Annotated in this window: 61 protein-coding genes, 1 tRNA gene and 1 other RNA gene (1 of these 63 running past the window's edge); 43 read left to right on the forward strand and 20 right to left on the reverse strand. The window is 34.8% G+C overall.

Going from position 1 to position 57671, the window contains the following annotated elements; translation table 11 throughout:
• The 33 genes from JE46_RS24305 to JE46_RS24120 form a co-directional block, all read left to right on the forward strand.
• Positions 1-247: hypothetical protein (locus JE46_RS24305; protein WP_167343453.1), on the forward strand; the 247-nt coding region annotated here is incomplete at its 5' end.
• A 301-nt stretch (positions 248-548) separates the two neighbouring features.
• Complete coding sequence (locus JE46_RS20360) at positions 549-1376, forward strand: LytTR family DNA-binding domain-containing protein (RefSeq protein WP_031457130.1); 828 nt, start codon at positions 549-551, stop codon at positions 1374-1376.
• Between the two features lie 107 nt (positions 1377-1483).
• A complete protein-coding gene (locus tag JE46_RS20365) occupies positions 1484-2092 on the forward strand; it encodes a hypothetical protein (RefSeq protein WP_031457131.1) in 609 nt (202 codons plus the stop codon).
• A 181-nt stretch (positions 2093-2273) separates the two neighbouring features.
• Positions 2274-3452, forward strand: a complete 1179-nt coding sequence (locus JE46_RS20370) for a serine hydrolase domain-containing protein (protein WP_031457132.1) — start codon at positions 2274-2276, stop codon at positions 3450-3452.
• 125 nt (positions 3453-3577) lie between these two features.
• Positions 3578-3775: a hypothetical protein gene (locus tag JE46_RS20375; RefSeq protein ID WP_031457133.1), complete on the forward strand. Its 198-nt coding sequence runs from the start codon at positions 3578-3580 to the stop codon at positions 3773-3775.
• A 318-nt stretch (positions 3776-4093) separates the two neighbouring features.
• The gene (locus tag JE46_RS20380) at positions 4094-5206 is read left to right on the forward strand and encodes a hypothetical protein (RefSeq protein WP_031457134.1); all 1113 of its coding nucleotides are present in this window, start codon (positions 4094-4096) and stop codon (positions 5204-5206) included.
• A gap of 63 nt (positions 5207-5269) precedes the next feature.
• On the forward strand, positions 5270-5734 hold the full coding sequence (locus tag JE46_RS20385; RefSeq protein WP_051872963.1) for a DUF6434 domain-containing protein: 465 nt from the start codon (positions 5270-5272) through the stop codon (positions 5732-5734).
• Between the two features lie 140 nt (positions 5735-5874).
• On the forward strand, positions 5875-6249 hold the full coding sequence (locus JE46_RS20390; RefSeq protein WP_031457135.1) for a nuclear transport factor 2-like protein: 375 nt from the start codon (positions 5875-5877) through the stop codon (positions 6247-6249).
• Positions 6194-6595, forward strand: a complete 402-nt coding sequence (locus tag JE46_RS20395) for a TfoX/Sxy family protein (RefSeq protein ID WP_209445165.1) — start codon at positions 6194-6196, stop codon at positions 6593-6595. The genes JE46_RS20390 and JE46_RS20395 overlap by 56 nt, the downstream gene beginning before the upstream one ends.
• Positions 6596-6761: 166 nt before the next feature.
• On the forward strand, positions 6762-6935 hold the full coding sequence (locus JE46_RS24100; RefSeq protein WP_167343454.1) for a hypothetical protein: 174 nt from the start codon (positions 6762-6764) through the stop codon (positions 6933-6935).
• 16 nt (positions 6936-6951) lie between these two features.
• A complete protein-coding gene (locus JE46_RS20400; protein ID WP_157505959.1) occupies positions 6952-7224 on the forward strand; it encodes a hypothetical protein in 273 nt (90 codons plus the stop codon).
• A gap of 124 nt (positions 7225-7348) precedes the next feature.
• Positions 7349-7498, forward strand: a complete 150-nt coding sequence (locus JE46_RS24105) for a hypothetical protein (RefSeq protein ID WP_157505960.1) — start codon at positions 7349-7351, stop codon at positions 7496-7498.
• 254 nt (positions 7499-7752) lie between these two features.
• Entirely contained in the window at positions 7753-8088 is a 336-nt protein-coding gene (locus JE46_RS20405; RefSeq protein WP_236010700.1) for an RteC domain-containing protein, read from the forward strand.
• 372 nt (positions 8089-8460) lie between these two features.
• Positions 8461-8553: a hypothetical protein gene (locus JE46_RS24560; RefSeq protein WP_236010701.1), complete on the forward strand. Its 93-nt coding sequence runs from the start codon at positions 8461-8463 to the stop codon at positions 8551-8553.
• Positions 8554-8942: 389 nt separating this feature from the next.
• A complete protein-coding gene (locus JE46_RS20410; RefSeq protein ID WP_031457139.1) occupies positions 8943-9422 on the forward strand; it encodes a hypothetical protein in 480 nt (159 codons plus the stop codon).
• 137 nt (positions 9423-9559) lie between these two features.
• Positions 9560-9904: a DUF4134 domain-containing protein gene (locus tag JE46_RS20415; protein ID WP_031457140.1), complete on the forward strand. Its 345-nt coding sequence runs from the start codon at positions 9560-9562 to the stop codon at positions 9902-9904.
• Between the two features lie 11 nt (positions 9905-9915).
• Positions 9916-10344, forward strand: a complete 429-nt coding sequence (locus tag JE46_RS20420) for a DUF1896 family protein (RefSeq protein WP_031457141.1) — start codon at positions 9916-9918, stop codon at positions 10342-10344.
• Positions 10345-10382: 38 nt separating this feature from the next.
• Positions 10383-15959 (forward strand): Eco57I restriction-modification methylase domain-containing protein, encoded by a 5577-nt coding sequence (locus JE46_RS20425; protein WP_031457142.1) that lies wholly within the window; start codon positions 10383-10385, stop codon positions 15957-15959.
• A 10-nt stretch (positions 15960-15969) separates the two neighbouring features.
• The gene (locus tag JE46_RS20430) at positions 15970-16287 is read left to right on the forward strand and encodes a DUF4133 domain-containing protein (protein ID WP_031457143.1); all 318 of its coding nucleotides are present in this window, start codon (positions 15970-15972) and stop codon (positions 16285-16287) included.
• Between the two features lie 39 nt (positions 16288-16326).
• Positions 16327-18798 (forward strand): TraG family conjugative transposon ATPase, encoded by a 2472-nt coding sequence (locus tag JE46_RS20435; RefSeq protein WP_031457144.1) that lies wholly within the window; start codon positions 16327-16329, stop codon positions 18796-18798.
• Positions 18799-18823: 25 nt separating this feature from the next.
• Complete coding sequence (locus JE46_RS20440; RefSeq protein WP_031457145.1) at positions 18824-19510, forward strand: conjugal transfer protein TraI; 687 nt, start codon at positions 18824-18826, stop codon at positions 19508-19510.
• Positions 19511-19525: 15 nt separating this feature from the next.
• Positions 19526-20155 carry a hypothetical protein gene (locus JE46_RS20445; RefSeq protein ID WP_031457146.1) on the forward strand — a complete coding sequence of 210 codons (630 nt, stop codon included), beginning with the start codon at positions 19526-19528 and terminating at the stop codon, positions 20153-20155.
• Positions 20152-20787, forward strand: coding sequence for a hypothetical protein (locus JE46_RS20450; protein ID WP_031457147.1), 636 nt, complete (start codon positions 20152-20154; stop codon positions 20785-20787). The genes JE46_RS20445 and JE46_RS20450 overlap by 4 nt, the downstream gene beginning before the upstream one ends.
• Before the next feature lie 99 nt (positions 20788-20886).
• Positions 20887-21996 carry a conjugative transposon protein TraJ gene (traJ, locus tag JE46_RS20455; RefSeq protein WP_262494111.1) on the forward strand — a complete coding sequence of 370 codons (1110 nt, stop codon included), beginning with the start codon at positions 20887-20889 and terminating at the stop codon, positions 21994-21996.
• Between the two features lie 28 nt (positions 21997-22024).
• Complete coding sequence (gene traK / locus JE46_RS20460; RefSeq protein WP_262494112.1) at positions 22025-22633, forward strand: conjugative transposon protein TraK; 609 nt, start codon at positions 22025-22027, stop codon at positions 22631-22633.
• A 14-nt stretch (positions 22634-22647) separates the two neighbouring features.
• Complete coding sequence (locus tag JE46_RS20465) at positions 22648-23142, forward strand: hypothetical protein (protein ID WP_031457150.1); 495 nt, start codon at positions 22648-22650, stop codon at positions 23140-23142.
• A gap of 4 nt (positions 23143-23146) precedes the next feature.
• Complete coding sequence (gene traM, locus JE46_RS20470; protein ID WP_031457151.1) at positions 23147-24430, forward strand: conjugative transposon protein TraM; 1284 nt, start codon at positions 23147-23149, stop codon at positions 24428-24430.
• A 16-nt stretch (positions 24431-24446) separates the two neighbouring features.
• On the forward strand, positions 24447-25292 hold the full coding sequence (gene traN, locus JE46_RS20475; protein WP_031457152.1) for a conjugative transposon protein TraN: 846 nt from the start codon (positions 24447-24449) through the stop codon (positions 25290-25292).
• 28 nt (positions 25293-25320) lie between these two features.
• Positions 25321-26118, forward strand: coding sequence for a hypothetical protein (locus JE46_RS20480; protein ID WP_031457153.1), 798 nt, complete (start codon positions 25321-25323; stop codon positions 26116-26118).
• A gap of 9 nt (positions 26119-26127) precedes the next feature.
• Entirely contained in the window at positions 26128-27180 is a 1053-nt protein-coding gene (locus JE46_RS20485) for a hypothetical protein (RefSeq protein ID WP_031457154.1), read from the forward strand.
• A gap of 11 nt (positions 27181-27191) precedes the next feature.
• Positions 27192-27476 (forward strand): hypothetical protein, encoded by a 285-nt coding sequence (locus JE46_RS24310; RefSeq protein WP_031457155.1) that lies wholly within the window; start codon positions 27192-27194, stop codon positions 27474-27476.
• Between the two features lie 74 nt (positions 27477-27550).
• The gene (locus JE46_RS24115) at positions 27551-27706 is read left to right on the forward strand and encodes a hypothetical protein (RefSeq protein ID WP_157505961.1); all 156 of its coding nucleotides are present in this window, start codon (positions 27551-27553) and stop codon (positions 27704-27706) included.
• Positions 27690-29246 (forward strand): recombinase family protein, encoded by a 1557-nt coding sequence (locus tag JE46_RS24120; RefSeq protein ID WP_031457156.1) that lies wholly within the window; start codon positions 27690-27692, stop codon positions 29244-29246. Before JE46_RS24115 ends, JE46_RS24120 begins: the two co-directional genes overlap by 17 nt.
• Here the strand turns inward: JE46_RS24120 and ssrA are convergent.
• Together ssrA and JE46_RS20505 are read right to left on the reverse strand one after the other, a co-directional pair.
• Positions 29201-29597, reverse strand: a transfer-messenger RNA (tmRNA) gene (gene ssrA, locus JE46_RS23900). The genes JE46_RS24120 and ssrA overlap by 46 nt on opposite strands.
• 199 nt (positions 29598-29796) lie before the next feature.
• Complete coding sequence (locus tag JE46_RS20505; RefSeq protein ID WP_031457158.1) at positions 29797-30999, reverse strand: serine hydrolase domain-containing protein; 1203 nt, start codon at positions 30997-30999, stop codon at positions 29797-29799.
• 238 nt (positions 31000-31237) lie between these two features.
• Here JE46_RS20505 and JE46_RS20510 point away from each other — a divergent pair, with 238 nt between their 5' ends.
• Positions 31238-32440, forward strand: coding sequence for an NAD(P)-dependent oxidoreductase (locus tag JE46_RS20510; RefSeq protein WP_031457159.1), 1203 nt, complete (start codon positions 31238-31240; stop codon positions 32438-32440).
• 242 nt (positions 32441-32682) lie between these two features.
• Positions 32683-33573, forward strand: a complete 891-nt coding sequence (locus tag JE46_RS20515) for an alpha/beta hydrolase (protein WP_167343455.1) — start codon at positions 32683-32685, stop codon at positions 33571-33573.
• Positions 33574-33687: 114 nt separating this feature from the next.
• Here the strand turns inward: JE46_RS20515 and fumC are convergent, their stop codons facing one another.
• Positions 33688-35073: a class II fumarate hydratase gene (gene fumC, locus JE46_RS20520; RefSeq protein ID WP_031457161.1), complete on the reverse strand. Its 1386-nt coding sequence runs from the start codon at positions 35071-35073 to the stop codon at positions 33688-33690.
• A gap of 328 nt (positions 35074-35401) precedes the next feature.
• Here fumC and JE46_RS24565 point away from each other — a divergent pair, with 328 nt between their 5' ends.
• Entirely contained in the window at positions 35402-35581 is a 180-nt protein-coding gene (locus JE46_RS24565) for a hypothetical protein (protein WP_031457163.1), read from the forward strand.
• A gap of 137 nt (positions 35582-35718) precedes the next feature.
• Here JE46_RS24565 and JE46_RS20535 read toward each other — a convergent pair whose 3' ends face one another.
• Both JE46_RS20535 and JE46_RS20540 read right to left on the reverse strand, forming a co-directional pair.
• Entirely contained in the window at positions 35719-38238 is a 2520-nt protein-coding gene (locus JE46_RS20535; RefSeq protein ID WP_031457164.1) for an outer membrane beta-barrel family protein, read from the reverse strand.
• 89 nt (positions 38239-38327) lie between these two features.
• Positions 38328-38678: an arsenate reductase family protein gene (locus JE46_RS20540; protein ID WP_031457165.1), complete on the reverse strand. Its 351-nt coding sequence runs from the start codon at positions 38676-38678 to the stop codon at positions 38328-38330.
• Positions 38679-38788: 110 nt separating this feature from the next.
• On the opposite strand from JE46_RS20540, the gene JE46_RS20545 reads away from it, so the two are divergent.
• Positions 38789-39742 (forward strand): CPBP family intramembrane glutamic endopeptidase, encoded by a 954-nt coding sequence (locus tag JE46_RS20545; RefSeq protein ID WP_031457166.1) that lies wholly within the window; start codon positions 38789-38791, stop codon positions 39740-39742.
• Positions 39743-39748: 6 nt separating this feature from the next.
• Positions 39749-40789: an AMP-binding protein gene (locus JE46_RS20550; protein ID WP_031457167.1), complete on the forward strand. Its 1041-nt coding sequence runs from the start codon at positions 39749-39751 to the stop codon at positions 40787-40789.
• An 83-nt stretch (positions 40790-40872) separates the two neighbouring features.
• Here JE46_RS20550 and JE46_RS20555 read toward each other — a convergent pair whose 3' ends face one another.
• The 3 genes from JE46_RS20555 to JE46_RS20565 all read right to left on the reverse strand — a co-directional run bounded on the left by JE46_RS20555 (position 40873) and on the right by JE46_RS20565 (position 45612).
• Positions 40873-42087, reverse strand: a complete 1215-nt coding sequence (locus tag JE46_RS20555) for an RsmB/NOP family class I SAM-dependent RNA methyltransferase (protein WP_031457168.1) — start codon at positions 42085-42087, stop codon at positions 40873-40875.
• A 145-nt stretch (positions 42088-42232) separates the two neighbouring features.
• Positions 42233-44197, reverse strand: a complete 1965-nt coding sequence (locus JE46_RS20560; protein ID WP_031457169.1) for a KUP/HAK/KT family potassium transporter — start codon at positions 44195-44197, stop codon at positions 42233-42235.
• A 131-nt stretch (positions 44198-44328) separates the two neighbouring features.
• Positions 44329-45612, reverse strand: a complete 1284-nt coding sequence (locus tag JE46_RS20565) for a hypothetical protein (RefSeq protein WP_031457170.1) — start codon at positions 45610-45612, stop codon at positions 44329-44331.
• 119 nt (positions 45613-45731) lie between these two features.
• On the opposite strand from JE46_RS20565, the gene JE46_RS20570 reads away from it, so the two are divergent.
• A complete protein-coding gene (locus tag JE46_RS20570) occupies positions 45732-46793 on the forward strand; it encodes a beta propeller repeat protein (RefSeq protein WP_031457171.1) in 1062 nt (353 codons plus the stop codon).
• Between the two features lie 128 nt (positions 46794-46921).
• Here JE46_RS20570 and JE46_RS20575 read toward each other — a convergent pair whose 3' ends face one another.
• The 5 genes from JE46_RS20575 to JE46_RS24570 form a co-directional block, all read right to left on the reverse strand.
• Positions 46922-47380 carry a hypothetical protein gene (locus JE46_RS20575; protein WP_031457172.1) on the reverse strand — a complete coding sequence of 153 codons (459 nt, stop codon included), beginning with the start codon at positions 47378-47380 and terminating at the stop codon, positions 46922-46924.
• A gap of 18 nt (positions 47381-47398) precedes the next feature.
• Positions 47399-47809 (reverse strand): hypothetical protein, encoded by a 411-nt coding sequence (locus tag JE46_RS20580; RefSeq protein WP_031457173.1) that lies wholly within the window; start codon positions 47807-47809, stop codon positions 47399-47401.
• A gap of 33 nt (positions 47810-47842) precedes the next feature.
• Positions 47843-48385: an RNA polymerase sigma factor gene (locus JE46_RS20585; RefSeq protein WP_031457174.1), complete on the reverse strand. Its 543-nt coding sequence runs from the start codon at positions 48383-48385 to the stop codon at positions 47843-47845.
• Between the two features lie 68 nt (positions 48386-48453).
• The gene (locus JE46_RS20590) at positions 48454-49590 is read right to left on the reverse strand and encodes an SRPBCC family protein (RefSeq protein WP_031457175.1); all 1137 of its coding nucleotides are present in this window, start codon (positions 49588-49590) and stop codon (positions 48454-48456) included.
• 171 nt (positions 49591-49761) lie between these two features.
• A complete protein-coding gene (locus JE46_RS24570; protein ID WP_031457176.1) occupies positions 49762-49950 on the reverse strand; it encodes a hypothetical protein in 189 nt (62 codons plus the stop codon).
• An 80-nt stretch (positions 49951-50030) separates the two neighbouring features.
• On the opposite strand from JE46_RS24570, the gene JE46_RS20595 reads away from it, so the two are divergent.
• The gene (locus tag JE46_RS20595) at positions 50031-50411 is read left to right on the forward strand and encodes a pyrophosphohydrolase domain-containing protein (protein WP_031457177.1); all 381 of its coding nucleotides are present in this window, start codon (positions 50031-50033) and stop codon (positions 50409-50411) included.
• Between the two features lie 61 nt (positions 50412-50472).
• On the opposite strand, the gene JE46_RS20600 is transcribed toward JE46_RS20595, so the two are convergent.
• The 3 genes from JE46_RS20600 to JE46_RS20610 all read right to left on the reverse strand — a co-directional run bounded on the left by JE46_RS20600 (position 50473) and on the right by JE46_RS20610 (position 52631).
• The gene (locus JE46_RS20600) at positions 50473-50826 is read right to left on the reverse strand and encodes a DUF4406 domain-containing protein (protein ID WP_031457178.1); all 354 of its coding nucleotides are present in this window, start codon (positions 50824-50826) and stop codon (positions 50473-50475) included.
• 70 nt (positions 50827-50896) lie between these two features.
• On the reverse strand, positions 50897-51472 hold the full coding sequence (locus tag JE46_RS20605; protein WP_031457179.1) for a Crp/Fnr family transcriptional regulator: 576 nt from the start codon (positions 51470-51472) through the stop codon (positions 50897-50899).
• A gap of 88 nt (positions 51473-51560) precedes the next feature.
• Positions 51561-52631: a branched-chain amino acid aminotransferase gene (locus tag JE46_RS20610; protein ID WP_031457180.1), complete on the reverse strand. Its 1071-nt coding sequence runs from the start codon at positions 52629-52631 to the stop codon at positions 51561-51563.
• A gap of 307 nt (positions 52632-52938) precedes the next feature.
• On the opposite strand from JE46_RS20610, the gene mnmD reads away from it, so the two are divergent.
• Positions 52939-53598: a tRNA (5-methylaminomethyl-2-thiouridine)(34)-methyltransferase MnmD gene (mnmD, locus tag JE46_RS20615; protein WP_031457181.1), complete on the forward strand. Its 660-nt coding sequence runs from the start codon at positions 52939-52941 to the stop codon at positions 53596-53598.
• A 172-nt stretch (positions 53599-53770) separates the two neighbouring features.
• Positions 53771-53968 (forward strand): hypothetical protein, encoded by a 198-nt coding sequence (locus tag JE46_RS20620; protein WP_031457182.1) that lies wholly within the window; start codon positions 53771-53773, stop codon positions 53966-53968.
• A gap of 185 nt (positions 53969-54153) precedes the next feature.
• Here the strand turns inward: JE46_RS20620 and JE46_RS20625 are convergent.
• The 4 genes from JE46_RS20625 to JE46_RS20640 form a co-directional block, all read right to left on the reverse strand.
• A tRNA-His gene (locus JE46_RS20625) sits at positions 54154-54227 on the reverse strand.
• Positions 54228-54314: 87 nt separating this feature from the next.
• Positions 54315-55031 (reverse strand): bacillithiol biosynthesis deacetylase BshB1, encoded by a 717-nt coding sequence (gene bshB1, locus JE46_RS20630; RefSeq protein WP_031457183.1) that lies wholly within the window; start codon positions 55029-55031, stop codon positions 54315-54317.
• 194 nt (positions 55032-55225) lie between these two features.
• On the reverse strand, positions 55226-56308 hold the full coding sequence (locus JE46_RS20635; RefSeq protein ID WP_031457184.1) for a chorismate-binding protein: 1083 nt from the start codon (positions 56306-56308) through the stop codon (positions 55226-55228).
• A gap of 2 nt (positions 56309-56310) precedes the next feature.
• Positions 56311-56742 (reverse strand): PaaI family thioesterase, encoded by a 432-nt coding sequence (locus JE46_RS20640; RefSeq protein ID WP_031457185.1) that lies wholly within the window; start codon positions 56740-56742, stop codon positions 56311-56313.
• A 126-nt stretch (positions 56743-56868) separates the two neighbouring features.
• Between JE46_RS20640 and JE46_RS20645 the strand changes: the two genes are divergently transcribed.
• Positions 56869-57671, forward strand: partial view of a hypothetical protein gene (locus tag JE46_RS20645; RefSeq protein WP_031457186.1) — the 5' portion only. The gene runs 709 nt beyond the window's last position; the window shows 803 of its 1512 coding nt (coding positions 1-803); the start codon lies at positions 56869-56871; the stop codon falls past the right edge of the window.

The raw sequence follows: 57671 nt of genomic DNA on the forward strand, positions 1-57671 counted from the left end.
GGGAATTCCAAACAATTCAAAAGCAGCACCCGCCTTAAGTTCTACCAGGATTTCTGAATTGACAATGGCTTCACTTGTAAAATATTTTACCTCATCAGTCTGCCCGCTAAAACGGATGCGTGCCGAGTGCTGTTCTTTCCTGCCAATATCAATTACACTGGCAGGCGAAACAAGAATAGCCAGTGTATTACTGACTGTTGGGGAGACTACCCAGGGCTGTCTGAACACCGGATCATTACCAAAGTAGATGATACGATAGCAAGATACTGAAGCAGAGGATGTAGGGTGTAAATTTTCAATAGAAAAAAAAAAATTAGATTACAGCATGCAAAAGTAAATAAAGCCGTAAATAAAAAATGCTTTTGGGCTTAGCCTTTTTTACAATGGAATAAAAAAATAAAGATTTTATTTGGAATTATGCGCTGTTTTATTTTAAAATGTGTAAGATCTCTGAATATTATTATTGCTAAAAAACACCTTTTTGAGAAGTAAAGAATCCTTAACCAGATGATTACAAAAAAGATTAACTTTGCACAAATCAACCTATCATGAAGAGTGAAGTTTCGAAGGTAACCTACAAAGACCGTATTTTATGGATAGCTTTCTATCCGCTGTCAGCAATATCGTTTCTTTTTTTTGCCAATGACAATCCAATAGCAAAACTGATTCGCTTGCCTTCCTTTTTCACCGATCTTGTTTTTGCATTGCTCATTACCTTTTCCACCGGACTTTATGTAAGGCAGATAATATTGTACTTTGATAAAAAACATCCTTGGCAAGAACATCTCAAAACCAGACTGTGGCTCCAGGCCTTGTATGGCATTCTGGTGCCACTCCTTGTTGCGATGATATTGGAAGTACTGTATTTAATCGCTATCAATATCAATTTTGCCAATTCCTCTATCCTTCATTTAGAACTTCCTCTGGCTTTTTTACTGCTGTTGCTTGTAAATAGCTTTTATGTTGGCGTATACCTATTTCAGAACAAAAAAACTGAAATCATTACTGTTGAAAAAATAATAACGCTCGAAAACAAAGCGACGATACCTTATTTTGTGGTGCACAAAGGCTTCAATGAACTAAAAATAGAAACGACCGATTGCGCCTTCATTAAAAGCCATGAAAAATTGCTCTGGCTTTACACTTTCGACAACGAAGTCTTTCGTTTAGATGGTACACTGGAGGAGTGGGAAAAGAAATTAGAAAGCAGCTTTTTTCGGATCAACCGTCAATATTTAACATCGGCCGAGGCTATTCAGGCTGTTATAGCTACCGAAACCCGAAAACTAAAAGTAGATTTCGTAATTCCTGTAAACGATGCCGTTTACATTTCAAAAACCAATACTTCCGATTTCAGAAAATGGTGGAAAAAATAGCTGTCCGTTTTAGTCTGTAATATGTCCGTTTTAGTTTTTTAGATCGTAAGTTACTAGCAAACAACCGTATGTAGAAATAATTTTGTAGCAAAATACAGAATTATTTCATGCATACAAAAACGATTTATTCATCACTATTAATTGGTTTACTATTTTCCTCCCTGGTTTATGCACAGGAAAAGGGTATTCCTATCACCGTATCTGCTTTTAATCAGGCTACATCAATGCCCTTTTCAGAACTGCTAACCTCCCCAATCCATCCCGGAATAGCAGTAGCAACCGAATTGAACTACAGCAAACAGCCAAAGCACAGCAGACTGTTTCAAACCATTGGAGCCAGTTATTACTATCACAGGTATTTAAATCAGGCTGTAACTGTTTTTTCTGAAATGGGTTACGAATATCGTTTTAAGCCAGGCATCGAATTATCAGCACTGCTCGGTGTGGGCTATATGCGAAGCTTTCGTAACGCAACAGAATATGCCTTTGAAAACGGAAGTTATTCTGCCACAAAGAATACAGGTACAGGACGTTTTGCACCCTCCTTTTCTTTAGAGACAGGCTATTATCTACATCCAAAAAGCATAACCAGCCTTAAACTATTCGTTCGCTATCAGGTATGGGTCGAATATCCTTTTTCGCTCGGATTTATCGATTTGATGCCACATAACAACTTACACTTAGGTGTAAAGTTTTTTATAGGTGCAAATAAATAATTAGCCAACTAATTGAATATTAAGCCTAAAATACATCAGCAAAACAGCCTGAAAATAGACCAGAATATGAGAAGCATAAATATAAAGCAGGTAGTTACAGAAAAAGACCTATTTAATTAAACGAATATCTAACAGTATATAAATTGATTAGCCAATCCTCTACCAGATAAAATAATTGACAATGAAAAAAATTTTTGTAGTATCATTTTTTGCATTGCTGTTTACAGCTTGCGAAAAAGACGAAGTTATCGACCCTAAAGCTTATTCCTGCAATTTTGATTTTGTCGACAATAGCGCAAGCCATCCCAAAGCACAGCAATACCAGGCAAAATTGGATGAAATAGTAAAAAAAGGAACTGTCGGTATTATGATGAGCGTGTACCATCCCAATTCGATACAATGGCTGGGAGCTTCCGGCAAAGCTGATATTTCTAACAATGTGCCCATGCAACCCTGTATGATCTCACGGATGGGATCGACGATAAAAATGTTTACTGCCACAGTAACAATGATGCTTTATGATGAAAATAAAATCAATCTGGACGAAAAAATAGCACATTACCTCAAAGGCAGTTACATCGGCAAAATCCAAAATGCAGAAACTGCTACCATCCGCCAGTTATTACAGCACAGTAGTGGTATTTACAACTACATTCAGAACCCGAAGTTTCAGACCGCTTCGATGAACAACCTCAAAAAAGAATGGCATGCTGAAGACTTAATGTCCTATGCCTACAATCAGGACGCCTATTTTGCATCGGGTACAGATGTGCGATATTCCAATACCAATTACATACTGCTCGGAATTTTAATAGAACAGATTGAAGGCAAACCTTTGCATGAAGTTTTCGAACAACGCATTTTTAAGGCTTTTGGAATGACAAAATCGTTATTCGCCTCAAAAAATCCTGTGCCACACAATATTGTTCGGGGCTATATAGACTTATACAGTAATTTTAAAATAACCGAAAGCACTTATTTCAGCGGTTGGGATTATTATACTGCCGATGGCGGGCTGATTTCCAATCCTTATGATATGTCACTATTCTTTCAAAAGTTAATGAATGGAGAAGTTGTAAATCCGAAACTATTGGCCGAAATGCTGACATGGAAAACGCCCCATGAACAGGATCCCGATTTCTTCCCAATTGAGTACGGATTGGGTATTTTTAAAATGAAAACCCCCAAAGGCGATGTCTATTATCACAGTGGAGATGCCATTGGCTATTATGCCAATATGATTTACATAACCTCATCAAAATCCGTAATCGTATATGCTGTAAACAGTAATTATGGCAAACTGGACGAATGGGTCTCTACCAAAAAAGCTATCGAAAATATATTGGAAACAGTCTGGTAAACATTTTAATACCAGATAATAAGAAGCAAAAAACGAATGATAAATTACTTTTCAAGCTAGCGTTTTTTACAATCATGAATGAATATGAAAAACTTTATTTGCAAAATCCTTAAAACAATACAATTATGAAATTCAGACAAGCAGTATTTGCACTTACATTATTAAGCATAACAATGTCTTGCAGTAAAGACACAGAAGACGATAACAGTACCTCAAAAGCAACCAATGTTTACGTAATTGGCTGGGAAAAGAACGATGGTAAAAATTTGGCCAAAATCTGGAAAAACGACACAGCAACCAATCTTACCAATTGTACACAATAAGCATTAGCATTAGATATAGCAATAGCAAAACAGTAATAAACAGTTGAGTAAAACGGAAGTAATTGTTGAAAAATCACAGTTTAGACAATCAACAAATTTGGTAATAATTAAGGAGCTTGGGTCAGTTAATGCACTGCCCTAAGTTTTTTGACCGTAATTCGTCATCTAGTAAGATTTTCTTTTTCAGTACATCTAATTTTAAATATAATCCATTTGGTTTACCAATAACTTTTAATCAATTAATAAATAAAAAATAAAGCTGTAAAATTTTTTAACGCAGCGTATCTAAAGAGTATAAATTTTCTAAAACTGCAATTTATGAAGTACTTATTTTTATCCTTATTGTTTGTATCGTTACTGTCCTGTTCAAAGTCAGGAGATGAAGACATCGTACCAGATAATCAGGCTCCAAAAGCCTTTACGCTTACTTCTCCTGCAAGTAATGCAACTGGTTTTGCCACAACACCGGCACTAAGCTGGCAAGCCGCAACTGACCCTGATGGTGATACGGTAACGTACAGTGTTTATCTTGACCAGAACGTCAATCCCATAACACTGATAAAAAGTGGGTTAACCGCTGTTAGTTATATGCCAACTACTGCGCTGGCAAACAATATTGTCTATTACTGGAAAGTAGTAGCTACCGATGCCAAAGGTGCAACCACGGCAAGCAGTGTGTTTAAATTTACAACTGTTGCAACTGTACCTGCCACCAAGAGCTTGCCCGTGAAAGTAACTCACACAAATATAAGTGGAGCGGTTACCCAAACCAGTACCATAACCTACGATAATCAAAAGCGTATCAATAAAGTCACAATTGTTAATCAAACCCCTAACCAAAACTTAACAAATACCTTTAGCTATGAAGCCGATAAAATCACTGAAATAATAGAATATAATGACCCAGCAATACAGACTAAAAAACAAATCTATTATTACAATGCTAATGGAGTGTATAAAGAAGAACAGTTTTTTAATGGCACACTTCGTTATATCATAGATTGGTACTACCGCCCTGATGGTGGAAAAGAGAGAAGAATAAAAAACACTTCAGGAAATCTCTTGACAACCTGGTATTACCGTTTTGGTGCAACTGGAAATATCGAACGTGTGGTAATAGATGATGTAAATGTTACAGTGGAAGATTGGGAATATATTTTTAGTAATTACGATACTAAATTACGTTCTATTTCAAATCCGGTAAATGATATGATAGCCTTTATTATGATGGGTTTTCCGGGAACAAATTTTCCTGCGCCCAATAATCCGCAGGCTTATATAAGGAAGTCGCTTACATCAGGTAATGTAATTAACACATCTACTTTGGAATACACCTACAACAATAAAAATCAGGTTACCGTAATGAAAATTAAGGATGCTAACAACGGTTCTTTAAAAGAAAGCCGTACCATCGACTATCAGGAATTTTAAATAGAAAATGATTAGATAACAAAACCTTATAGGTTTTAAAAATCTATAAGGTTTAATAAAAAAATGCAAATACCAACACTCAATAAAAATATCTCTCTTACAGACTTTAATGATTTTTATTGGTTAAAGGAAGAACTGGTTTCTTTTTGCAGGAACGAAAGCATCGGTACAGTTGGCGGAAATCAGGAACTGGCAAAAAGAATAAGAGCTTATATTTCCACTAGCGAAATTGTGAAGGTGAAAACAGCAATCAAAAAATCAAAATACACCTTTGACCGGAAGACCGAAACGCTAACAAAATCGACCATCATTACCGACAATTATAAAAACTCGGAAAATGTAAGGGCATTTTTTCTTACCGAAATAGGTTCGTACTTTTCATTCAGCGTAAAGTTGATGAACTGGATGAAACAAGCTAAAGGAAAGACCTTGCAGGATGCCATTGAAAAATGGAAGAAAATTAGCGCCCTGAAAAAAGATAAAGATTACCAGACCGAAATTGCCCCACAGTTTGAATACAACCGTTAGATGCGTGCTTTTTTTGGCAGACGATCCCCCCTTTACAGCAAAGGACACAATGAAATACTGGAAATTGAAAAAAGAACAACGTGGTACAAATGAATATGAACCAGAGGATTTAAAATTGATTGAACAGAAATAATATAAAAATGGATACAAACCAAACTTCCTTAAGTATAGCCTTAAAATACTTTAATGCCTGGTGCCAAAATGATTTTGAAAAGACTTCGTCCTTTCTCTCAGACAAAATCGCATTCGAAATGCTTATTAACAGTTATGTCAGCAAAGCTGAGTTTTTGCAAGCTGTACAGTTCACTGCAAGTACTTTACAGGAAGTTATTCTGCTCACACATTTGGGTAATAAAGAAGAAGCTGTTCTTATTTATACCCTTAAGCTAACAGGACTTGCCCCATTACAAATCTGCGAACATTTTAAAGTACGTGAGAGTAAAATTACATTCATTAGCCATGTACACGATACCCACGAGCTTCGAAATGCAGGTTTTGATAAAAATAAAACATAGTACGATGGCATATGATGAAGAATTAGCCAAAAGAGTAAGGGAATATCTGGCAGAATTTCCAGAATTGGAGATCGTTGAAAAGAAAATGTTTCATGGGCTTACTTTTATGGTCAACAAAAAAATGTGTGTAGGCGTAAGTGGCGATGAACTGATGGTACGCTTTGATCCTAATCTTCACAACGAATTTTGTGAACAGAATGGTTTTCGAGCGATGCTTACAAAAGGCAGAGAATATAAAGGTTACGGATACATTAACCCTGATTATATTAAAACGAATAACCAACTGAACAAATGGCTGGACATTGCATTGCAATTTAACAAAGAAATTAAAGCAAAGAAGAAATAAGTTTGTAAGATTTAATATAATCTGACATCTAAACCTATAAAATAATTCAAAAATCATGAAAAAACTGTCACTTTTTATTGTCATTATTTTATTTACCACATTTGCTTTTGCCCAAAACGCCGTTCATTTCACATAGCTTAGCAAAAAGGGAAATCCCATTATTTTCTTGCCACATATAGGCTGTTCTTCCGAAATGTGGAAAGGAGTTTCTAATAATTATGAAAAAACAAATACCGTTTACCTTGCCGACTTTCCGGGATTTAATGGAGAAAAAACCATTGATGCACTTTTCAAAGATGCTTATGTGAATGAAATTCAGCAGTTCATAAAAAAAGAATAAGTTAAAAGATGTGGTTTTGATCGGACAAAATTATGTAACTTTTATAACAGTTAAAACGGCGCAGTATGAGGATTTGAAAATAAAAGCCATCGTTGCTTCCGATTTTTATCCCAAATTAAATATGGTGTTGAATGCCAATATCACTACAGAAGAATTGGAACAAATGAAAAGCAGTATTCGTAAAGGAACTATGGAAATGGAGGCTGAAACATTTAAAGCCACTCAAAGACAAACAGCCGAAATGATGAACTTTACCAAGTCAGAAGATGTAGCGAGATTTGTAGAATGACAGGTAAAATCTGACAGAAACACTTTGCGAACAGTTCAGTAGTGATTTGCGCCTAACACTTGAAAATAATAAAATTCCAATACTGGTATTTACCACTTGGTATTTTACCACAACATATAAGAATATGCCGATTTCCGAAGCCAATAAAAAGCTGAAAGAAATGTACGGCAATACACCTAATGTAACGCACAAGGTAACAGAAGATGCCAAAGACTTTATGGCTACAGACGAGCCACAATGGTTCATTACTGAAATGAATAAATTTTTAAAATAATAATTGGAGAATAAGCAAAAGATATTCGAAAGCCTTTTTAACGATTATTAAGGATTGGGTTTTCCATTTTTGTTACAGCTATCTGTAGCGAAACACAGACAGAAGACCTGATACAGGAATGTTTTCGAAAGTATGGCTCAATCTGGATAGTTTCCAGTAATAAGTCTGATATTATAATAATCTAATCCTATATAACTTAGAAAAGCTACATAACGAGTAAATAATCAAATTATTCAAATTCCTGAACAGTACTTATGGCTCGTATGGAAAAATTCTATGTTGAAACACTTCGTAAATTAGAAACGGAAATCCACGAATTAGAGATTGAAGCAGATTGCTCCATTCAAAGAATAGAAATTATTGTAAACCTTATTGTTAATTCTTTATATAAATTAAAGATGTTTGTATTAGAAAAAGGATTTAAGAATACGGATGAAGAAATACATTTTTTCAAATATAAGAAACCGGTTATTGTTTCAAAATTAATTTACTATAATACCATTTATAAAATCGAAACAAAAAAAACTTATGACGTAAAGCTTATCATTAAATACCTTAATATCTGCATTTCCGTTATCAAATCTCCCTAATTAATATAGGGAATAAGTCAATTCTGTTTTACTTCCAGTCCAATTTAATTTTGACAGATCTATTGATTTGTTCTTATATCTATAATAATGTATTGTGAAGCTGGTCTTCAATATAAACTTTTATCAGCTCGTTAGCTATAATTTTTGGTGCCTTAAAATAGTGTGAGGTTGAAAAGTATGGTCTACTTCAAAATAGAAGGGGTCTAAACTGAGCTTAATATAGTGTTTCCCACGAACAAACAACTTATCATCAATAAAAGAATTATTGTTTCGGTATTATTTATAAAATTAAAGATTGTTATCACAATACCTTTTGAGTTTTTTTAGTTCGTTATTAAGGTAATTGCAAAGACATTTGAAAGCACTTTTAATATTGATTTAGTTGATTCCTATCATACGTTTATGGAACTGAAGCCCCGAAAATTAACCAACCGAAATTCCTTGACAGTCTACTTGATGTACTAATCAGCAAAATGGATGAAAAATACGAAGAAGAATAATTTTTTTTACAATATACCACCAAGTAAATGAATACCTTTTGTATATACAATATTCTCCGAACTGTTTTGCTTTTCTTTTTCTACCTGTCCCACAGTCTGCTATTTAGTTTCTGTTGCAATGGATAACTGTATCTTTTGCTCAATGGAAGTCAATTCTGTTTTTCTACATTTTTTTATTTTTTTTCTCCTTTATTTTACTGGGGGTTCAATGGAGTACAACTGGGGTACAACAAAAAGTTGTACTTGTGGCTGTTTGTAGTCTATTGTTTCTTTGCCCTGTAATGATGAAGATCCAGAATTGAATTGTCAACTGGATTATGAGAAACTAATGTAGAATGATAAAATGAAGAGCGTATGTTTACAAACATTTCATGGGGTAATTACATAGTTGTAGTTATTCTGCTATTGGCAAGCTGGTATTTATTTATTGGATTTCGATTTTATTTTGATGACCTCAAAGAACTCATATCAGGAAAACGGAAACTTCAATTCCGTGGATTTGAAAACCCAAATTATCAAGATCCTCAAACTGAACAAAACTATCAGGAATTACCAGAAACAATTTCAGACCAAACTTCTTTAGAAGAATTTGACACCACTTTTCAGGATGTTGATGCTCTGGTGGCAAGATTAAAGAGTTTTATCACAGATGCCACAAAGAAAAAATTGGTAAAAAAAGAATTTACCTATTATCTGCAACTTCTTTTAAGAGAATTTCCCTCAGTGAAAAATTCCCCATTTAGTTCCTCAGTAAGTGAGTTGATAGTTTCAGAATGTGACAAACTCGAATCAATCACTTTAACCCTGAAGGAAGCAGAAGCACTTTGGGAATAAGCTCTAAAACAATATAACGGAGGAACTGCCCCTGTCCATCCCGGCGCAGTAGGACAGATGTAACAGGAAAGTGGATTGAGACAGCGGCTACACCTCCGTTTTTTATCTGAATTTTTAAACTTTAAAAATAATGTGTTATGAAAAAATGGAACTGGAATTTTAAAAAGTTTATTGAGAAAAAAACATATAACATTGGTATTCTTCTGGCACAAATCCTTTTTGTGATCAGTTATGAAACCTACGCCCAGGATGGTCTCGCCGGAATCAATGAAGCTAACCAGCAGGTACGAAGTTATTTTGATGCAGGTACAGAACTCATGTATGCCGTAGGCGCATTACTTGGACTAATAGGCGCTGTGAAAGTATATCAAAAATGGAACGCAGGTGATCCTGATACCGGAAAAGTAGCTGCAGCCTGGTTTGGTAGTTGTGTTTTTCTGGTAGTAGTGGCTACAGTAATCAAATCCTTCTTTGGGATTTAAAAACAATTGCAATGGAAGAGCTACTCAAAGAAAAGTTATGGTTCTACATTATCCATAACAATCCCGATTTGATGTTTACGCTTCAGGAAGATTACAGTGTACTGGATTATCTCAATGAAAAAATAAATGGAATTAAATTCCTATTGGACGATATGCTATCTGATGGGACCCCTAAATATATCATCGAAGAAATCTGTCTCAATGTACTTACCGAAGATCTTAAACCTTCCCGGTTTTTATATATCCGCTCCCTGCTTTCTGAGGAGTTTGAGAAATCCTATGCCGGTTTTCAGGAATCAGGTATTCTCACTTATGAGATAATCAACCTTATGGAAAGCTGTAAACCCATTTTTGAAACCATTGGTTTTACGAAAGAAAATGAAGAAGATCCCACTTTAAGAAATGCCCTTATCGGTCAGATTGCTGACTATCTGAATTGAGCTATTTATAGCAGTGTGTAGTATGAAAAGGAATAATTATGGCTTACAATCTATCCCAAAAACTAAGTGCCAATATCGAGGCAATTACCATTGCCATACAATGGCAGGAAGGTAATGCTTTATCGGAAGAAGCAGTTGCTACACTAAAGGCATATGCCGGATTTGGCGGTATCAAAGCTGTATTATATCCCAATGGCACTATCGAAGACTGGATAAAATCCGGAGCGACAAAAGAAGACCTGAAGTTACATCCTGAGATGACACGACTGCACGCAATATTGCAGGAACACTATTCTGAAAAGGATTATAATGCAGTTGTTTCATCACTTCGCAATAGTGTCCTTACTGCATTTTACACGCCGGAGATTGTACCCAAAACTTTGTACACTGTTTTGGAAGAACAACGTATTAACCCTAAAAGATTATACGAACCGTCAGCAGGTTCAGGGATTTTTATAACTCAAGCAAGCAACGTATTTCCAAATCTGGAACAAATTACTGCTGTGGAAAAAGACCGATTAAGCGGACTGGTGCTTTCTGCATTAAACAGTACACTTTCAACCAAAAATACCACTCACATTATAGGACTCGAAGAAGCTCCAACCAATGATAACGGCAGTTATGATCTTGTGGTAAGCAATATTCCGTTTGGTAATTTTTCAGTTTACGATGAAACTTATCCTGATAAAGCGATTTCAGGAAAAATTCATAATTACTTCTTTGCTAAAGGACTGGACAAACTCGCGGATGGCGGTCTTATGGCCTACATAACTACAGACGGTTTTTTAAACAGCCCTTCCAATAAGAGTGCCCGCGCATATCTTTTTCAAAATGCAGATTTTGTGAGTGCCACCGTTATGCCTGATAACCTGATGAAGGAAACCGGAAATACGGATGCTCCTAATCATCTGCTTATTGTACAGAAAAACGAGCATAAAGAAATGCTGTCTGACCATGAAAATGAACTGCTGCAAACCGTTGAACTGGAAAATGAATTTGGAAAATACAGTATTAATAAATACCTGCACAACAGACCCGAACTTATCGTTGGTAATGAAATACAAGCCGGTAAAAACCAATACGGGCAGGCACATCAAAGTGTGAGACAAAATGGGGATATCAATTCTATTAAAGATCGTCTTGCAGAAAATATTTCCAAAGGACTAAAAGATAACTTTAAAAAGGAACTTTTTGAAAAAGCTCAAAAAATCGAGATCGCTCAACCCGCTGAAACAATCGGGCCGAAATTTACTTATTTACCCATGCCTGAGAGCAAAGCAAGCGGTATTTCAGTTCAGCTTGGCTTGTTTGATACTGTCCCTGCGGAGAACATCAACCGTGCGATGGATTACATCAATCCCCTTGATGAAACAGTAGTAGATAAAAAAACAGCAAGGATACTCAGCACTATACGTACCACTGATAATCCATCACATGAAAATGTGGTGCTGATTGCTGCCAAACAAAACAAGTCCAATCGGTATTTGTATAAATTATATTCTAATGTAAAAGAAATTGATGGCTTTTCAGCCAATTGGATGAATGGTGGATTACTGCCTCATGAATTACTGGCTTTATCCAATACCCTTCAGTACTATGATCATAAATATATTTATGAAGGAGACCAAACCCTTGAATCTGCCTTTAATCTGGAAAGACAGCTTTATGAAGAACTGGCGCCGTTCAAATCGTTCTATAAAGAAGGAACACTGGTTCGGCTTGGAGAGTCCGTTGGGATTATCAGTGACATAAATGACAAGCATAAACAGGCCTTTTTTCAGCCATTAGCAACACAGGGTAATCTCAAATTTTATGATTCCTATATAACTGTTCGGGATCATTATCTGGAATTGTTTGAGAAAGAGCAGTCAGACCAAACAGCCAGTGATGAAGTTCGAAAAAATCTCGATGAGCAGTATACAAAATTTGTTTCTCACTATGGTATTTTAAATGGTGCTGAGAATCGCAGGCTCATCATGCAGGATTCCGCTTTTGGTTTCACCATTCTTTCTTCATTGGAACGCAAAGAAGGAGAACGTTATTTAAAATCGGATATTTTAATCGAATCTGTATTAAAACAGCAAAAACGTTATTATACAGACGATCCCATTGAAGCATTAGCCCGAAGTCTAAACGAAATTGGAGCTGTTGACTTAGGATTTATAACTGCGGCGACAGGACTTGAACAAAATGAGGTTATAGAACGTTTGAACCATCATATCTATTTGAATCCAACAGGTCAGAATTGGGAAACTTCAGACCTCTACTTAAGCGGTAATGTTGTGGAAAAGTTACGGCAGGCAAAACAAGCTGTGGAGCTATATCCCGAAAATACGCAATATTACAAAGGATTGCAGGCACTTGAAAAAGTACAGCCTGAGCGTATCCCTTTTGAATTATTGGATTTTAACCTTGGTGAACGATGGATTCCCAGCCGCTACTATGAGAATTTCGCTGGAAAATTATTTGATCAGCCAACTGAAATTAATTATTTCCCATCACTGGATACCTTTAAAGTAAGTACAGGACACAATACCAAAATAGACCGAGAGTTTTCGGTAACTCCAAAAAGCGGCAGAACCACTTATGGCTACACGATACTGGAGCATGCCCTTGAAAATACTGCACCGTTTTTCACCTATGAAGTTGAGGGACCAGGCGGAAAACCAATCCGAATGCCCGACAATGAAGCGATACAGCTTGCACATCAAAAAATTGAGAACATCCGTAATGGTTTTATAGAGTGGCTGCAGGAATTACCAATAAGCGACAAAAGCGAATTGGAAAGCCTCTATAATAATACCTTCAATTGTTATGTATTACGCGAGTATGACGGAAGCCATCTGAGTTTTCCGAGTCTGGATAAAAAAGCACTTGAAATCGATGATTTATACAGTTCTCAGAAAAATGCGGCATGGCGTATTATTCAGAACCGCGGCGCTTTAATCGATCATGAGGTGGGACTTGGAAAAACACTAACCATGATTGTAGCGGCCAATGAAATGAAACGACTCGGAATTATTCATAAACCTGCAATACTGGCACTCAATGCCAATGTAAATCAAATTGCAGCAACCTATAGAAAGGCTTATCCCAATGCCAGAATTTTAGCGCCTGGTGAAAATGATTTTACTCCTGCTAAAAGGATGAGACTCTTCCATGAGATTAAAAATAACAATTGGGACTGCATCATTTTAACGCACGACCAGTTTGGTAAAATTCCGCAGTCACCGGAAATACAAAAAGAGATTTTACAAAATGAGCTGGATAATATAGAAAGAGACCTCGATACCGCCAGAGATTTGGGAGGCGACATCTCCAAAAAGATCTTAAAAGGTCTTGAAATACGAAAAAATAATCTGGATGGCAGACTAAAAACACTGCTCAAAGATATAGAAGACAAAAAAGACAGCGGCATTAACTTTAAAGAAATGGGAATTGATCATTTGTTTGTAGATGAATCACACAAATTCAAAAATCTGACTTTCACGACCCGTCATGATCGTGTTGCCGGAATTGGAAACATGCAGGGAAGTCAAAAGGCACTTAATATGTTATTTGCTGTGCGTACGCTGCAGGAAAAATTCGATTCAGATTTGTGTGTAACCTTTCTTTCAGGAACTCCAATTTCAAACAGCCTGACAGAAATGTACCTGCTTTTCAAATACCTGCGTCCTAAAGAAATGGAACGCCAGCAGATTGAAAACTTTGACGGATGGGCTGCTGTTTTTGCCAGAAAAACGACTGATTTTGAATTTTCGGTCACCAATGAAATTATTGCCAAAGAGCGTTTTCGCCATTTTATCAAAGTTCCGGAACTGGCACTGTTTTATAATGAAATTACCGATTACAAAACAGCCAAACATATTGATCTGGACAAGCCTGAAATTGATGAGCGACTTGTCAATATCAGTCCTACACCTGAGCAAAGTGAGTTCATTATGCAGCTCATGCAGTTTGCCAAAACTGGTAATGCAACACTTATCGGCAGAGCACCTCTTACCCAGCAAGAAGATAAAGGCAGAATGCTCATCGCTACTAATTATGCTAAAAAGATGGCTGCTGATATGAGGCTAATAAATGAAGGATATGGCGATCATCCGAATAATAAAGTCAATACATGCGCCAGAAATGTGGCTAAAATTTACCAGGTTTCCATGGAACATAAAGGCACTCAGATTGTTTTTTCAGATATCGGTACCCCAAAGCTGGAAGCCTTTAATATGTACGACGCGTTGAAAGAAAAACTAATACGGGATTTTAATATCCCAGCCCATGAGATAACCTACATACACGACTGGACTGATAAAAAGAAACCAGAATTGTTTTCTAAAATGAATACAGGTGAAATACGTATTCTTTTAGGCAGTACAGAAAAAACGGGAACCGGACTTAATGTGCAAAAACGTGTTGTGGCGATGCATCATATGGACATTCCCTGGAGGCCTTCTGATCTCGGACAACGCAACGGCCGTGGCAGCAGACAAGGAAATGAAATTGCCAAACAGCATTATGGAAATAAAGTAAAGAATTTCATTTATGCCACGGAGCAGTCACTGGACAATTACAAATTCAATCTTTTGAAGAACAAACAGACTTTTATCAGTCAAATGAAAAACTGTGAACTGAATGTCAGAACTATTGATGAAGGAGCTATGGATGAGCAGAGCGGAATGAACTTTTCGGAATACATCGCAGTGCTATCCGGTGATACTTCATTACTGGAAAAATCAAAATTGGAGAAAAAAGTAGCGGTAATGGAAAGCCTTAAAAAAGCACATTACAAAGAAATTTCCAGAACTAAATATCAGGTTGAATACCTCATAGAAGAAAAGGGAATCACCACTAAAACACTGGATAAACTAACTGCTGATCACAGTATTTACAAAAACAACCTCAAGTATGAGGGAGATGGCTCTAAAGCCAATCCAATACAGTTGTTTAACTGCAAAACAGCAGATCCCGAAAGTATCGGTAAAGAAATTATCCTGCTCTATAAAAACTGGAAGCCTCCCGAAGGAGAAAGCCAGGCCAAGCAGATTGGACAATTATATGATTTTGGACTCTATATAAAAAGAGAACGTGAAGCCTTTCAAAATGATGGTTTGTACCAATACCGTTACTCTAACAGCTTTTATGCGCAACGTTTGGAGGATGGTATAAAGTATACTTCCAATGGAGGAACTCCCAATGTGGACAACCCAAAGTTGGCAGCCCGCCATTTTCTTAATGCAATTGATAAGTTGGAACATCTCAAGGAAAAGTACCAAAAGTCTCTAAAGGATATTGAAAACCAGTTACCTGAATTACAGGAATTAAGTACAAAAGTATTCAGCCAGGAAGATGAGCTGCAAAAAATGAAAAGTGATCTCTCTAGTTTGGAAAGGGAAATAGCCCTAAAAATTCAGGAGAACCAATTGAAAGAAGCCAATCCACAGGATGATAAGCTGAGTAATGAAACAAAATTAACCGATACAGTGCCGGTCATTCAACTGCCAGTAAAGAGCACTAGCACTGAAGAATCAAAAAAAAATATAACTGCCGAAAGTAATACTGAGAAATGGCAGGAGCGCTCTTTTTCGGAAATGAGACGAAGTAACAGAATGAAATTTTAAAATAAATACCATGTCAAACAGTGTATATCAAATCAACAAAGGAATTAACCAGAGCATAGAGTTCAAAGGTTTAAAGGCGCAATATATCTGGTATCTGGGCGGTGGTGTGATTGTACTTATGATACTGTTTGCCATTATGTATATAGCAGGTTTACCCTCATTAATCTGTATAGGGATTATTGGTATTTCAGGAACAGTTTGGGTATTGAAAATTTATAAGATGAGCCACAAATATGGTGAATATGGAATGATGAAAGCATTGGCGAAACGACAGATTCCAAAAGCAGTAAAGTCCCAAAGCAGAAAAATATTTAGGATGATGAAATAGAATTTGCTCAGTATTACCTGAGCGGTAAAAATAAGGATGATGGAAAAGATGATAGATGATATTTTACCAATTATGGATGTAGAGCACGATTGCATACTATCCAAACAAGGAGATGTGACGGTCGTATTCAAAGCAGAACTACCCGAGATCTTTACCTTGTCTGATCAGGAATACGAGGCATTTCATCAGGCATGGCTTAAAGCGATAAAGCTGCTTCCGAAATTTAGCGTATTCCATAAACAGGACTGGTTTATCGATAGTAAATTTGAGCCGGATTTTACAAGCGAAGACTCCAGTTTTCTTACCCGAAGCAGTGAACGTTTTTTTAATGAACGCCCTTTTCTGGATCATACCTGTTACATTTTCCTAACCAAAAAACCGGCAGGGAGAAAAACATCCAGTTCCTTATTTTCAAATTTACTTAGGAGTTCAATAGTTCCGGAAGAAACATTAAAAGCACAAGTACGTCAGGAATTTATTGATAGTACCGGACAATTCAGACGTATACTGGAAGACAGTGGTTTTGTAAAACTGACTCGTCTTGGAAACGATGAACTCAAAAGCCATAGCAGAAAAATTGGGATTATAGAAAGATATTGTTTTCTTTCTGAAAAAGAAAACTCCTTTGTTTTTAAAGATATCGCTTTTGATGATGGCCTGCAGGTTGGAGATAAACACTGTCAGATTTATACATTGGGAGATGTAGCTGATCTGCCTGCCTTATGTGGTTCCCGAATCAACTACGACCGATATTCAACTGATAAGACCAAATTCAGTATTGGATTTGCTTCAACACTCGGGCAATTGCTTTCCTGTAATCATATTTACAATCAATATATTTTTATAGAAGATTTTCAGAAAACACTTCAAAAACTCGAAAGTAAAAGATTACGTCTCCAATCCTTATCAGCCTACAGCAGGGAAAACCTGATTGCGCGTGACGCGACCAATGATTTTCTTAACGAGGCTATTAGCCAGCAACGACTTCCAGTAAAAGCACATTTTAATGTACTGATTTGGACAGACAATAAAGAAGAGCTCAAAGACCTGAAAAATAAAGTTTCTTCAGCTTTAGCTCAGATGGATGCTGCTGCGAAACAAGAAACGGTTGGAGCTGCACAAATATTTTGGGCAGGAATTCCCGGGAATTCCGCAGATTTCCCAATGAATGACACTTTCGATACGTTCACGGAACAAGCGACTTGCTTCCTGAATCTGGAAACAGGTTACCGCTCTTCACTGAGTCCAACGGGTATTCGATTGGGAGATCGCTTGACAGGAAAACCGGTTCATGTAGATATTAGCGACGAGCCTGTTAAGATGGGAATCTGCACCAATCGAAACAAATTTATACTGGGACCTTCGGGAAGCGGTAAATCTTTTTTCACCAACCATATGGTTAGGAGTTATTATGAGCAGGGAACTCATATTGTACTGGTGGATGTTGGACATAGCTACAAAGGATTGTGTGATATGGTAAAGGGCTACTACTTTACATACGATGAAAAGAACCCGATTAGGTTTAATCCATTTTACATCAGCGAAGGTGATACGCTCGATACCGAGAAAAAAGAAAGTATTAAAACATTGCTACTCGCACTCTGGAAAAAAGACAATGAGACTTTTAATAGAAGTGAATATGTAGCACTGTCCAATGCGTTGCAATTGTATTATGAAAAGTTAGACAGTAACTCGGATTTGTTTCCCTGTTTTGACAGCTTTTATGAATTTCTAAAAAACGAGTTTGTTACCATATTGGAAGGTGATAAGGTAAAAGAAAAAGATTTTGATGTGAATAATTTTCTTTATGTGCTTCGTCCATATTACAAGGGAGGTGAATTTGATTACCTGCTCAACGCTACCGAGAATCTGGATCTGTTAAAAGAACGATTTATTGTTTTTGAACTCGATAATATCAAAGACCATCCAATACTTTTTCCGGTGGTAACAATTATCATCATGGAAGTGTTTATCAGTAAGATGCGCAAACTCAAAGGCATTCGAAAAATGATCCTTATTGAAGAAGCCTGGAAGGCAATTGCCAAGGAAGGGATGGCAGATTACATTCGGTATTTATTCAAGACCGTGCGTAAATTCTTTGGCGAAGCCATTGTAGTGACTCAGGAAGTCGAAGATATAATTTCTTCCCCGGTAGTCAAGCAGGCTATCATCAATAACAGTGACTGCAAGATATTACTGGATCAGAGCAAGTATCAAAATAAATTCGAACAAATTCAGGAACTGCTTGGGCTTACTGATAAAGAAAAGGCACTAGTGCTCTCGGTTAACAAAGCCAATGATCCTGATAAAAAGTACAAAGAAGTGTTTATCTCCCTGGGAGGCATGCAATCTAAAGTCTACCGTACGGAAGTGTCGCTGGAGGAATATTTGGCCTACACCACCGAAGAAACTGAAAAAGTAAAAGTACAGGCATATGCCAGGAAATTTGATGGTGACATTAAAAAAGGTATTGCGGCGCTCGCCATTGACCTAAGAGTAAAAACATCATGAAAAATTAAACCCAAAAAACAATAATATGAAAGCAAAAATTAAAATCACGATCTGCCTGTTGTGCTTTTTACTGATCAGCACTCCGGCAAGACCGGCAACAGTGGCAGCAATACCGATTTTAGAAATCGTAAAAGCGGTTGCTAAAAAGGTAATTAAGGCTATTGACCTCAGGATTCAAAAACTGCAGAACAAAACGATCTGGCTTCAGAACGCACAGAAAAAAATAGAAAATATCCTGTCGAAACTAAAATTAGATGAAATATCCGAGTGGACACAAAAACAAAAAGACCTGTACAAAAATTACTATGAAGAACTGGCAAAAGTCAAATCCATTATAACCTATTACCAGCGTATCAAGGACATCAGTAAAAAACAGGTTAGACTGGTAGACGAATATGAAAGAGCCTGGAACCTGTTTCAAAAGGATGCTCATTTTAATGCAAGCGAACTCAATTATATACAAAGTGTGTATTCGGGAATATTAGATGAAAGCCTGAAAAATATCGATCAGATTTTCATGGTCTTGGATTCTTTTACTACTCAGATGAGTGATGCCAAAAGACTGGAGATCATAAACAGTGCTGCAGATCAGATTGATGCCAATTATGATGACCTGACGCTTTTTAACAGACAAAATATATTACTCAGTCTTCAAAGAGCCAAAACAGAGCATGATGTTAAAACCATCAAACAATTTTACGGAATTCCGTAAACAATCTAAAAAATCATGAAAAAGATATTTTTACTAGTACTTATTGCTGCGCTAACTACAGGTCATCTTCAGGCACAAGCCAAACAGCAAAGGATGCTTTTACAGCAAATAGCAGCCCTTCAAGTGTATATCGGATATGCTCAAAAAGGCTATTCCACAGTCAAAAAAGGGCTCAACACCATAGGAGATTTCAAACGCGGAGAATTTAATCTTCATAAAGATTACCTGAATTCCCTTAAGACAGTCAATCCCAAAATAAAAAAGTATGCAAGGGTAACGGAAATTATAGCGCTCCAGATCAAAATCATGAAAAGCTATAAAAATTTGTATCAGCAAATCCGGCAGGATGATTTGTTTCATGGGGATGAACTCGATTATATCAAAAGAGTCTTTGAACGATTAATCAAAAATTGTGATACCAATTTGGATGAGCTTTTAACAATCGTTACGGACGGACAACTCGAAATGAAAGATGATGAGCGAGTGAAACGCATTGATAGGATTTACCAGAGTATGCTTGATAACTATACTTTCTGTGAAAGTTTCAGTAATCAAACTAAAGTCCTTGCTGTATCAAAAGCAGCCGAATTAAAAGAAGCTAAAAACAGCCGTGTCCTCAGCGGCATAAATACTGATTTGCCATGAAAAAATTACTGATTATAGGAACTGTATTTATTCTTTTTTTACTTCCGTCTAAAGTAACAGCCCAAAAACAGGAAATCCAGCAATTGATTTTGAACATAGAAAAATTGGCTCAGTTCAAACAGATTCTAAAGGACATGAAAAAGGGCTATGAAATACTAAGTGGTGGTTATAATACGGTAAAGGATTTGTCTGAAGGAAACTTCAGCCTTCATGAAACATTTTTGGATGCACTGATGCAGGTTAGTCCCACAGTTAAGAATTACAAGCGTATTGGTGATATTGGTAATTATCAGGTGCTGCTGGTAAAAGAATACAAGTCCGCTTTTAACCGCTTTAGGGATAGTAAAAATTTTAATCCTGAAGAAATCGCTTATCTCGAAAGTGTCTATGATAATCTTTTTAAACAAAGTCTGAGAAATCTTGACGAACTGACTTCCGTGATTACCGCTAATAAAATGCGAATGTCAGATGATGAAAGGCTCGCCTCCATCGATAAAATATATGCAGACATGCAGGACAAGCTTTTGTTCCTAAGAAACTTCAACAACAATACGGCTGTACTGGCTTTGCAACGTGCCAAAGAGCGTAATGATACCCGCGCAATGCGCAGTATTTACAAGTTAAATAACTAAATATCCACTCTCATGATAAAGATAAATAAGCAAATAATACTTGTTCTTCTTGCAGTGATATTGCCTTTTTCGATCCACGCACAAGAAATTGCAGACGACATGAACGGCCTGCATAGCGTGCTGGAACAATTGTATGATGAAATGATGCCTTTGTGCAGTAATCTCATTGGAGTCGGTCAGGGTCTTGCCGGTTTTGCAGCGATGTGGTATATCGCCTCAAGAGTTTGGAGACATATTGCCAGTGCTGAACCCATAGACTTTTATCCGCTCTTTCGTCCTTTTGTTATCGGGTTTTGCATTATGATTTTCCCGTCTGTCCTGTATATGATTAATGGTGTCATGAAACCTACTGTTACAGCAACAGCTGCAATGGTCGAAGGATCGAATAAAGCGATTGAAAGATTGCTTAAGGAAAAAGAGGAAGCTCTTAAAGAAACAGATCCATGGAAAATGTATGTGGGTTCCACAGGAAGCGGCGATCAGGATAAATGGTACCGATATACCCATGATGATGCAGATCCGAGTGGTCAGGGAATGCTGGACGGTATTGGAAATGATATCAAATTCGCCATGAGTAAAGCCTCATATAATTTCCGAAATTCAGTAAAAGAATGGATGAGCGAGGTACTGCGTGTATTATTTGAATCTGCTTCCCTTTGCATCGATACGCTGCGGACTTTTCAATTGGTGGTACTCTCTATTTTAGGCCCAATCGTTTTTGGTATTTCGGTCTTCGATGGTTTTCAACATACCCTGACCGTTTGGCTGGCACGTTACATCAACATTTATCTCTGGCTCCCTGTGGCCAATATATTTGGAAGTATCATCGGGAAAATTCAGGAGAATATGCTAAAAATTGACATAGCCCAAGCTGGAGAATATGGAGATACATTCTTTAGCAGGACTGATGTTGCCTATTTGGTCTTTATGATTATTGGCATTATTGGCTATTTCACTGTTCCCTCAGTCGCTAATTACATTGTTCATGCCGGAGGTGGCGGTTCACTGGGACAAAAAGTGACCAGTATGTTTAGTAGTTCTACAACTTCAGTGATGAGTACTGCATCTCAAGGCACTACAATGGCAGCTGATGCAATGGGAAATGCTGCAGGGCGTATGTATCAGAGCATGGCGAATTCCGGTAATTCTGAGCCTTACTTCAAGGACAAGGACAATTATATGGCCGATAAATTAAAAGGTAAATCTTAACCTAAATTCAAAGCTTATGTTTAGTAAAATGAAAAATATTGACACTGCTTTTCGGCATGTTCGCGGTTTTACCATGCTTGTCATTACTGGGTGTATCCTGATTAGCTGCTTTTCACTTTATAAGAGTTTCACACTCGTATCACAAATGCAGAACAAGGTTTATATTCTGGCTAACGGAAAAGCACTTGAAGCCTATGCTTCAGACCGAAAAGATAATATTCCTGTAGAAGCCAGAGATCATGTGAAAACGTTCCATAAGCTGTTTTTTACTCTTGATCCGGATGATAAAGTAATTAAAAGCAATGTAACCAAAGCACTTTATCTGGCTGATGACAGTGCCAAACGGGTGTACGATGATTTAAAAGAAAACGGGTACTACTCCGGTATCATATCGGGAAACGTCAGTCAGACCATTCAGATTGACAGTGTAACTATTGACCTCAGTAATTATCCGTTTGGATTCCGATGTTATGCTACTCAAAATATTATACGCACGACCAGTATTGCACATCGGAACCTTATAACTGAAGGCAACCTTCGTAATGTGTCGCGAAGCGACAACAATCCACATGGCTTTTTAATCGAGCGATGGAATACGATTGAGAATCGAGATATAAGTACTGAAAATAGAAAATAATAAAACTGTACATCATGAAATTCAATTCTAAACGAAATAGCAAAAAAAGCGATGCTCTTGCAACTGCTAAAAATAATCTATGGCAAAAGTTTGAACAGGCTAATCTGCGATTGCAGTATAAATGCGCCAATTGGCTTGAACGTAAAACGGCTCATTTTACTCGGCTTAATTGGATTCTGATTCTGCTCTGTTTTACAGTATTTACCAGCAGTTGCAGCATTTACCTGATTGTGAGAAGTTTTTCAGCTAATAAAACTGGAAATATAAGGGTAATCCCAATCACTAAACCAACGAATGCGGTATCCCTAAAAGATAAGCCTCCTGAACTCAATGAAGTTATTAGTAAAAAAGAATTTGAAAAAATTACAAGTTTTCGGAACTATATGGATAGTCTGGGCCGCAGTCCCACAGGAAAAAAAACGTATGACAGTATTGTTTCAGACAGGCCCGGACTTCTGGACAGTCTGACAATAATAGAAAATTATTATTACTCACATCTTAAAAATTAGTATCATGGAACAAAACACAAAATCTCTAAAAGTCCTAAAGCAGCGTAAGATGCTGTTGGTACTGCCAATATTGGCTTTGCCATTTCTAACTGCCATTTTTTGGGCATTGGGTGGTGGAAAAATGGATGCCTCTAACTCAGCTGTAACACAGCAAAAAGGTTTTAATCTAAAACTTCCCAATGCGAACCTGAAAGAAGGACTTCCGATGGATAAAATGAATTATTACGATATGGCAGCCCTTGATTCTGCAAAGCTGGATGAACTCATTAAAAAAGATCCTAATTATTTGAACCAGTCCTTTCAGATTGATTCCACCGAAGACAGCAGTGCTGTTACTCGAAGAAAAGAAAGAAATGGCTTAAATAAGTCTGTTTATCGTGATGAAAACGAAGAAAAAGTACATCAAAAATTGGAAGCATTGCAAAAAGCAATCAATACACCTGTATCAATTCCAGAACAAAACAGGGATTATACTAAAAATGCAAAATCAAACGAAACGGCGTTGCATTCCAATGATGTGGACAGGCTCGAACAAATGATGCAGTCTATGAATGACAGTCAGGAAAGTCAGGATCCGGAACTAAAAGAGCTCGGTGGAATGCTGGAGAGTATTCTGGATATCCAACATCCCAACAGGGTGCAGCAAAAATTAAAAAAAGCTTCCCAGGCTGAGCGTGGACAAGTCTTCACTATTTCCACCAAAGGACATGAAGATCCTATTTCTTCTTTACAAAACAAAACTGTAAATCATACTGAATCCGGATTGAATAGATTTTATTCTCTTGATGAAGCTGAGAATGATGATTTAATGCAGAATGCTGTAGAAGCGATTATTCATGAAACACAAACGATTGTAAATGGATCCACAGTTAAGTTCCGACTCATGAATGACATTTTCATAAACGGAGTTAAAATCGTAAAAGACAATTTTCTATTTGGAACAGCTTCCTTAAAAGGAGAAAGGCTAACGATCAACATTAGCAGTATCAGATACAACAACTCCTTATTTCCAGTGGATTTGTCTGTTTATGATATGGATGGACTTGTTGGAATCTATATTCCAGGAGCTATTAATCGTGATGTTGCCAAAGCATCTGCTGACCGATCCATGCAAACGTTGGGAGTTGCATCATTGGATGATTCCTGGGGTGCTCAGGCGGCAGGAGCCGGAATTGAAGCGGCAAAAAGTCTTCTCAGTAAAAAAGTTAAACTAGTCAAAGTAGTTGTAAAAGCAGGATATAAGGTACTGCTGCACGATGAAAAGCAGAAACAAAATAATTCCAATTAAACTAAAAATGATACAGATGAAAAATTTTAAACTATTGGTGATGGGGTATTTACTATTGATGACCATCGGTGTATTTGCACAGCAAACAAGTAAAAATCGTTTATCCAAAACAGAATCGGACTCACTAATGATAGCCTATTCAAAAACGACCAATATTGTTTTTCCTTTTGCCATAAAAAGTGTTGACAAAGGAAGTCCCGATATACTCGTAAAAAAGGCAAAAGGTCTTGAAAACATCCTTCAGATCAAAGCTGCCCAAAAAGGATTTTTCCAGACCAATCTTACGGTAGTGACTGCAGATGGTAAACTTTATTCCTTCGTGTTGGATTATAATGAAGATTTCCCACAGTTGAATCTTACCCTGAATAAAACAAAGCCTGAGGGACAGGAAATTTATTTTTCAGATGAAATTATTAATGATCAGGATATTGAGCAGTATTCAAAATTAGCACTATACGATAAAAAAAAGCTGCGAGGTCAAAAGGAAAGTAAATACGATATTGATTTTAGGCTCAACGGAATTTTTATTCGTGACGAGGTAATGTATTACAGGATAAAAATAACCAACCATTCTAAAATCAATTATGAGATTGACCAGCTTCGTTTTTTTATCCGCGACACTAAAAAAATAAAACGTACCGCTTCACAAGAAATTGAAATTACACCCATTTATATCTTGAATGATGTTGATAAAATTGAGGCTGAAGCAGAAAACATCTTTGTATTTGCACTGCCAAAATTTACAATTCCGGAAAAAAAATATTTGGCCATACAGCTAATGGAAAAAAATGGCGGCAGGCATTTAGAAGAACATGTCAAAAATACAAAACTGGTACAGGTAACTGTACTTACTAAACTATAAACTAGATAATAATTTAAAAATTGAAAACATGAACGAGAAAAATTTTGAATACTTAAGAGATCAGATTAAGTATACTGGTTTCGGTGAAGCACTGGAATCTCAATTAAAGGAAAAAATGCAGAAGGAAGAGCCTGATTTTACTTTGACACATAATTCGCAATATGGTAATGATACGGCTACAGCGACATTAAATTTCAATAAGTCAAAAGAAAGTGATCTATATTTCTTTAATTCTTATAAAGTGGAGTTGCAAAAAGAAAATTCTAAAGAATCTTTGGAGCAAACCTTTTACATCAATAAAGGCAGTAACATAACCATGAAAGAAGCTTACAATCTTATGGAAGGCAGATCAGTCAATAAAGATCTCACCAGTAAAGAGGGTGAAGTTTACAATTCCTGGGTTCAAATGGACTTCAAACAATCCGAAACTAATGGAAATTTTAAACTAAACCATTACCACCAGAATTACGGCTATGATTTAGAAGCAGCATTGTCCAAACATCCGATTAAGGAACTGGAAACCCCAAAATACAAAGAAGATTTGATCAGCTCTTTAAAAAAGGGAAATCTGCAGAGCGCTACTTTCTTAAAAGAAGGCAATGAAATCAAGCAGTATATTGAAGCCAGCCCGCAATTCAAAACAATTAATATCTATGATAATAATATGAAACGAATTGACAATCGTAAAGCTCAAGAAGAAAAAAAATCTGAAAGCCAGCAGACTTCCGAGAAACAAGGCAGTAAAAAGCAAAACCAAACAGCCGACGATGATGGACCTGAAGTGCCAAAGGAAGCTAAGAAAAAAAAGAAAAGTCAATCCATGTAATCAATAATTATGAACGAACAGCTTCCCGTTAACAGAGTAGAAATGGAATTAAAACAGTGGCACTCCAGGGAAGAGCGTTTTAGCAAACTGTTTAATTTCAGCCTTTCCAATAGTAGATCACTGCTTAAGGAAAAGCTGCATCATTACGAGCGTATTGGGTCAAAGTATAAGGGAACAAAAAATATTGAGGAACGTTTTGCTTTAAAGATGCTCGAGCAGGAAAAGAGTAAGATTCTTAAACAGCTTTATCCTAATTTATTAGTTCGTCTTGTTCGTAAACTTCTTGTTGCGCCACTCATAGATCAAATTGCAGTAAATAAAGATGTAAAAGAAGCGCAGAAGAATAATCAAGCGCTGTACGATCAGGTACAGCGTATTGGTTTTAAAGATTTGTCAAATCAAATAGATGATCAAATAAAACAGGGGCAGGAGCAATTTAGTATTCCGGTGTCCTATTACATCAACGAAAAGGAACGACTGGATCATGAGCTGTCTTTTTCTAAAAACCAAAGTGGACAATATCAATTTGATGGTTATAAAACCACTTTGCAAAATGAACTAAAACCTGAAGAAAATAGAAGCCAGTATTTCAAATTACAGGAAAGGAATTCTGTTGATACAAAACAGGCTTATAATTTGTTAGCTGGTCGAGCAGTTCAAAAAGAAAAATCATGGATACAGTTAGATCTTAATGACAAAGACGCAAGTGGAAATCATCGTGTCAAAGAATTTAATTCGGGATACGGTTATGATCTTGAAAAGGCAGTACAGCTTCCCTTAAAGGAATTATCAAATAAAAATGAAGCTGATAAATTAAAGTATGACTTAAAACAAGGAAATCGTTTGCCTGTAACCTTGATTAAAAATGGAAATGAACATCGGTTTTATATTGAAGCAAATCCTCAGTTTAAATCGGTAAACATTTATGATGAGCATTCCAGAAAAATTACGCTATCAACGGCATTGGGTAATAAAACAATTGAAACTGTAAAACAAGTACAAAAAACGAATGAGAGCCAGCAGGAGAGCCACTCAAAAAGTAATAGTATGCGTATAAGCTGATAAACTGAAATATGAAAACACTACAACCTTTATCTGATTTCTTTAAGGCAATAGAGAAAGATTACCGTATTAGTATCACTCATATCGGTATATATGCTGCATTGCTTCAATTTCGGGTAGAAAAAGGTTTTGTTAATCCTATTGAGGTCTATCGATATGAAATTATGAAGTTAGCGAAGATAACTGGGCCTGTTACCTATCATAAATGTATGCGTGAGCTAAATGAGTATGGCTACATAAGTTATCTGCCAAAACGTAACAGAAACCAGAGAAGTACGATTTATTTCCCCATATGAATAATTGAATCAATTTAATTAGTAAAGCCCTCTTAAGGGCTTTACCTATCAAAAGTAATTAAAGGAGGTGTGTGATGGAAAATGAAAATGAGAAATTATTGGAAGTAGATCAAATAATTTTTGAAACTTTTGAAATGATTGAGCAGGAACGAGAGCAAAAGTTAGTAAATTTAATAATTGAAATAATTGTTTCATCTACTTTAAAAGAATATTATGAAAAAGGCAATTAGATATTTACGATTTAGTCAATTAGGACAAAGCAACGGTTCAATAGAACGTCAGGAAATGTATACCGATCAGTGGTTACATTTTAATAAAGTAGAACTGGTGGATTCTTTTATTGATAGAGGGAAAAGTGCTAAAACTTTTGATCGTCCTGATTTTATAAAACTACAAGCTTTCATTGTGAAGTATTATAAAAATGTTGATTATCTCTTAGTAGATCAACTAGACAGGTTTAGTCGTGACGCAGGAGAAGCAATGAATATGGTAAAAATGCTTCAGAAAAGATATAGTATTCAAGTCGTTAGTGTAACAGAAGGTATTACATTTGACTATGATACCCCTGGTAGTTTTTTTAGGGCTGGTTTACAATTATTATTGGCTGAGGAAGATAATATTAATAGAAGCATAAAAATAAGAGGGGGGCTTTACACTGCTAGAGCAAAGGAAGGTAGATATATAGCAACGAGCGCTCCTTTTGGATATTTAAAAGAGGGTGAAAGAAAAGAACGTAGATTGATAATTAATGAGTCTGAGGCTAAAATCGTGAAATTTATTTATGATTCTTATTTATTGGACGTACCATTATATCTCATTAAGAAAAATGCCAATGAACTTGGGTTCAAAAAGAAAGGCAATACTGCTATTGAAAGAATTCTTACTAATCCGGTTTACGCTGGTATGTTAAATGTCCAAGCTTATAAAGAATACCCTGGTGGTCTTTTCCCTGCAATTCATGAAGCCATAATTGATATGAGCACATGGCAAATGGTACAAAGTAAAATGAAAAAGCCAGAAAAAATAAGGACTATAATTGATGAAAATATTCCACTACGAGGATTATTAAAATGTCATTGTGGTATTCCGTTAACAGGAGCACCATCTCGTGGAAAATCTGGGAAATATTTTTATTACTACAAATGTAATTCTTCTAAGCACAATAATATAAGCGCAACAAAGGCTCATAGTCAATTTCAAAATATATGCGAATTAATGAGTTTGCCAGAAAAGAGGCTTCGTGAAATAAAAGATGGTTGCAAGACTTCTATTCAACTAGAAATGAAAGCCAATAAACAAAGAGTTCAAGAAAAAAAGCTTGAATTAGAAAGTGTACAGGAAAAAATGTTCTCAGTTGAAGAAAAATGGATTAAAAATGAAATCGCAAAAGAAACTTACGATCGATGGTATGGGACTTACAATAGTACTATACAAAACCTGAAACAGACCATTGAAAGACTTAATACAGATCTGAGTAAGGTATTTTTAATTTTGGAGAAAAACTTGAATTTACTTACTGACATGCATTACGTGTACAATAAATCTAATACTTTGCAGAAAAGAGATTTTATAAATATGGTGTTCGATAGCAATTTGTACTATCAAGAAGGCATTTATCGAACACCTACAATGAGAAGTATTTTTACTCATAACACCCCATTAATGAAGGAAAAAGGGTGCTTGATTTATGAAAAAAAACGGGATGATTTATCAATCATCCCGTCCAGTGGAGTCGCCGGGAATCGAACCCGGGTCCAAACAAGCAACTAAAGAGCTTTCTACACGTTTATTTCCTGATTAGATTTTCGATGTTAAGCAAGGCCAGAAACAGCCACTCAACACTTATCTTCTTAATTTTCAAAATCCACCCGAAGCTCATGGAAATCTAGGTTTATTTTTACGGTTCCCCTAAACAGAACGCCACAAACCAAGGCTTTCAAGGAGAATCCAGCTTCCCTACCTTGTAGGGACGTGGCTAATCGTACTATAATTCGGATTATGCAGCTAAAGCGTAGTTATTTTCGCCGTGTAAAAGTGTAAGATCTTATATTTACGAGCAAGGTCTCAATGCTCGACGTGCTTACTTTTCAATTCGACTTGCTGTCAAAACCAGTCGACCCCAAAAATGAGTTTGCAAATTTATACTATTTGCAGTTACTTTCTATTAAAATTTTCAGAAAAATTAGAAAGCCAAAAGTCGAAAGTTGTAAAGTCACATGGTTGCTTCTTTTTGTTTTCCTGCAATTGGTATATTTAAAAGGAACATAGTCAATATTTACAATTTCTTTAAGCCTTTACGACTTTTGACTTTATGACTATTTTATTCTTCTTCTTTAAACTGAAAAGGATAATCTCCAAAAATAGGAGCCAGTTTACGAACTGCATACGTATTTCTTGTCATTTTATTAGATAATGCTATAATGGTTACATGCTCTTTTTGAAGCGTAATATAAGAAGATGTGTTTCCGTGCCACCAGCCATTGTGAAAATAAAAATTCTGGCCGGTTTCCCAATTGATCATTCTGATTCCTAATCCATAATTTTTGGCACCTTTACGTTCATTGCTCTGACCAGTGTAAACCTCTTTTAATAAAGCCGGTTTTAAAAAATCGGGAGCATATCTGGCTCTGTCAAATTTTAAAAGATCACGAACTGTCGAAAAGATATTTTTATCACCATAAACGTTATCCAAATAGTCAAAACCAATTTCGACCCCATTCCCTTTATAAGAAGGAACAATGTTTTTTCTGTCTTTATCATCATCAAAAACATAAGTATGCGTCATTCCAAGAGGTTTGAAAATCATTTGCGACATGGCTTCTTTGTAGGTCAGTCCCGTTATTTTTTCGATTATGAGTGCCAGCATAGCGTAATTGGTATTGCAATAGGCAAAACGGGTACCTACCCTTGACTCCAGACCTACATCTTTAGTCGCCAGAATATCTAAAATATCTTTGTTGGTAAGCTGGTTGTGTCTGTCCCAAACCGATTTGTCATGATCTGTAAAATAAGCATAATTTCGCATTCCGCTGCGATGGCACAATAACATTCGAACCGTACATTCTTCGTAAGGAAAGGTCTTTAGAATAGTATTTACTTTTTGATCCAGGCCAAGCTTACCTAAATTGATTAATTTTAAAACAGCAGTTGCAGTCAGTACTTTGCTTACAGAGGCAATTTGTACAGGGGTATCAGCAGTAATTTTAGTTCCTTCATTTTTATTGGCAAAACCATTATATCTTTCAAAAATAATCTGACCGTTTTTTGCTACCAAAAAACTTCCGTTCATGCAGTTGTTTGGCCAGTTTTTATTGTAAAAATAATTTATTCTCCCTTTTACAGAATTAATATAGGCCGCACTTATTTTTTTTTCAGGCCCCATCGGAACCATTTTCCCCAATGTATCTTTTTCTTTTACAGCTCCATCCTGACTGTTGTTTTTATCTTTTCCACATGAACTTAAAACTAAAACTGAAAAAAGTATTTGTGGTATATTTGTCTTTTTAAGGAAACTCATTTTCATCATTCTTTAAAAACAAATATATAGAATTCAATATTTATGTTTGGTGATTTTGAGAGCTAAAAACGGATACCCTTAACAGACAATTAACACGTTTTTTTGTTAGCCTGTTGAAAATCAGATAATAGTGATTCAAAATCATTAAAAATAAGAAAACAGCAACAAAAATTTAACTATATTTGTTATATTTAAAACAAAATAACAGATAAAAGTTATATTATTAAATTTTAAATCCTAATAAATGAAATTCGGAATTATCAAAGAAAGAAAAAATCCACCTGACAGACGTGTTGTCTTTGCCCCTGATGCATTAGCAAAACTCAAACAACTCCACCCTGAAGCCTATATAAGTGTTGAAAGTTCAGATATTAGAATTTTTTCAGATCTTCAATATAAAAGTATGGGAATTAATGTTGCTGATGACGTTTCAGATTGTGATATTTTATTTGGCGTAAAAGAAGTTCCTGTAGCTAATTTAATTCCGAATAAGTCTTATTTCTTTTTTTCGCATACCATAAAAAAACAGCCTCACAACAAAAAACTTTTACAGGCCATATTAGAAAAAAATATCACTTTATACGATCATGAAACGATTGTTGATGAACATAACCGAAGGTTAATCGGGTTTGGAAAATATGCCGGAATGGTTGGGGTTTATAACGGAATTCGCGCTTTTGGAATAAAATTCGAGTTATTTAAACTTCCAAAAGCAGAAACTCTATCAGGAAAAGATGCCCTGATCATGCATTTGAAAAGAATCACACTGCCTCCTTTAAAATTTGTAATCACAGGAACAGGAAAGGTTGGCAGCGGCGCGCAGGAAATTTTGAAAGCAATCAAAGTAAAGGAAATTACTGTAGAAAATTATCTAACCAAAAACTACACGCAGTCTGTTTATGTACAGCTTGACGCTTTAGAATACAATAAAAGAACTGATGGTAAGATTCTTGACTTTGTAGATTTCACCCAACATCCTGAAGATTATACGTCTGATTTCGAAAAATTCACCAAAGTCAGTGACATTTATATAGCCGGGCATTTTTACGGAAATAATGCCCCAATGATCCTGACTCAGGAAATGCTGAATGCTAAAGATTGTAAAATAAGAGTTGTCGCTGACGTTTCATGTGATATAAATGGCCCAATTGCAAGTACACTCCGTTCTTCTACCATTGCTGAACCTTTGTACGGATATCTGCCATCAGAAAATAAAGAAGTTGATATTTTTCATCCGGCTGCAATTGTAGTAATGGCAGTTGATAATTTGCCTTGTGAAATCCCAAAAGATGCCAGTGAAGGTTTTGGAGAACAGTTTATGGAACATGTTATTCCGGCTTTTTTTAACGGAGATAAAGATGGAATTCTGGAACGAGCCAAAATTACCGAGAATGGTAAACTCACAGAGCGATTTAGTTATTTACAAGACTATGTTGATGGGAATTAATTAATTTAATTTGTGTTGCTTATTAATTTGTAACTATTTTTAACCCGTTGGGTGAAATTAAAAATAAGTGTCAGGCTGAGCGGAGTCGAAGCTCTTTCTTGTTCAAAAGCCTTCGACTCAGCTTAGCCTGACATCAATTCCTTAAGCTATAAATGATGATTTACTCCCGATTTTATACTTTTTATAATCAAATCATTTTTTTAAATCAATTTCACCCAACGGGTGTACTATTAACAAAACACATGAAAAAACTCATAATTACATTTTCGATTTCATTATTATTAAACTGTGCTCATTTACTCGCTCAAACCAATCCGGAAACTCCTTTGTTTCCAAACGGAATTGAAAAAAATCCGGTAACGCATCCGAATCCTGAAAAGGTAGTCGACTCTGTTGTTAATCCATTGTCATTATCCCATAAAAACAGGGTAATCAGTAATATTTCGGTTCCAACCTATCAATTATTTACGGCTTCAGAATCGAATAACAAACATATTGGTGTCGTTATATTTCCGGGTGGAGGTTTAACTACGAACTGGGTCGATAAAGAAGGAACTGATCTTGCGATGTGGCTTTCACAACAAGGAATCAGCTGTATGGTGGTAAAATACAGAACTAATAGAAAAGATGAAAAGGGAGAAATGATTATTCCGATGGATGATTATAAAGGGGCCGTTTATCAGGATGCGAGAACAGGTATTTTAAAAATGAAAGAACTGGCGGAAGGCTTAAAAATTGACAAGGACAAAATTGGAATTTTGGGCTTTTCGGCCGGTGGCTGGCTAAGCGAACGCATTGTAATCAAATCTACCGAAACAAAAGAAGCTGTAGACTGGAAACCTGCTTTTGCTGCTTTAATTTACCACGGAAATACGTTAAGCAATTTTAAAAAAATTGACAACATTCAGGCCTTACCTCCTGTTTTTATGGCGATTGCCCGTGACGACAAAAAAATGCCTGTAAAAGAAATTATTCCGGGACTGGCTGCCATTGCTGCCGAAGTAAAAAATTCGGAATTACATATTTATTCTAAAGGGGATCACGGTTTTGGACTGGCTTATGATAAAGGGCATTCGGTTTCAAAATGGAAAGACAGTTTCTATGACTGGTTATTGGACATTTACAATAAGTAAAATATCAAGTCTTTTAAAAATAGTTTAAACATATAAAAAAGGGAGGGAATTTTAAAATTTCCTCCCTTTTAAGATTGATATATCTCGATCGAAGCCGAACTGATTGCAGTAAAACTAAACCATTTCCTCAGGTTTGACCCATGCATCAAAATCGTCAGGAGTAACGTATCCTAAACGAACGGCTTCCTCTTTAAGCGTAGTTCCGTTTTTGTGAGCGGTTTGAGCAATTTCGGCTGCTTTATAATAACCGATTTTTGTATTTAAAGCTGTTACTAACATCAATGAATTATCTACTAATTCTTTGATACGTTTGTAATTAGGTTCAATTCCCTGAGCACAATGTTCGTCAAATGAAACACACGCATCGCCTAACAGTCTTGCTGACTGTAAAAAGTTTGCTGCCATAACAGGCTTGAAAACATTTAATTCATAATGTCCCTGCATTCCTCCTACTGCAATTGCTACATCATTTCCGATTACCTGAGCACAAACCATTGTTAAGGCTTCGCACTGCGTTGGGTTTACTTTTCCGGGCATTATTGAAGAACCCGGTTCGTTTTCAGGAATATGAATTTCGCCAATTCCGGAACGCGGTCCCGAAGCGAGCATTCTCACATCATTAGCTATTTTATTTAAAGAAACAGCCAACTGTTTTAAGGCTCCATGAGTTTCTACAATGGCATCGTGTGCGGCCAAAGCTTCAAATTTGTTTTCGGCAGTTGCAAATGGATGATTGGTGAATTTAGCAATATATTCGGCAACTTTTACATCATAGCCTTTTGGAGTGTTAAGTCCTGTTCCTACTGCAGTTCCGCCTAAAGCGATTTCAGATAAATGTGATAATGTATTTCTAAGTGCTTTTAAACCGTATGCCAATTGAGCTGCATAGCCTGAAATTTCCTGTCCTAAAGTCAATGGAGTGGCATCCATAAGGTGTGTACGGCCGATTTTTACAACGTCTTTAAACTCGGTTGCTTTTTTGACTAATGTTGCATGCAGTTTTTCGACTCCCGGAATGGTGGTTTCCACAACCATTTTGTAAGCTGCAATATGCATTCCGGTTGGAAAGGTATCGTTTGACGATTGTGATTTATTGACATCATCATTGGCTTTAATGAATTGCTCACCTTCTCCAATTTCAAATCCTTTAAGCACCTGAGCACGATTTGCTATTACTTCATTGACATTCATATTACTTTGCGTACCTGAACCGGTTTGCCAGATCACAAGCGGAAATTCATCTTTTAATTGTCCGGCAAGTATCTCATCACAAACTGCAGCAATAGCGTCACGTTTTTCGATTGGCAAAACACCTAAATCGTGGTTGGCATAAGCAGCTGCTTTTTTAAGATAAGCGAAACCTTCTATGATTTCTTTTGGCATTGATCCTGAATCTCCAATTTTAAAATTATTTCTGGAACGCTCTGTTTGTGCACCCCAATATTTATCAGCCGGAACCTGCACTTCGCCCATAGTGTCTTTTTCTATTCTGTATTTCATTTTGTTGTTTGTAAAATATTGTTTGTAATATGTGAAATGTTATTTGTGAGATTTAAAAACTGAAGTTTCTTTTGAAAACGAATGCTTTAGCCCTGATGGAAACGGCATCCTTTTATGGGGGTGTTCCCCATAAAAGATATAGTGGACAGCAGGAAACAGCTCCTGAAAACAATCATAGTATTCTATTTTAGATACTTAAAAAAATCCTTATTTAAAATGAGTATAAATATAAGAATAATTGGCCTTTTAGAAAAATTGATTTGGTTTTTATTGGCAAGGAAAAATATAAAACCTACATTTGTGCTTACATTCAAAAATTCTGGAAAACATGTTTGAATTTTCACAGTACTTAGGTTTTTTACTTTTCTTAACCATACTAACTATAGGGTTTTGGTTAATGTTTTTCTTGGTTGGTTTCGTATCTTATTGGGTTACGGGAGCTAGCTGGGAAATGTTCAAAGAAAAAAGAGCCAAAAGAAGACAAGAAGAACAATCAGTTAAACTTTAATTGATTTCATAAAAAAGGACCCGTGAAAACGAGTCCTTTTTTTATGCTAAAAAAGAAAATAAACTACAATAAAAAAAATCCAAATTCCAACTTTTACATTGGAATTTGGATTTTTACGTTTTGGGATTTAACCTGTTTTATCCTGGAAACTCTCCTCCATCTCCTCCACCTTCATTTCTCGGAGCTCCATTCTTCTCTCTGTCATTTTTAGGCTTATTGAAACGATAAGTAAACGATAAATTGAACTGACGTTTACGGAACTGAAATTCACTATATGATGTCTGAGTCATTACTCTTGAGTCATTGTAAAAATTCGTGTATGACATCATTTTTCTTGAGTTGAAAATATCACTGATATTGAATGCAATTGTACCCTTATCTTTTAAAACGTCTTTACTGAAAGCTGTATTTAAACCAAACTGTCCCAGATTTTTACCTTGTGCTGTTTTTTGTTCGCCATTATAATTACCGCTTAATTGCCAGTCTATTTTGTATGGCAGGGTAACTTTTGAACTAATTCTGGTAAACCATGTAGTAGCCTGGTTGTCTAAATTTTGTACAATCACATTACCGTTATTATCTTCATAAGTGTTTTCTCCGGTTGTTTTTACATTATAAAAATTAAAATTACTGTTTAATTTCCACCATTTGAATGGAGTGTAATTAAATGTAAATTCGAAACCAAATTTTTGTTCTTTTCCTAAGTTAATTGGTGAGCTTTTAATAACCGGAATACCTTCAACTGTTTCGCCCGGTGCAGGAGTTACAACTTCACCATCAGGAGTTACAACTTCACCTGTAGGAAACCTAACAAAACTAAAAACGTCTTTGGTATCTTCAAAATAAGCAGAAGTACTAAAAGTTACTTTATCCCAACGCTTAAGATACCCAATGTCATATTTATCAGTCAATGAAGGATTTAAATCAGGATTTCCCTGAAAGATATTGATATTACTGGCATAGTTTACCGCCGGGTTCATAAAACGCCCTCTCGGTCTGGTTAAACGCTTACTGTAACTTGCTGTAAAATTGCTTTGGTCTGAAATTTCATAACTTATAAAAGCACTTGGAAATAAATTATTGTAATTCTTAGTATTAAATTTATTTGTATCTAAAAGATTGACTTCAATATTGGTGTCTTCCCAACGCAATCCAAATAAATAGGAAAATTTATTTACTTTAAAACCGTATGAAGTATACAATGCATTTATATTTTCTTTGTACTCTAAAGTATTGGATAAATTTTCATCTTTTTCATACACCCCATTGACAAGATTGGCAACATAGTATACATTATTTAAATCGCCAAAACTTCCTTTGTATCCTGCTTCAAACTGACTTCCTTTTCCTAATGGCAAAACATAGTCTGCCTGAAGCTGAATTTGTTTCTGAACCTGATTATTTAACGTTCTATTGAAAGTAGGCTCAGCTGTAATGACGCTTTTACTGTCGTCTGTGTTTCGTGAAATCGATAAATCGGCTGTAAGTTTATGTCCTTTATCGTTGAAATTTTTGATTAAATTGGATGTATATTCTACATTTTCACCTCCGGTGTCTCCATTATTTAATCTGAATGAATTTGCTGTAGCAACACGATTAGCATCATAATTATAATAATTGATCAGATCTCTGTCTTCACCTGTATTTTTTTGATAATTGATCGCATTTGTCCAGAAAGTCGTTGGCGTAATTGACCATTCTATTCCGGCCCTTCCATTGAATCCGTCTCTGGTTCTTTTAGTGTCACGGGTTTCATCTAAGTATGATTTAGGAGAACCATCCTCATTAAAGTATTTTGTATTGGTTAAACCTTCTCCCTCATTTGTTCTGTAATTATATCCGGCTGTAGTAAAATAATTTAATTTTTCCGTTTTATAATTCAGATTGGCACTGAGTCCATACGTTTCAGGAAGTCCAGTTGAAGCAATAAAAGTTCCGTTGAAACCTTGATTTTTTCCTTTTTTAAGAATAATATTAATCAAACCAGAACCACCTTCTGCATCGTAACGAGCTGATGGATTGGTAATCACTTCAACCTTATCAATTGCGTCTGCCGGAAGCTGACGTAAAGCTTCGGCAACATTAATTGCGTTTGATGGTCTTCCGTCTATTAAAATTCGGATATTATCACTTCCTCTTAAGCTTACATTTCCTTCTGTATCCACAGAAACTGAAGGAACATTATCCAGAACATCACTAACTGTTCCTCCTTTTACCATCATATCCTGCCCAACATTGTATACTTTTTTGTCCAGTTTTATTTCAACAGATGATTTTTCGGCACGCACTACAACCTCATTCAATTGCGCAGCGTCTTCAGATAAGCTTACAACTCCTAAATTAGTATCTTCTGAAATATTTTTTCCTTTGATTTCAGTAGCTTTAAACGAAATAAACTCAACTTTGATATCATAAGTTCCAGGCGGAACCGTTAAATCAAATTCACCTTTTGGATTTGTAATTCCACCGGCAATCACTTTAGTTTCATTCGGTGCAGTAATTGAAATTGTAGCATACTCAAGTGGCTGTTTTGAAACTTTTTCTAAAACTTTTCCGGTAACTTTTACTTTCGCTTGACCCGAAGGTGGTTGTTGTGCATAATTACATAATCCAGAAAGCATAAATAGGATCAATATCGCAAATTTGATTTTTTTCATTATTTTTTTGGTATTTCTTTTCCTTTTAGACCGCAAATATAGCTTTTGGTTTAAAAGAGTAAATCACAAAAAAATGTTAATCAAATATTTTATATTCCATCTAAAAAAGAAGCTACTTTGTCCAAATCACGTCCAATTATAGCTTTTCCATCTTTTATAACAATCGGCCTCTCTATCAAAATCGGATTATCAACCATAGCCTGAATAACTTGCAAATCTGTCAAGGTTTTTCCTTTGTATTGGTCGATCCAGATTTTTTCCTTAACTCGCACCAATTCAATGGGTTTCAGGTCTAATTTTTCTATTAATCTTTTCAGTTCTTCAAAAGTTGGTGTTTCAGTAAGATATGGAATAATTTCATAGTCCTGATTCGCATTATCCAGAAAAGCCAGACAACTTCTTGATTTTCCACATCGTGGATTATGGTAAACTTGTATCATGTTATTTTTTTAAGTTGTTGTAAAATAATTGGGCTAAAAAAGGGTATTTTAGCAATCCCCAAAAATAAGATTTACTTATTAATTAGAACTCCATTTTAATTTTAAATAATATGTTTTTAGAACAAGGAATTAAACCAGAAAATAAATTTTGGAAATATCTTTTAGGCTCTGTAGTCATAATCTCAGCATCTTTTTTTGGTAACTTTCCTTTATGGCTGGCGATAAAATATGAAACTCTAATCAACAAAAAAACCTATCCAGAAAACGATAAAATGCTGATGAAAATGTTTGATTCAAACCTGACTTTATTTTTAGTAATGATTTCGTTCGCTTTTGCCTTAGCAGGAGTTTATTATGTTGTCAAATACATGCATCATCAAAGTATCTTATCCGTTACAACTTCGCGAAAAAAAGCAGACCCAAAACGTATTTTGTTTTCCTTTCTTTTATGGGCGGGTTTTTCATTATTGAGTTTTGTGTTTATTTATTTACAATCACCCGAAAGCTTTATTTTTAATTTCAAACCAATTCCTTTTTTAATATTAGTAGTTATCGGAACCCTGATGATCCCGATACAAACCAGTACTGAAGAATATGTTTTTAGGGGCTATCTGATGCAGGGTTTTGCCAACTTAGCCAAAAACAGATGGTTTCCGTTATTAATGACTTCATTAATATTTGGTTCTATGCACTGGTTTAACCCGGAAGTAACTAAAATGGGCAATATTATCATGATTTATTACATAGGTACCGGATTCTTTTTAGGAATTATTACTTTAATGGATGAAGGCATGGAACTGGCACTTGGTTTCCATGCCGCCAACAACCTGATAGGCGCTTTGCTGGTAACCTCAGACTGGACCGTTTTTCAGACCTATTCCCTTTTTATTGATAAATCTGAACCTTCTGCCAGCTTTGATGTTATATTGCCTGTGATTGTAATCTATCCTATTTTGCTTTTTATTTTTAGCAAAAAATACAACTGGACAAACTGGAAAGAAAAATTAACCGGAAACATCAAAGAAACAAACGATGAAGTGACCGAATTTTTAAATTTAAATTAATACACCATGCTAAACCTTACTCATAAAAACGTTCACAATTATTTTAAAATAGATGGTTATCATTTAAATGGAGACGATTTGCGTTCTGTTGCTTATAGCTACATTAAGGAAGATGATACTAATCAACAGGCAATTGGAGAATTTTTATTAGACTGGTTCGACGATAAAGAATATATCGAAATGAGAACATCAGGGACTACGGGTCTGCCTAAATTAGTCCGATTACAAAAACAAGCGATGATACAATCGGCATTGGCAACAGGAGATTTTTTCAATTTAAAACCTGGAAACAAGGCTCTGCTTTGCCTGCCGGTAAAATTTATTGCAGGAAAAATGATGCTCGTACGAAGCTTTATTCTCGGTTTGGAGTTAGACGTTACAGAACCCAGTACAACACCATTATCCCTAAATGATAAATTATATGATTTTGTCGCGATGGTACCTTTGCAGGTTCTAAATTCGATTGAAGGATTAAAAAATGTCAAAAAATTAATAGTGGGCGGAGCAAAAATGGATACTGCTCTTGAAGAAAAAGTTTTGCCTTTGAAAACTGAGATTTACGAAACTTACGGAATGACGGAAACTATTACTCATATTGCAGCTAAAAAAGTGGGAGAAAAAGCATTTTCTATTCTACCTAATATAAAGATTGCCCAAGACAGCAGAGGGTGTTTAGCAATTACAGTTCCTTCTATTTCCAACGAGCCTATCATTACCAATGACCTGATTGAATTGGTGAAAGAAAATCAGTTTCTATTTTTAGGAAGAATTGATAATGTAATTAATAGCGGTGGCGTAAAATTAATTCCTGAACAAATTGAAGCAAAACTCATTAAAAAAATTAATTCAAGATTTTTCGTTACCGGAATTCCGGATTCAATTTTGGGAGAAAAACTAATTTTGGTTATTGAAGGAGAAAAACAAGATTTTCCAACTGGCTTTTTTGATGTTTTGGATAAATATGAAAAACCAAAAGAAATAGTTTTTGTCCCTAAATTTAAGGAAAATGAAAATGGAAAACTATTACGCAAACCAAGCTTACTTTGATAAAATAAGAATAAATAAATCCCAAATTCCAAAATATGAATTGGAATTTGGGATTTTAAATTTTAGTATCTATTTGACTAAATTTACTCTTTACGCTCTAATAATGCCATATAAAATCCATCGAAACCAGATTCTGAAGCCAGAATTTTACGGTCTTTTATAAATGTAAATTGTTTTCCGATTTCTGTTTTCAGGAATTTCTCAACTTGTTCCTGATTTTCTGATGGTAAGACCGAACATGTAGCATATACTAATTTTCCTCCTGGCTTTACAATTTTAGAATAACTTTCTAAAACCTCAGACTGTACTTTACGAATATTATCAATAAATTCAGGTTGTAATTTCCATTTGGCGTCAGGATTTCTTTTTAAAACTCCTAAACCGCTACATGGCGCATCAATTAACACTCGATCTGCTTTTTCATGGAGTTTTTTAATCACCTTTGTAGTGTCAATAATACGATATTCGATATTAAAAGCGCCATTTCGTTTAGCCCTTAATTTTAATTGCTTCAGTTTACTTTCGTATAAATCCATTGCAATTAATTGTCCTTTATTTTCCATTAAAGAAGCAATGTGTAATGTTTTTCCACCTGCTCCGGCACAAGTATCAACAACACGCATACCTGGTTTTACATCAAGAAAACCTGCAACCAATTGTGAGTTTGCATCCTGAACTTCAAAAAGTCCCTGTTTAAAAGCATCTGTCAAAAACACATTTGCTCTTTCTTTTAAAACTAAAGCTTCAGGCTGATCTTTTAAATATTCTGTTTCGATATTTAAATCCATCAATGTGTTTCTTAAGTTTTCCTTAGTTCCTTTAAGTGTGTTGGTTCTTAAGATAACTTTTGCAGGCTGGTTTTGGGCTGCAATTTCTTTTGCCCAAACTTTTTCACCTAGTTCTTTAGCTCCCAATTCATCCATCCAGTCCGGAATAGATTCTTTTAAAGCCCTAACTTTTGAAAGCTCGTCAAAACGACCTTTTATTTTTCTTTCAGGTGTTCCTTCCAACTGTCTCCAGTCCGGAATTGGATAACCTCTTAAAACTGCCCAAACAGCAAACATTCTCCATAAATTATCTCTGTCAAAGGGTTCTTTAACTTCGGCAATTTCAGCATATAATCTTTTCCAACGAACTATTTCGTATATCGTTTCAGCAACAAACTTCCTGTCGGAACTTCCCCAACGCTTGTCTTTTTTTAAGGCTCTTGCTACCACTTTATCCGCGTATTCTCCTTCATTAAAAATAGCATTTAAAGAATCGATGGTAGTATAAACTAAATTTCTGTGTAATCTCATTTTAATTGTTTGAGTTGCAAAGGTACTATTAATTGATTGAAAGTTAAATTTTTTAATTTTGATTGTTGTTTTAACTTTCATTAAAAAGAAAAAACACTCTGATAAAGCATAAAAGAGTGTTTTTGAATGTATTTTGAAAAATGATTTATTTTATAATCCTTGTCAAACCAATATTCTCCGGAGCATGAAGCACCATTGGAAATTTTTCTATTTTTACAGAACTACTGTCTAAACCAAAAGCACTTTCTTCAGATAAACTCAATTTTTTAATTAAGAAATAGGAGTTCATGATTATTTTCTCATGCCATAATAAATCGGAGTCATTCGACAAGAATTTCTCAGACAATACAAATTTGAAATCTCCAACAATATTATTTTTGTTCAATGATTCGTAACGGCTGGTAATATCAACTTCTCCATTTTTTACCATATCACGAATAACTTCTCTAAACATTAAATTAATTTTGGTTGGTTCTCTGAATCCTAAATTGAAATCAATTCTGTAAATATCATCTTTGGCAATTTCTGTTACCTTATATTGTGTTTTATAAGGCTCAGTTAAAATATTCACATGGACAAACCAATAAATATCAGCTCTTTTTGGACGCTTTTGAAGAATGGAATACATCACTTTTTGCTCTAATTCATCAACACGATTAGCATTTGTCATGTAAACCAAATGGGTAGCATATTTTGGAATGGATAAATCTTCGCTCAATTCCATTAAGACTTTCTTGTAATCATCAATTTTGACAATTTTAGTATAGCTTTTATTAATTTTTTTAGCCATATACCATACTGTCATTACCGAAATCAATAAAATTGCAATAATCAACGTTACATAACCGCCTTCGGCAAATTTGGTAATATTAGCCAGTAAAAAACATCCTTCAATTATTAGGTAAATTGTGATTAGAGGAACCATAAAATATAGTTTTACTCTTTTCATAATCAAATAATAATTCAGTAAAATCGTAGTCATAATCATGCAGAGTACAATTGCCAAACCATAAGCATGCTCCATATTACTGGATTTTTCGAAGTGTAAAACGATTCCCACACACCCAAAAAATAACAGCCAGTTAATTGACGGAATATACAATTGCCCTTTTACTTCGGTAGGATATTTGATTCGTACTTTTGGCCAGAAATTCAATCTCATGGCTTCATTTATCAAAGTAAACGAACCACTTATAAGTGCCTGAGATGCAATAACCGCAGCCAAAGTTGCTATTACGATACCGACAGGCTGAAACCAATCCGGCATGATTAAGTAAAACGGATTACCGTTTTCACCTCCTAATACCTGCAATGTTTGTCCCTCATGATGAATTAAATAAGCAGCCTGACCAAAATAGTTTAATACTAAAGTTAGTTTTACAAAAACCCAGCTAATTCTAATATTTTTTCTTCCGCAATGCCCCATGTCAGAATACAATGCTTCTGCTCCTGTGGTACATAAAAATACAAACCCCAATACAAAAAAACCATCGGGATGTATCGATAATAAATGGTAAGCATAATAAGGATTAATAGCTTTGATGACCTCCGGATGATCCAAAATCTGAATTACTCCTAAAGTCCCCAACATAGCAAACCAAATTAGCATCATTGGTGCAAAAAATTTACCAACCAGCTTAGTACCAAACTGCTGAATGGTGAACAAAACAAAAAGAATTCCAATAACAATCGGAATCGTATTTATTTCAGGATAGTAAGTTTTTATTCCTTCTACTGCTGAGGAAACCGAAATAGGAGGTGTTATAATACCATCGGCAAGCAAGGCGCTACCTCCAATAATTGCAGGAACTATAAGCCATTGAATTTTTGTTTTCTTGACCAGGGCATACAAAGCAAAAATTCCTCCTTCACCATGATTGTCTGCACTTAAGGTTATAAGGACATACTTAATTGTAGTTTGAAGAGTTAATGTCCAGAAAACACAGGAAATACCTCCTAAAACAATATCAGCATCAATTGTATGTTCACCAAGTATGGCTTTCATTACATATAAAGGAGAAGTACCAATATCTCCATAAATAATTCCTAATGTGATCAATAAACCCCCAATAGACAACTTACTGTGTAAGTTTTTATGCGATGCGCTCATGTATGTTTTATAAAAGACGGTTGCAAATTTACTGTTTTAAAACAAACTAACGCTATTTATAAGAAAAAAGAACAAAAAAAAACACAATCTAACGATTGTGCCTCTTTTTGTTCAAAAACCTTCTTTTGTGATTAACCTCTTCTTCCCCCACCTCTTGATTCTGAATTATTTTGTCTTTGTGACTGCCCCCCTCCTCTAGCTTCCTGATTTCCTCGTGAAGCCTCTGAACGTTGGGATGCTTGTGGTCTTGCAGATCTGCTATCAGAAGCCGTTCTTTGCGATTCAGCTCTTGGAGACGACGAAGCGGTTCTGTTAGTCATTCTGTTCTCATAATTCCCTCTGGAAGATTCTGTTCTTGGAGTTGATGAGACTGATCTGTTTTCATTCATCCTATTCTCAGAATTTCCTCTGGAAGTGTTGGTTCTGTTTTCATTAGAATACCCTCTTGATTCTGTTCTGGAATTATCTTCAACCCTAACCGGACTATTTCCTTTAGATGCGTTATTTCTATCTGAAGCACCACCTCGGTTTGAATTATAACTTCTATCAGATGATGCATTTCTATTTTCAGCATAATTTCTGTTTGGAGTTCTATATTCCGTATTAGATACTCTGGCTGAGTTTGATCTGTTGTTACTGTAAACGCTTTGATTTCTGTTTAATTCTCTGCTTCCAACACGTCTACGATCTAACTCATATCTGTTACCCACATTTGCATGTCTTTGCGAAAAACTATAATTAGGATGGCGTCTTTCATAACCATAGCAACGTCTGGTTTCATATATTACAGGAGCTCTGTAACTTCTTCTGTGATTCACATAATTATAACGATTATTCACATTGATACAAATATTGATATTGTTTCTATATCTGTAAATTGGGTAAGGTCTCCATGCCACATAATATGTTGGGAAAAAATTCCAGGTCCACGTAGAGTAATAAGGTCTGTAGTTCGTAACCCAGAATGATGAATATATAACCGGAGCTACATTATAAACAGGCTCATAAATATAGTTGTCTCCATATAAATAATTATTCCCTACAATCTGAACACTTATTTTGTTATAGTTATCTCGCTCAACATCTATAGTTGCAATATCCTGATAAACATCACGATCAAGAACAGCTTGAATGATAACAACGTGAGTTCTGTCTTCAACAGATTCAATAACACGTAAATAATCAACCTCATCATCATCATTCAAGTCAAGATTTGAAATTTGGTATTTTGGATCATTTAATCTTCTTTCGAAATCCTGAAGATTGTCTGAGTCTCCAAAAATAGAAGCAACAGCTCTTAAATCTAAATTATCACTGATATCTGAGTTTTTTGCATAAACATTTGTTTGGCTTTGTACAGCAGAAGAACTTAAACCTATAGTTACTAACGCTAAAAAAAGTATTTTCGCTTTCATGGCAAATCATATTAAGATTAATATTCTGGAGTATCCAATTACTGTGCCACAAAAAAAACAAAATATATTTCACATGTTATAAATAATTGTATTTTAGCAACAACTAAATCTTAACCTATATGAAAAAAGTAATATTATTTTGCGGTGTTTTTATTTTATTCATATCTTTTAAAACACTGAATAATAGCGACAAAACAACTGTGTATGGCGGTTTTACTTCTATGCAAACAGATACTTTATTTGAAGACAAAATTAGCATTAGAGCCATTTTAATTGATAAAAATAAAGTTTGGTATGGCGCTGATAATTCCCGTTTTGGATACTACGATTTAGATAAAAAAGAAAAATTTGAAGAGCATATTTACCGGGACACTTTAAAATTAGAATTCAGAAGCATAGCTCAAACTTCAAAAGATATTTTTTTATTAAGTGTTGGAAATCCAGCATTACTTTATTCAGTTTCAAAAAAGACACAAAAAACAAAATTAGTTTACAAAGAAATTAATGAAAGAGTTTTTTATGATTGTATGCAATTTTGGAACGATAAGGAAGGAATTGCAATTGGAGATCCTACAGAAGATACTTTTTCTATCATAATAACCCGTGATGGAGGAGAGACATGGACAAAATTATTATCAGATAAATTACCTACAAATGCCAAAGGCGAATCTGCCTTTGCCGCCAGCAATTCGAACATTGTTATAAAAGGAGATGATACCTGGCTGGTTTCGGGAGGAAAAAAATCCCGGGTTTTTTATTCTCCGGATAAAGGCAAAACCTGGAAAGTTATTGAAACCCCTATTGTTCAGGGAAAAACAATGACAGGTATTTTTACAGCAGATTTTTACGATTCTAAACATGGATTTATTGCCGGAGGTGATTACGAACTTCCAGACCAAAAAACTAATAATAAAGCTTTTACAACAGATGGTGGAAAAACCTGGGAACTAATAGGTCAGGGTATGGGTTTTGGATACGCATCATGTGTGCAGTATGTTCCTGGAGGTAACGGCAAAGAAATTATCTGCGTTGGATCTGAGGGGATTCAATATTCTCAAAATGGAGGTGAAAACTGGACGCAATTATCTACTGATTCAAAGCTTTTTACAATTCGTTTTATCAATAGAAATACAGCAATTGCGGCTGGACATAATAAAGTCATTAGACTTCGCTTTAAATAAATAACATAATAAAACCCCTAAATAATAAAGTAAGTATTATTATATAGGGGTCTTATCGCTGTTGTTCCTTTGGTATTTGTCGCCCTTTGTGGCATTTGTGACGGCAGTCGGTATTTACTTTTTAAACATTAGTTCTTACCTGCTTTTTCTTTATATTGCTTTAATAATTTTCGATTAAAGTCATCTTCTGATTTTTTTAATTTCAATATTTTTTTAGCCGAAAGCACTTTGCGAAGGTTACTCATATATTTTTCTCTTAAAAAATATAATTCTTTATCTGTACTTTCTATTTGGGACAACAATGAAGCAGCTTCTTTTTCTGAAAGCGAATTAACTGTATCATCATTCAGCTTTCTCAAATAGGTTTTCATTTTTTCATGACGCAATTCATATTGTTTATCATCAAAATCGTTATAAATTGGCCAGAATTTTTCAGCTTCATTAGAGGTCAGCTCCAACTCTGTAGTCAAAAAGGACACCTTAAAAGCTTTAATTTTTTCACGCTTTTCATCTATTTTATCACTTTGCGCATAAAATGAAAAACTAACTAAAAACAGCAATATGGGAAGTATATTTTTGATTTTCATCTTTATTGTTTTTTATTTTTATTCTGAAATTAAATTCTCAATATTTGGATTTGAAGACAAAACATCTTCAAGAGTTTCCTGCTCGAGGACAATATTTTTATTTATAGCTTCAATATCTTTTGTGTCCAATTCCCGAATCAAATCATATTGATTCAAATTGGACTGATAAGACAAATATGTTTCTAAAGTAGCTTCATCAAGTTCTTTAGATGATTTATAATTATTTACTATCGGAATCATCAATGCAATAAATACTACTGCAGCAGCAGCCATTGTAACAACCTTTTTACGTTTGTAAATTGGTATTACCTTTACTTCTGTTTCACTAATTTGCTGTAAAACTTTTGCCGAAAGATCATCAAAATAATGATCCGGAGTTTTAAATCCAGTTTTAATCTTCGGTTCGTTTTCTAATTTAAATACTTTCATAATACTTATAAGACAAGTTTTATAACAAAAGGTTTAATTTGATGTAACATATAACTCAATTTTTTTTACCGCATGATGATATGAGGCTTTCAATGCTCCTACTGAAGTGCCCAGGATTTCGGAGATTTCTTCATATTTCAATTCTTCGAAATACTTCATTTTAAAAACCAATTGTTGTTTTTCAGGTAATGTAACAATGGCTTTTTGAAGCTTTATCTGAATCTCATCCCCATCAAAATAACTATCGGCCTTTAAATTATCTATGGTTTTATTCTGTAAAGCTTCGGATGTTAAACCATTCAATTTTGCTTTCTGACTCAAAAAAGTCAAGGCTTCATTGGTTGCTATTCGATACATCCAGGAAAAAAGTTTGCTTTCGCCCTTAAAATTTTTCAGATACTGAAATACTTTTACAAAGGTATTCTGCAAAACATCATCGGCATCATCATGATTCAAAACAATATTCCGAATATGAGAATACAACGGTTTTTGATATTCTGACAAGAGTTTCTGAAACGCAATATTCTGCGTTTTAGGATTTAATAATTGTACTATAAATTCCTTCTCTTCTGTCAAGTTTTTTTTTATTTATCTTGTTTGAATGAATTTATCACAAAAGGTTTAATCTCTCCTTTTATTTTTTTTTAAAATTCAGATTCTTCTTCCGGAGTTGTTTTAGCAGGAGGCGTTTCGGCAGGTTTTTTAGCAACGGGTTCAGAAGCAGCAGGTTTGTATACCGAAGGTACAGCTACCGGAATCACCTTAGGAATAACTGGATAGTAAATTTCTGTTACTAATCTTGATGAACTTTTAACATCCAATTTCCCTGCCGTTAAGATTTCAAGATGTGACCAGCTTAAATCAGGAGTTATTTTTTCCTTATTAATAAAAGCTGTTGTTTTGGCAATAGCTTCATTTATATGAGAGTAATCTCCTTTTAAAGTAGTTTTCACAGCCACAAAACTGTTCAATTTACCAGATAAGATATCACTTCCTGCACTTGTGAAAATTTCTTTGTTTATTGGCAAACAAATCGAAATTTTTGCCAAATTGGTATTTGTATCATAAGTATGATAAATAATAAAAGGCTTTCCGTTTGTATATAAATTATTGGTTTTACTAAACTCTATCAGTTTCGGAATAACAATTCTGGCATTTTTATTTACTTTTTGAATCTCACTTGTAAAAGTCTGCTTAATATAAAAACTCTCTGTTTTTTCAACAACGCCATTTACTTTTATAGCATACGTTTTAGTTTCGTAATCCAGATTCTTATCAATATTGACAAGGGTTTTTTCATACATTGTTCCTATTACTTTATCAGAACCACCATTCAAAACTGTATAAATTTTAAAAAGAAAGCTCATTTCTCCTTTAGCTTTCCAGGTAACTTTTGTTTTACCATTAAGAGTGTCTTTAAAAATCCAATAAACATCAGCATCTGTCCCGTCAAAATTTATTTTTTGATGAATACTTTCTCCGTCTTTAGCCTGTAGTGTTATACCGCTACCTTGTGCTTCACTGCCTTCCCATGAAAATAAAGCTCCATTTCCTGTTGTCTTTCCCGGAAAAGACATTTTTATTGTTGGATCTTCAATTGCCCAAGATTCAAAATCTTCAAAATTTCTAAAATCATTTACATAATTATATACAGTTGCTCTTGGCGAATTAATAACTTTGCTTCGCTCAACACTAAAAATGCCTTTTTGAGTAGCCACAAAAACACTTAAAGCAACAAAACTTAATAACAGTAAAAGAAACAGATATTTTAGGATTTTCATGTGTAGGTTGTTTGGTGTCGTAAAGTTATAAATTTATTAATAGTGTTACGAATTACAAAAAATAAAAACAGTTTTCTTAATTATATTTTCTTCAAAAACACATATAACAAAACGATTTTAAAATATTTAAAGTATACTTCAGGTTTTTAAATATAGAAATAGTTTTCAAATTTATCTCTTAAAAAAGAATTTGATTAAAAACAGAATCAGAATAAAAAGCAGAAAACCAATTAATACTTTATAATTTCCCTTATAAAATATCTTGTGTAAAGCAAGATCTTTTCGGTAAGCGAAAATCATTACGATAACAAATGTGATAAAAAAACAGACTGCGAATATTAATTGTCCCTGACTAAACATAATTGAAATTATTTTTGACAAATTTAGAGAATTGTATACGAATAGTTGCTAATTTGGCAGTCCATTTAATCAATAAAAAAATGAAAAAACAAATAGATGCTGTAAAAGAATTCCACACTGCTTTTAAAATAGGTCATAGTGAAACTCCCATTGCAGATTTAGGCGAAACAAAAAAACACCTTCGCTATAATTTAATGAAAGAAGAAAATGAAGAATATCTTGAGGCGGTACAAAATAACGATTTAATTGAAATCGCTGATGCCCTTGGAGATATAATGTATATATTATGCGGAACAATTATCGAACATGGCTTACAAGACAAAATTGAAGCCATTTTTGATGAAATTCAGCGTAGCAATATGAGTAAATTAGGCCAGGACGGAAAACCTATTTATCGCGAAGACGGAAAAGTTATGAAAGGTCCCAATTATTTTAAACCAGACTTTTCAAAATTACTTTAAATATTAATCCCTAATACGTTTTTAAAACTTACTAGGGATTTTCTAATTTTAAATCTAATTATTATACTTCAGGAACATCCTCCAGACGATAATAAATCTTCAATCCTTTTTCTTTAGCAATTCTTACATCGTTATCTGCTCCTTTTGACTCTCCTTCAAGACGAAGAACTGCATCGCATTTTTCAAGAAGCCTATGAGCAACGGGATATTGAATTTCGTCCCAGACGCTGTCACCAATTGCTTTAGATCCGGCTAAATGAAGCAGCGGCAAAGCTAACCATTCGCCAATTACAGGCAAATGCCCCATTCTGAATAACGGAAGGGCTACAGCTTCTAATTTTTCTAAATTTTGTTGAATCAATTTGGGATCGTCATTTGTACCTCCACGATAAGGACCAGCTATAAGTATTAACATATTTTTATATATTTTTTTACAAAGCACGTGAACATATTACAGCAAAAAAATAATGTAGTTTAAGAAAACACTATTTCTTTTTATTTGCTTTAATCATACTTAAAAACTCAGGCGTAATTCCCAAATATGATGCTATTTGTTTTTGTGTAACTTGTTTTACCACTTGCGGATATTTTTCTAAAAAAATATAATAACGTTGCTCTGCCGTGAGAGAAAGATTTTGAATAACCCTTAACTGTTCTCTTATGTAAGCATTTTGCATAATAATCCTGAAAAACCGCTCAAATTTTGGAATTTTAAGATACAAGTCATCTAAATCCTCTTTTTGTAAATGTAACATATGGCTCTCTTCAATTGTTTCAATATTCAATATTGCAGGTTGTTGGTTTACAAAACAAGCCATATCTGTAATCCACCAGTCAGAAACAGCAAACATAATAGTTGATTCTTTTCCTTGCTGATCTCTGTAAAATGCTCTTAAAGTTCCTGATTGCACAAAATTTATTGTTTTACAAATATCTCCTTCTTTTAAAATAATAGTTTTTTTTGGATACTTCCTTTCTTTTAAGATCGAAAGAAAATAAACTGTTTCATTTTCGTCAAGCGAAATGTGTTTGGTTATATTTTTTAAAACCAGATCCTGCATAATCTAAATATTGTTTGAAAAACAAATATAAAATAGAAAACCCGACAACTGTTAAGTCATCGGGCTTGTTCTTATATAAATCTTTTGATTATTGAACTTTAACTGTCCAGCCAAAAGTATCCTCAGCAAGTTTGTTTTGAAGATTTGTTAGTTTTTCTTTTAGCAGAGAAGCATATGAATTCTCAATTGCAGCCATTTCATAATAAACATCCTGATAAGAAAATCCTTTGATAACACTTACAACGGCTGCTGTTCCTGCTCCAAAAATTTCTTTTAAAGATCCGTTTTTAGCAGCTTCTACCAATTCTGAAACAATAACAGGACGAACTTCTACATTCAGGCCTTCTTTTTCAGCCATGGCAATTAAACTTTTTCTGGTTATACCATCTAAGATTCTTTCACTAGTTGGAGCTGTCAATAAAGTATCATTGATTCTAAAGAAAACGTTCATTGTGCCCGCCTCTTCTAATTTTGTGTGCGTTGCATCATCAGTCCAGATTACCTGCTGGAAACCTTCTTTATTAGCCAGGTTTGTTGGGTAAAACTGTGCAGCATAATTTCCAGCCGCTTTTGCAGCCCCTATTCCACCATTGGCAGCTCTGCTGTAATGTTCTGCAATAATTACTTTTACCTCACCAGCATAATACGATTGTGCAGGAGAAAGTAAAATCATGAATTTATATTCATCTGAAGGATTTGCAACAACTCCGGGACCTGTAGCAATCATAAACGGACGGATATACATACTGCTTCCGTTTCCTCTTTGAATCCAGTCTTTATCAATTTTTAATAATTCATTCAAACCATCCATAAAAACTGATTCAGGGACTTCCGGCATTGCCATACGAACTGCTGAGTTATTAAAGCGCTTGTAGTTTTCATCCGGTCTGAACAACCAAACATCATTATTATCATCCTTGTAAGCTTTCATTCCTTCAAAAATTGCCTGACCATAATGAAAGACTTTAGAAGACGGATCCATTAAAATTGGAGCATAAGGCTTAATGACCGGTGTTTGCCACTCTCCATTTTTAAAATCACATTCGAATAAATGGTCTGTAAATACAGCACCAAAGCTTAAGTTTTCAAAGTCTACACTACTAATTTTAGAAGAAGTGGCTTTTCTGATTTCAATTTTGCTTGTTTGAGATGTACTCATAATAATGTAAGTTTTACGTAATTTTCATCACAAAAGAAGAATCTTAAAGTGATAATTTGATATAAAATAGAATTTATTGAATGCAAAATTAAGTAAAAATATATAAATTACTTGCCAAAAACCCATTAATTACCTCATTTAACTGCGATTTATTTATCTTACAATAAACTTAAAATTTTAACTGATTTTTATATGGATTTTATGAAAAAACCTTGATTTTTTAAGGCTTTACGCATTTGTTTTGATTAAATTTGACTTATTCTAAATATTAGAAAGTATCTAAATCGCATTGTAAAGTTCAAAATTAATGGAAAGAGAAATTATAAAAACGCTAGATGGCTCAACTACAATTCATTTAAAAGAATGGGATGAATGTTATCATTCAAAACACGGCGCAATTCAGGAAGCAAAACATGTATTCATAAAAAATGGGCTTTCACTTTTTGAAGATAAACCCGTGAATATTCTCGAAATTGGTTTTGGAACCGGATTAAATGCTTTTATAACTTTTTTGGAAACAAATCAAAAAAATCAAATCATTGATTATACAGGTGTAGAAGCTTATCCTGTCAATGCCGACGAAGTTTTATCTATGAATTATGTATCTGAGCTTGAAGCGAATCAATTTGACGAAATTTTCAAGAAAATGCACGAATGCGATTGGGATTTGGCAACTGAAATAAGTTCTAATTTTTCGTTAACCAAAAGAAAACAATTTTTTGATGAAATAGATGATTTTGAAATTTTTGATTTGATTTACTTTGATGCCTTTGGATACAGAGTACAACCTGAGCTTTGGAGTACCGAAATTTTTCAGAAAATGTACAATAGCTTAAAACCAAATGGTATTTTAGTAACTTATGCCGCCAGAGGAGTCGTTAAAAGAAGTATGATTGAAGTTGGATTTACCGTTGAAAAATTAGCAGGCCCACCTGGAAAAAGAGAAATGTTCAGAGCTGTAAAATAATTCACACAACATTATTTAGAACAAATCTATATTGCTTTATATATATTAAGAAAACGTATTCGTTACCAATATTTTAAAAAAAATAAGTTAAAAAGCTATTTTATATGTGATATTTGATTAAATTTGGTTCGAGTTCAAAAATAGAGATAACCCCCCAAAATCTTATTTTATTATGTCAAAAATGATGTTTGATTACACGAAATCAATACTCGAGAGAGTAAGTTTCGACCCGGTACTTTTTTGTAAAGAATTAGAAAAAGCTATCAAAACACTGTTACCTTACGAAATGGAACAATTGCAAGAATGGTTATTAAACTTCATCGTCGAAAAACCAGAATTAAAAGAATGTTTACTATTAGTTAAAGTATAAAAAACGAGAGACTGTCTAAAAAATGACAGTCTTTTTTTTTGCAGTACTGTTTTGGCTTCATCTTTAAACTAATCTCAATATATTTTGAGAGAGGAATTGTTTTCTTAAAAATGAAATATCAGTAACTATCTGTAAATTTATTCCACAAAAAAAGCCTTGAATTACTTCAAGGCTTTAAATTTCTGGGTGGCTGACCGGGTTCGAACCGGCGACCCGCGGCACCACAAACCGCTACTCTAACCAACTGAGCTACAACCACCATTTACTTAAGCTTTCGCTTAGCGGTTGCAAATATATGACAAAGGTTTACTTCTACAAAGAAAAAATTAAAAAAAATCTATCTTTTTTACATCAAATCTCCTAAGCTATTGACAGCCAAACACCTTTCTACAGTAAAACCTTCTGCAAAATCTTTACCAACCAGCCTTCCCAGGTCCTGTGCTCTGTAATTTAGGCTTTCCAGAAAATTTTTGCTTGTGATTGGCGTAGCAGGTTCTTTAGAATCTGGATCATAAAATTGCGTTTTGTAAGCCAGAATTGCCTCTATTTTCTTTTCTTCAAAACCAGTAATATCTACAACAAAATCAGGTACCAGATTTTTCCATTGTATATAATGATACACTACTTTAGGTCTCCAGGCTTCCTGTTTTTCTCCATCCAGTAAAGTTTCAATTTTTACCAGGCCCGATAAAAAACAAGCATCTGAAACTAATTTACTTCCTTTTCCGTGATCAATGTGGCGATCATCAATAGCATTACACAAAACGATTTCAGGCTTATATTTACGAATCATTTTTATAACCTCTAATTGATGTTTTTCATCATTAGCAAAAAAAGCATCACGCATAGCTAAATTTTCACGTACAACCACTCCTAAAATTTTTGCGGCATCTTTTGCTTCCTGATCTCTTGTTTCTGCTGTTCCACGCGTTCCTAATTCTCCACGTGTCAAATCAACAATACCTACTTTTTTACCAAGCGACACTTCTTTTAAGATTGTTCCGGCACAACCCAATTCTACATCGTCCGGATGTGCACCAAAGGCTAATATATCTAATTTCATAATTTATCAAATTCAATGGCAAAAATCAATGACAATGGCAAGTTCAAAAATCAATGAGAATGAGAATTTCAAAAATCAATTCAATCTCAATTTTGAAAACCACAATTGATTTTAACAACATTCTTAATTCTTAATTCTTAATTCTTAATTCTTAATTCTTTATTCTTTATTCTTTATTCTTTATTCTTTATTCTTTATTCTTTATTCTTTATTCTTAAAACCCTTTTCATTGTCATCGATTTGTTGACACTTTCCTCCCACTCCTTTTCTGGAATACTTTCTTTTGTAATTCCACAGCCCATGTACAAAACGGCTTTGTTTTTCTGAATTTGCATGCTTCGTAGATTTACAAATAAATCAGAACTTATATCATTTCCTGCAAAACTGCTATTTAATTCTCCTAGAAAGCCTGTATAAAAAGTTCTGTCATAATTTTCATTTTCCAAAATAAATGCTTTGGCTTTTTTCTTTGGCAAACCACAAACTGCCGGAGTTGGATGAAGTGTATCGATTACTTCTTCTAAAGTTGATTTTTTATTTAAAACTCCGGAAATATCCGTTTTAATATGCCAGATTGATCCCGCTTTAATACTATAAGGTTCTGTAACCATCACTGAATTTGCAACTTCCCTCAATCGCTTTATAATAAAATCAGTTACATATTGTTGTTCCTCTTTTTCTTTTTGCTCCCAACGAATTTCAGTTTCAGAATTTACTTTTTGAGTCCCGGCCAAAGCTGTTGTTTCAAAAATATTTCCGTTCGCTTTTAGCAATTGTTCGGGCGTTGCTCCCATCCAGAATCCAATTTTCGGATGAAAAAAACAATAGCAAAAAGTAGTCGGGTATAACTGAACCAAATGCTGGAACGTTGCTACAAAATCAAATTCAGTTACCTCTACAGTTTCACTTCTGGATAAAACTACTTTTTTAAATTCATCATTTTTAATGGCTTCAATTCCTTTTGAAACTAAATCCTGATATTGTTTTTTCGCTTCATGATTCAAATTCAGATCATCAGCTTCAATCGATTCAAATGCCGTTATTTCTTTATCAATACTAATAATTTCCGATTCATTTTCCGGAATTAAAATCAGTTGTTTTTCATCAAAAGAAGCAAAAACAAATCCTTTATCGCTATAATCCGAAACTTTATACAAAATATCATTTTGCTGTAAAATCCCAATAAGATTTGAGCTATTGGGTTTTAAATAAAGTACAAAAGGTAAATTTTGATTGTGATGATGTTTTATTTTGGAAAAAAAAATATTCGTATTCATTACTATTCTGCTTTCTTTTTATCCAAAACCATATTCGTCAGTTTACAAAGCGAAATCAGGTTTCCGGCTTCATCGGTAATTTTAATTTCCCAAAGATGAAGACTTCTTCCTTTATGAATAATGCGGGCTGTACCAAAAACAACTCCCTCACGGATACTTTTTAAGTGATTTGCCGAAATTTCTATTCCACGTACTTCCTGTTCTTTTGCGTTGATAAAAAAATGTGATGCTGCACTGCCTACACTTTCTGCCAGAGCTACCGAAGCACCTCCATGCAAAAGCCCCATTGGCTGATGAACTGAAGGATTTACGGGCATTTTGGCAACTAAAAAATCTTCTCCGGCATCTATATATTCTATTTTTAGCGTTTCCATTAATGTGTTTTTCGAAAACTCATTGCAATACGCTATAATTTGCTCTTTTGTATAATTCATTAAAATCAGCTTTAAAATCGTAAAATTAAAGAAAAGAAAAGATACAAATCAGAAAAAGCAATTCTAAAATTTAAAATCCGCTTTCAACCTATAAGATTTTTGCTATTTTTACAAAAAACAATTCAAATGCGTCATTATTTTGTTCTCTTCATTTTCGGAATACTTTTAGCAGCGAGTTCATGCCGAACCGATTTTGACACCGTTGCCAGCACAGGAGACTTAAAATTCTCAAAAGACACCGTTTATTTAGATACTGTTTTTAAAAACATAGGTTCAAGCACTTATAACCTAAAAGTATACAATCGAAGTAAAGAAGACATCAATATTCCAGTAATTCAACTTAAAAACGGATTAAGTTCAAAATACAGAATGACTGTTGACGGAATGAACGGAAACAATGGTAAAATATTCAACAACATCACTCTATTGGCAAAAGACAGCTTATATATTTTTGTTGAAACGACTGCAGACATTACCGATGCTAATCCGACTGACTTTTTATATACTGATGAAATCCAGTTTGACAGTGGCTCAAATCTTCAAAAAGTAGCTTTGGTAACTCTGATTCAGGATGCCGTATTTTTATATCCAAAACAAAATCCTGACGGAAGCAAAGAAAAAATTCAAATTGACGGCAAAGATGTTGATGGATTTTATCTTGACGAAAATGACGAAACAAACGGAAATGAGCTACTTTTCACGAATGACAAACCTTATGTAATTTACGGATACGCAGGAGTTCCCGAAAATAAAACCGTAACTTTTGAAGCCGGAGCGAGAGTGCATTTTCATGATAATTCAGGACTTTTCATAAGCAATAAATCTTCACTTCAAATTAATGGAGATATCTCAACAACTAAAAATTTAGAAAACGAAGTTATTTTTGAAGGAGATCGTTTAGAGCCTGAATATTCTGATATTCCCGGGCA

It is taken from the genome of Flavobacterium chungangense LMG 26729, assembly GCF_000735715.2.
Lineage (GTDB): Bacteria > Bacteroidota > Bacteroidia > Flavobacteriales > Flavobacteriaceae > Flavobacterium > Flavobacterium chungangense.

Coding starts and splice junctions, on each gene's coding strand:
- JE46_RS20360 (WP_031457130.1), top strand. CDS start 549: ATGAAGAGTGAAGTTTCGAAGGTAACCTACAAAGACCGTATTTTATGG.
- JE46_RS20365 (WP_031457131.1), top strand. CDS start 1,484: ATGCATACAAAAACGATTTATTCATCACTATTAATTGGTTTACTATTT.
- JE46_RS20370 (WP_031457132.1), top strand. CDS start 2,274: ATGAAAAAAATTTTTGTAGTATCATTTTTTGCATTGCTGTTTACAGCT.
- JE46_RS20375 (WP_031457133.1), top strand. CDS start 3,578: ATGAAATTCAGACAAGCAGTATTTGCACTTACATTATTAAGCATAACA.
- JE46_RS20380 (WP_031457134.1), top strand. CDS start 4,094: ATGAAGTACTTATTTTTATCCTTATTGTTTGTATCGTTACTGTCCTGT.
- JE46_RS20385 (WP_051872963.1), top strand. CDS start 5,270: ATGCAAATACCAACACTCAATAAAAATATCTCTCTTACAGACTTTAAT.
- JE46_RS20390 (WP_031457135.1), top strand. CDS start 5,875: ATGGATACAAACCAAACTTCCTTAAGTATAGCCTTAAAATACTTTAAT.
- JE46_RS20395 (WP_209445165.1), top strand. CDS start 6,194: ATGTACACGATACCCACGAGCTTCGAAATGCAGGTTTTGATAAAAATA.
- JE46_RS24105 (WP_157505960.1), top strand. CDS start 7,349: ATGCCGATTTCCGAAGCCAATAAAAAGCTGAAAGAAATGTACGGCAAT.
- JE46_RS20405 (WP_236010700.1), top strand. CDS start 7,753: ATGGCTCGTATGGAAAAATTCTATGTTGAAACACTTCGTAAATTAGAA.
- JE46_RS20410 (WP_031457139.1), top strand. CDS start 8,943: ATGTTTACAAACATTTCATGGGGTAATTACATAGTTGTAGTTATTCTG.
- JE46_RS20415 (WP_031457140.1), top strand. CDS start 9,560: ATGAAAAAATGGAACTGGAATTTTAAAAAGTTTATTGAGAAAAAAACA.
- JE46_RS20420 (WP_031457141.1), top strand. CDS start 9,916: ATGGAAGAGCTACTCAAAGAAAAGTTATGGTTCTACATTATCCATAAC.
- JE46_RS20425 (WP_031457142.1), top strand. CDS start 10,383: ATGGCTTACAATCTATCCCAAAAACTAAGTGCCAATATCGAGGCAATT.
- JE46_RS20430 (WP_031457143.1), top strand. CDS start 15,970: ATGTCAAACAGTGTATATCAAATCAACAAAGGAATTAACCAGAGCATA.
- JE46_RS20435 (WP_031457144.1), top strand. CDS start 16,327: ATGGAAAAGATGATAGATGATATTTTACCAATTATGGATGTAGAGCAC.
- JE46_RS20440 (WP_031457145.1), top strand. CDS start 18,824: ATGAAAGCAAAAATTAAAATCACGATCTGCCTGTTGTGCTTTTTACTG.
- JE46_RS20445 (WP_031457146.1), top strand. CDS start 19,526: ATGAAAAAGATATTTTTACTAGTACTTATTGCTGCGCTAACTACAGGT.
- JE46_RS20450 (WP_031457147.1), top strand. CDS start 20,152: ATGAAAAAATTACTGATTATAGGAACTGTATTTATTCTTTTTTTACTT.
- traJ (WP_262494111.1), top strand. CDS start 20,887: ATGAACGGCCTGCATAGCGTGCTGGAACAATTGTATGATGAAATGATG.
- traK (WP_262494112.1), top strand. CDS start 22,025: ATGAAAAATATTGACACTGCTTTTCGGCATGTTCGCGGTTTTACCATG.
- JE46_RS20465 (WP_031457150.1), top strand. CDS start 22,648: ATGAAATTCAATTCTAAACGAAATAGCAAAAAAAGCGATGCTCTTGCA.
- traM (WP_031457151.1), top strand. CDS start 23,147: ATGGAACAAAACACAAAATCTCTAAAAGTCCTAAAGCAGCGTAAGATG.
- traN (WP_031457152.1), top strand. CDS start 24,447: ATGAAAAATTTTAAACTATTGGTGATGGGGTATTTACTATTGATGACC.
- JE46_RS20480 (WP_031457153.1), top strand. CDS start 25,321: ATGAACGAGAAAAATTTTGAATACTTAAGAGATCAGATTAAGTATACT.
- JE46_RS20485 (WP_031457154.1), top strand. CDS start 26,128: ATGAACGAACAGCTTCCCGTTAACAGAGTAGAAATGGAATTAAAACAG.
- JE46_RS24310 (WP_031457155.1), top strand. CDS start 27,192: ATGAAAACACTACAACCTTTATCTGATTTCTTTAAGGCAATAGAGAAA.
- JE46_RS24115 (WP_157505961.1), top strand. CDS start 27,551: ATGGAAAATGAAAATGAGAAATTATTGGAAGTAGATCAAATAATTTTT.
- JE46_RS24120 (WP_031457156.1), top strand. CDS start 27,690: ATGAAAAAGGCAATTAGATATTTACGATTTAGTCAATTAGGACAAAGC.
- JE46_RS20505 (WP_031457158.1), bottom strand. CDS start 30,999: ATGAAAATGAGTTTCCTTAAAAAGACAAATATACCACAAATACTTTTT.
- JE46_RS20510 (WP_031457159.1), top strand. CDS start 31,238: ATGAAATTCGGAATTATCAAAGAAAGAAAAAATCCACCTGACAGACGT.
- JE46_RS20515 (WP_167343455.1), top strand. CDS start 32,683: ATGAAAAAACTCATAATTACATTTTCGATTTCATTATTATTAAACTGT.
- fumC (WP_031457161.1), bottom strand. CDS start 35,073: ATGAAATACAGAATAGAAAAAGACACTATGGGCGAAGTGCAGGTTCCG.
- JE46_RS24565 (WP_031457163.1), top strand. CDS start 35,402: ATGTTTGAATTTTCACAGTACTTAGGTTTTTTACTTTTCTTAACCATA.
- JE46_RS20535 (WP_031457164.1), bottom strand. CDS start 38,238: ATGAAAAAAATCAAATTTGCGATATTGATCCTATTTATGCTTTCTGGA.
- JE46_RS20540 (WP_031457165.1), bottom strand. CDS start 38,678: ATGATACAAGTTTACCATAATCCACGATGTGGAAAATCAAGAAGTTGT.
- JE46_RS20545 (WP_031457166.1), top strand. CDS start 38,789: ATGTTTTTAGAACAAGGAATTAAACCAGAAAATAAATTTTGGAAATAT.
- JE46_RS20550 (WP_031457167.1), top strand. CDS start 39,749: ATGCTAAACCTTACTCATAAAAACGTTCACAATTATTTTAAAATAGAT.
- JE46_RS20555 (WP_031457168.1), bottom strand. CDS start 42,087: ATGAGATTACACAGAAATTTAGTTTATACTACCATCGATTCTTTAAAT.
- JE46_RS20560 (WP_031457169.1), bottom strand. CDS start 44,197: ATGAGCGCATCGCATAAAAACTTACACAGTAAGTTGTCTATTGGGGGT.
- JE46_RS20565 (WP_031457170.1), bottom strand. CDS start 45,612: ATGAAAGCGAAAATACTTTTTTTAGCGTTAGTAACTATAGGTTTAAGT.
- JE46_RS20570 (WP_031457171.1), top strand. CDS start 45,732: ATGAAAAAAGTAATATTATTTTGCGGTGTTTTTATTTTATTCATATCT.
- JE46_RS20575 (WP_031457172.1), bottom strand. CDS start 47,380: ATGAAAATCAAAAATATACTTCCCATATTGCTGTTTTTAGTTAGTTTT.
- JE46_RS20580 (WP_031457173.1), bottom strand. CDS start 47,809: ATGAAAGTATTTAAATTAGAAAACGAACCGAAGATTAAAACTGGATTT.
- JE46_RS20590 (WP_031457175.1), bottom strand. CDS start 49,590: ATGAAAATCCTAAAATATCTGTTTCTTTTACTGTTATTAAGTTTTGTT.
- JE46_RS24570 (WP_031457176.1), bottom strand. CDS start 49,950: ATGTTTAGTCAGGGACAATTAATATTCGCAGTCTGTTTTTTTATCACA.
- JE46_RS20595 (WP_031457177.1), top strand. CDS start 50,031: ATGAAAAAACAAATAGATGCTGTAAAAGAATTCCACACTGCTTTTAAA.
- JE46_RS20600 (WP_031457178.1), bottom strand. CDS start 50,826: ATGTTAATACTTATAGCTGGTCCTTATCGTGGAGGTACAAATGACGAT.
- JE46_RS20605 (WP_031457179.1), bottom strand. CDS start 51,472: ATGCAGGATCTGGTTTTAAAAAATATAACCAAACACATTTCGCTTGAC.
- JE46_RS20610 (WP_031457180.1), bottom strand. CDS start 52,631: ATGAGTACATCTCAAACAAGCAAAATTGAAATCAGAAAAGCCACTTCT.
- mnmD (WP_031457181.1), top strand. CDS start 52,939: ATGGAAAGAGAAATTATAAAAACGCTAGATGGCTCAACTACAATTCAT.
- JE46_RS20620 (WP_031457182.1), top strand. CDS start 53,771: ATGTCAAAAATGATGTTTGATTACACGAAATCAATACTCGAGAGAGTA.
- bshB1 (WP_031457183.1), bottom strand. CDS start 55,031: ATGAAATTAGATATATTAGCCTTTGGTGCACATCCGGACGATGTAGAA.
- JE46_RS20635 (WP_031457184.1), bottom strand. CDS start 56,308: ATGAATACGAATATTTTTTTTTCCAAAATAAAACATCATCACAATCAA.
- JE46_RS20640 (WP_031457185.1), bottom strand. CDS start 56,742: ATGAATTATACAAAAGAGCAAATTATAGCGTATTGCAATGAGTTTTCG.